We start from the raw sequence: 57,671 nt of genomic DNA, 5'->3' as shown, positions 1-57,671 counted from the left end.
CAGGCACTGAGCCTGATCCCTGGACCGAAACGCCTGAATCTGCATGCGATCTATCTGGAGTCCGACACGCCGGTTTCCCGTGACCAGATCAAACCAGAACACTTCAAAAACTGGGTAGAGTGGGCGAAAGCCAACCAGTTGGGTCTCGATTTTAACCCGTCCTGCTTCTCGCATCCGCTGAGCGCTGACGGTTTCACCCTTTCCCACCCGGACGCGAAAATTCGCCAGTTCTGGATCGATCACTGCAAGGCCAGCCGCCGCATCTCCGCCTATTTCGGTGAGCAACTGGGCACCCCGTCGGTGATGAACATCTGGATCCCGGATGGTATGAAAGACATCACTGTTGACCGTTTAGCACCACGTCAGCGTCTGCTGAATGCGCTGGATGACGTCATCAGCGAGAAACTGGATCCGGCGCACCACATTGATGCCGTTGAGAGCAAACTGTTCGGTATTGGCGCAGAAAGCTACACCGTCGGCTCCAATGAGTTCTACATGGGCTACGCCGCCAGCCGCCAGACCGCGCTGTGTCTGGATGCGGGCCACTTCCACCCGACTGAAGTGATCTCCGACAAGATCTCCGCCGCCATGCTGTATGTACCGCGTCTGCTGCTGCACGTAAGCCGCCCGGTGCGCTGGGACAGCGACCACGTGGTGCTGCTGGACGATGAAACGCAGGCGATCGCCAGCGAGATTGTACGCAACGATCTGTTCGACCGCGTGCATATCGGCCTCGACTTCTTCGACGCGTCTATCAACCGCATCGCGGCTTGGGTTATCGGCACCCGCAACATGAAAAAAGCGCTGCTGCGCGCCCTGCTGGAGCCGACTGCCGAGCTGCGTAAGCTGGAAGCCGAAGGCGATTACACCGCGCGTCTGGCGTTGCTTGAAGAGCAGAAATCCCTGCCGTGGCAGGCCGTGTGGGAGATGTATTGCCAGCGTCACGATACGCCAGCGGGCAGCCAGTGGCTGGAGAACGTGCGCGCGTACGAAAAAGAGATTCTGAGCAAACGCGGCTAACTGAGCGCAATTGGTCTGTAGGCCGGATAAGACGCATCGCGTCGCCATCCGGCAATCAATAAAACACGAATGCCGGATGGCGCTGTGCTTATCCGGCCTACGTAAGACCCGAGCGATTTCGGGCAACAAAATAGACAGGAACACCGAACATGCAGAACATTATGAATTCCTGGTTCGTCCAGGGGATGATCAAAGCCACGTCTGACGCCTGGCTGAAAGGCTGGGATGAGCGTAACGGCGGCAACCTGACATTGCGTCTGGATGAAACGGATATTGCGCCATTTGCTGGCGATTTCCACGCAGAACCGCGCTATATCGCGCTGAGTCAGCCGATGCCGTTACTGGCAAACACCCCGTTTATCGTGACCGGCTCCGGTAAATTCTTCCGCAACGTTCAACTCGACCCGGCGGCAAACATCGGCGTGGTTAAAGTCGACAGCGACGGCGCGGGCTATCACATCCTGTGGGGCTTAACCCACGAAGCGGTGCCGACCTCCGAACTGCCGGCGCACTTCCTTTCCCACTGCGAGCGCATCAAGGCCACCGGCGGCAAAGACCGCGTGATCATGCACTGCCACGCCACCAACCTGATCGCCCTGACCTACGTGCTGGAAAACCGCACCGACGTCATTACCCGCCAGCTGTGGGAAGGTAGCACCGAGTGTCTGGTGGTTTTCCCGGATGGCGTCGGCATTCTGCCGTGGATGGTGCCAGGCACCGACGAGATCGGCCAGGCGACTGCGGTCGAAATGCAGAAACATTCGCTGGTACTGTGGCCGTTCCACGGCGTATTCGGCAGTGGCCCTACCCTGGACGAAGCGTTCGGTTTGATAGATACCGCAGAGAAATCTGCTGAAGTTTTAGTCAAAATCTATTCGATGGGTGGCATGAAACAAACGATCACGCGTGAAGAGCTGATTGCGCTCGGTAAACGTTTTGGCGTGACCCCGCTGGCCAGCGCCCTGGCGCTGTAATAGCACCGCCCGCACCCGGCGACACGGACACTGCCGCCGGACATACAGCTATAATTTAAGGAGAGTAATCATGAGCTTTATGTTGGCACTTCCGAAAATCAGTCTGCATGGCGCAGGGGCAATTGGCGATATGGTTAACCTCGTGGCGAATAAGCAATGGGGTAAAGCGCTGATCGTCACCGATGGTCAACTGGTCAAACTGGGTCTGCTGGATAGTCTGTTTGCCGCACTGGATGCGCATCAAATGTCTTACCACCTGTTCGATGAGGTGTTCCCAAACCCGACCGAAGCGCTGGTGCAAAAAGGCTATGCGGCATACCAGGACGCGAACTGCGATTACATCATCGCGTTTGGCGGCGGCAGCCCGATCGATACCGCCAAAGCGGTGAAAATTCTGACGGCAAACCCTGGTCCCTCAACGGCGTATTCCGGCGTCGGAAAAGTAAAAAACGCAGGCGTGCCGCTGGTCGCGATTAATACCACTGCCGGTACCGCAGCGGAAATGACCAGTAACGCGGTGATCATTGATTCTGCGCGCCAGGTCAAAGAGGTCATCATCGACCCGAACATCATTCCTGACATTGCCGTCGATGACGCCAGCGTCATGCTGGAAATCCCGGCATCCGTGACGGCTGCGACCGGTATGGACGCGCTGACACATGCGATCGAAGCCTATGTTTCCATTGGCGCGCACCCGCTCACCGACGCCAACGCGCTGGAAGCGATTCGCCTGATCGCCCTATGGCTGCCGAAAGCGGTAGACGAGGGTCATAACCTCGAAGCGCGTGAGCAAATGGCGTTTGGCCAGTATCTGGCGGGCATGGCGTTCAACAGCGCCGGTCTTGGTCTGGTTCACGCGCTGGCACACCAGCCGGGCGCCACCCACAACCTGCCGCACGGCGTCTGCAACGCCATTCTGCTGCCCATCATCGAAAACTTTAACCGCCCAAATGCCATTGCGCGTTTTGCTCGCGTGGCGCAGGCGATGGGTGTCGACACGCGCAATATGAGTGATGAAGCGGCCAGTATGGAAGCGATCAACGCCATTCGCGCATTGAGCAAACGCGTCGGTATTCCGGCAGGTTTCAGCCAGCTTGGCGTGACCAAAGAGGATATCGAAGGCTGGCTGGACAAAGCCATGGCCGATCCGTGCGCGCCATGTAACCCGCGTACCGCCAGCCGCGACGAGGTCCGCGAGCTGTATCTGGAGGCGTTATGATCCGCAAAGCCTTTGTGATGCAGGTGTATGCCGACACGCACGAAGAGTATCAGCGTCGTCATAACCCCATCTGGCCAGAACTGGAAGCGGTGCTGAAAGCACACGGCGCGCATCACTATGCGATTTATCTCGATAAAGAACGCAACCTGCTGTTCGCGACCGTCGAGATTGAATCAGAGGAGCGCTGGAACGCGGTTGCCAGTACCGACGTCTGCCAGCGTTGGTGGAAACACATGCGTGAAGTGATGCCAACTCACTCGGACAACAGTCCGTTGAGTGCAGAGCTAAAAGAGGTGTTTTACCTGGCGTGAGTTGTGTGCCCGGTGGTGAAAACGCCACCGGGCCATTTCGGTTAGAAATAGTATTTAAAGCGAACGCGGGCACCGTAACGATCGTCTGAGTCGTCGCCATTTATGCCATCACCATCGCTATCCAGAATCGAATAATACAGACCGAGGTAGATATTGAAGTTTTGCATATCCATCACGTTGGCGAACTGATACGAAGCGTGGATAGTATGGATGTCATAGGTGCCTTCATTGTTAATCCAGCAGTCGTCATCACACACGACCCCTTCAAAATCATCAATCTTGTTATGTGCATAGATATAGCCTAGCTCAAAGCGTTTCCACAGCGCATTCAGCCCGGCGGTAAAATCTTGTTCATCGCTGGCGTCAAGATACGCGGTATTCAGGTTCACCACCACGCCGTTATCCGCATCGGTCTTGAGTCCATTCCACGTCATTGTCAGACCGTAACCGGTTCGGTCGGACTGATCGACAAACTTGCCTTCGCCGTTGGTGTAGCCGTAAGCGTTATTGACCACGTTCGATTCCATCGCCGCAGCAACCGAGAACGCACCCTGCGACCACGAGATTACCGGACGCAAATAGGCAACGTTTTTCTGCTGCTCCATTGCGCGACCATGGAAATCGTCATCGTTATAAAGTGATGTACCGTCTTCCAACAGCGTGTTTAATTCAAAGTACCAGTTATCGATCTGTTTACTGACCAGGAAGTTACCGCCAGCATCAGAACGTCCACGGCCCTCTTTCATCATGTAGATATAGCCACTGCCGTCGTCATAAAGATCGTTGGCGGTATTACCCGAATGCTCAATAAAGGTATCCTGATTGAGTGGGAACATATCGTACGCTTCGAAGCGTCCAACCTTCACTTTCCAGTCATTCTCTCTGCCAAAGAAGAAGACCGAGTCATCGATATTCACCGAGCCTGACAGATCACCCAACGGTTGGGCGGAGAATCCGGCATAATAGCCATTATCCAGCTTACGCATGCCATCAAAGCCCAGCAGAATTCGACCATTAATATTCCACTTTTCGTTGGTCGGATCATGATCAATATTGGCATTGGTCATCGCCAGCAGGCCATGATTACTTTCCGCATCCATATTGAATTCCACATCACCGTAAATTTTCAAATCGCCATATCCGGAAAGCAGTAGATTCGGTGTGGATACATTCTTTTTGGTCTCTTCCGCAGCCGTTTGACCATTGACTGGCGTATTCCCCTGTGCGACTTTAATTTCGCGAATTTCACTCGTCTGTTGCGCCTCTAATTGCTGGAGCTGCGTTTCTGCTTTCGCAGCCCGGTTTTCAGCTGCCTCCAGCCGGGATTCAAGTTGTTCAAGGCGTTGTTCCAGAGTCATTTTTTGCGTTTTAGCAATACTATTATTTGCTATTAATAATAGACCTATTGCTAACGCTAACGTCGATTTTTTCATTTATCCTCGTTCCTTGAAGTAAAGGATGACCCGCATATTCACTCAGGAATACGCGCAATGAATATAAAAATAAAATGTATTTTGTTTTTATATTTAACAGCAACAACAATCGAATGCATAAATAAATCACAATCGCTTGCTAAGTTGTCACAGGAGGATAAGTATTAGCATGCTGATTTTTTAGTGTAAATGCAGTGATTTTTCAGTTCGTGAGGAATATAACAATAGTGGCGAAATAAACGAAATATCGTAAAAACAAATAAATATAGTTTTTGTGAAGGGATAATCGTAATTAATAAATCAGCGTGGTTTGGTAAAAACCACGCATGAGAAAACCGAGGCTCGCTTAATTTTGCTCAGCCACCAGAATCGCCTGAGTGTCCGGTTCCAGCGCTTTGAAAATATGCTCCTGATCGGCGGGGTAACAAATATAATCACCCTCGTTTAACTCTTCTGGCGCTTCCGTCAGACCGACCAGCGCTTTTCCTTTCGTCACAAAAATGTGCTCAATCGCCCCCGATGAATGTGGATGTGAAATGCGATCCGCCCCGGGTTGCGTCAACAGCAGATAGATGTCACGCCGTGCGCCGGGTGGGCAACTTGCCAGCAAAATAGCCTGATAGTGCGCCAGCTCTGCCACGACTTTCGTCCCTTCTCCGCGACGGAGCACCTGCGTTTTTTGTACCTGGGGTTCAAGTAAGCGTGCAAAAGGAATATCCAGCGCAACGCAGAGCGACCAGAGCGTTTCCAGGCTAGGATTACCATTCCCCGCCTCCAGTTGCGAAAGCGTGGATTTTGCAATCCCTGCCCGCCGGGCGATTTCTGCCAGCGACAAGCCTGTACGTTGACGCTCACGCACCAGGCTTTTGGCAATCACGCTGATGGGTTGTGTCATACACGACTCCATGTTTTTTATATCGAACGAATCGTTCGTCTTGTAATGCAAATCTGTTGCGTTCATTATAATGGAAATTCGTTCGATATGGCTAAATAACATGAAGCACTTTCTCTCTTGTCTCAAAGGAGACACGATCAAAGCGATATTTTTAGTCTGTCTGGCTGTGGGGGTTGTCGGCATGTCTTACGGCTCGCTGGCGATGGCCTACGGTTTCCCTCTCTGGGTGCCGTTTGTGCTCTCCATCACCGTGCTGGCTGGCGCATCCGAATTTATGTTCATTGGCATTATCGCCAGCGGTGGAAATCCGTTAGCTGCCGCCGCTGCTGGCTTGTTGGTTAACGCCCGTCATATCCCGTTTGGCGTGACGGTACGCGACCTGGTAGGCACCCGCGCCGCGAGTTTTCTCGGCTGCCATATTATGAACGATGAAAGCGTCGTCTTTGGCCTGTCGCAAAAAACACCTGAACAGCGCAAAGCGGCCTACTGGCTGTGCGGCGCGGGTGTGGCGATTTTATGGCCGCTGGGCACACTGCTTGGCGCAGTGGTCGGCAAAATGCTGCCAGATCCGGAAACCATCGGGCTGGATGCCGTATTCCCGGCTATTTTACTGGCGCTGGTTGTCCCGGCATTCAGGAATCGAACCACACTGATCCGTGCCTGTAGCGGGGCGACACTCTCGCTCGCCGCCGTTCCTTTTGCTCCCGTGGGACTTCCTGTGCTGCTTTCCCTGCTTGGCTTACTGACGAGGAAAAAATAATGGGCAACATGACGCTGTTTATTATCGGCATCGCCATCCTCTCGGCAGGCACCTATCTGATGCGACTGGGCGGGGCAAAACTTGGGAGCCGCTTAGCCCTTTCTGAGCGTTCTCAGGCATTACTCTCCGATGCGGCCACCGTGTTGCTGTTTTCTGTGGCGCTGGCGACCACCTTTTATGAAAGCGACCATTTTGCCGGCATGGCACGCGTGTTGGGCGTCGCCTTTGCCGTATTTTTAGCCTGGCGCAAAATGCCATTGATTGTGGTGATTATCGCGGCGGCCGTGGTCACGGCATTGCTGAGACTGGCGGGCATAAACTAAAAAAGCGCCGCAAGGGCGCTCTTTCGACAGTTGGCTGGCTGCTTATTTCAGCAGTTCGGCCGTCATATGCACGCGGTTACCGGTGTAAGCCTGGGTGATTTTGTAGGCGCTGGCACCCGCCTGTTCAGCCTGAGCGGCAATTTTCGCTTCAGCGCTTTCCAGCGTCGAACCTGTCGCAGTAATCGACTGAGCGGCAAAAGAACCGAAAGACGTAGCGAGAGCGATAACTGCGACAAAAGTTTTGATGCTTTTCATGGTATAACCCTTTAAATTTAGTTGTTTGTATAAGGCATGTTGCCTTGATGTGATAAATAATAGCCTTCACATCACACAACTAAAAGCGGAGGGATTTGCCAAACTTATTCAAAATAATTGACTATTATTTTACTCAGCAATCAATCGCTGTGGATGGGTATAAACCGTCGCTCTGCCCGGTTTGCAAAAACCCACCAGCGTCAGATTACAGCGCTCGGCGACTTCAATCGCGAGCGTGGTGGCGGCGGAAACGGCGAACAGGATCTCGACGCCGCACATCGCTGACTTTTGCACCATCTCATAGCTGGCGCGACTGGAAACCAGCGCGGCACCACTTTTCCAGGTGTCATCTTCCCTGCCACGCCGACCCAGCAGTTTATCCAGTGCAACGTGTCGACCCACATCCTCATGTCCCCCAGCCAGATGACCGGAGGGCAGAACCCATGCCGCGGCGTGAGTACATCCGGTGAGTTGCCCAATCGGCTGAAAATCGCTCAGATGCCTGAGGGCATGATCAAGGTTCGCAAGGTCAAACGTCTGGGTAAATGGCAGAGGTTGAACGGGTTTACCGATGTCGTTGAGTTGCTCAACGCCACAAACCCCGCAACCGGTTCTCCCGGCCAATGCCCGGCGCCGTTCTTTCAGCCCCATGAAACGGCGGCTGGATAGTTCGACCTGGACTTCAAGGCCATTGCAGGAAGGTACAACCTCCATCCCATAAATATCGCGCGGGTGGTCGATAATGCCTTCAGAAAGCGAAAAGCCCATCGCGAAGTGCTCAAGATCTTTTGGAGAAGCCATCATCACGACGTGAGAAATCCCGTTGTATACCAACGCGACGGGCACTTCTTCAGCTACCTCATCCGGCTGAGGATGTTGTAAATCCTCACGTTTCCATAAGGTCACCTGGCGAGAACCTGTGACGCACGTCACGTTTTTTACTTCTTCGGGATGTATCTTATTCACTTTCTTTTAACCGTATAAGAACACGCATACCAACATTGTGGTATTCTTTACAAACCCCTCCTGGATGGAGGGAAATTACCCCAATTCTGGACCTTTACGGGCATATCCGTAAAGAAAAATAACAACCACTCCCCGCGCATCTGGATACAAATGTAAAAGGGAAGTGACAATGTCGAAACAAGGAGCAAACCATGCAGGTCAGCAGAAGGCAGTTCTTTAAGATCTGCGCTGGCGGTATGGCAGGCACCACGGCAGCGGCACTGGGCTTCGCGCCCGGCGTAGCGCTCGCGGAAACACGGCAATATAAACTGCTGCGCACCCGCGAAACCCGTAACACCTGCACTTACTGTTCCGTCGGCTGTGGGCTGTTAATGTACAGTCTCGGCGATGGAGCTAAAAACGCCAAAGCATCTATCTTCCACATCGAAGGTGATCCGGACCATCCGGTAAACCGCGGTGCGCTCTGCCCGAAAGGGGCTGGTCTGGTGGACTTCATTCACTCAGAAAGCCGCCTGAAGTTCCCGGAATACCGTGCACCAGGCTCTGATAAGTGGCAACAAATCAGTTGGGATGAGGCATTTGACCGCATCGCCAAACTGATGAAAGAAGACCGCGACGCCAACTACGTTGCACAAAACGCCGAAGGCGTTACCGTTAACCGCTGGCTCTCCACTGGGATGCTGTGTGCATCCGCTTCCAGTAATGAAACCGGCTATTTAACACAAAAATTCTCCCGCGCGCTGGGTATGCTCGCGGTCGACAACCAGGCACGCGTCTGACACGGACCAACGGTAGCAAGTCTTGCTCCAACATTTGGTCGCGGTGCGATGACCAACCACTGGGTCGACATCAAGAACGCCAACCTGATCGTGGTGATGGGCGGCAACGCCGCTGAAGCTCACCCTGTAGGGTTCCGCTGGGCGATGGAAGCCAAAATTCACAACGGCGCGAAGCTGATTGTGATCGATCCTCGTTTCACGCGTACAGCGTCGGTGGCCGATTTCTATGCGCCAATCCGTTCCGGTACTGACATTGCCTTCTTGTCAGGCGTCATGCTGTACCTGCTGAACAACGAAAAATTCAACCGCGAATATACCGAAGCCTATACCAACGCCAGCCTGATCGTGCGTGAAGATTATGGCTTCGACGATGGCCTGTTTACCGGCTATGACGCGGACAAACGCAAGTACGATAAAACCAGCTGGAACTACGAGCTGGACGAAAACGGCTTCGCTAAACGCGATACCACCCTGCAACACCCGCGCTGCGTATGGAACCTGCTGAAACAGCACGTCTCCCGCTACACGCCGGACGTGGTGGAAAACATCTGTGGTACGCCGAAAGCCGACTTCCTGAAAGTCTGCGAGTACATCGCAGAAACCAGCGCGAAAGACAAAACCGCTTCGTTCCTGTATGCCCTCGGCTGGACACAGCACTCCGTTGGCGCGCAGAACATCCGCACCATGGCGATGATCCAGTTGCTGCTCGGCAACATGGGGATGGCAGGCGGCGGCGTTAACGCCCTGCGTGGTCACTCAAACATTCAGGGTCTGACCGACCTTGGCCTGTTGTCACAGAGCCTGCCGGGTTACATGACGCTGCCAAGCGAGAAGCAAACTGACCTGCAAACCTATCTTGCCGCCAGCACACCAAAACCGCTGCTGGAAGGCCAGGTGAACTACTGGGGCAACTACCCGAAATTCTTCGTCTCAATGATGAAGGCCTTCTTTGGTGATAAAGCGACAGCTGAAAACAGCTGGGGCTTTGACTGGTTGCCGAAGTGGGACAAGGGCTACGACGTTCTGCAGTATTTCGAGATGATGAGCCAGGGCAAGGTTAACGGCTATATCTGCCAGGGCTTCAACCCGGTCGCTTCATTCCCGAACAAAAACAAAGTGGTGGCGTCGCTCTCCAAACTGAAGTTCCTGGTGACCATCGACCCACTCAATACGGAAACATCTACCTTCTGGCAAAACCACGGTGAGTCGAATGACGTTGATCCGTCAAAAATCCAGACTGAAGTGTTCCGTCTGCCGTCCACCTGCTTTGCCGAAGAGAACGGTTCTATCGTGAACTCCGGCCGTTGGCTGCAGTGGCACTGGAAAGGCGCTGATGCCCCGGGAAATGCGGTCACTGATGGCGAAATCCTTGCCGGTATCTTCCTGCGTCTGCGCAAAATGTATGCCGAACAAGGTGGCGCCAATCCGGAACAAGTGCTGAGCATGAGCTGGAACTATTCCACGCCACATGAGCCGGCTTCGGAAGAAGTGGCGATGGAGAGTAACGGTAAGGCGCTGGCCGATATCATCGACCCGGCAACGGGTGCCGTGATCGTCAAGAAAGGCCAACAGCTCAGTTCGTTCGCGCAACTGCGTGACGACGGCACCACCTCCAGCGGTTGTTGGATCTTCGCCGGTAGCTGGACGCCGGAAGGCAACCAGATGGCGCGTCGCGATAACGCCGACCCGTCAGGCCTTGGCAATACGCTGGGCTGGGCGTGGGCGTGGCCGCTCAACCGCCGCATTCTGTATAACCGTGCTTCCGCTGATCCGCAGGGCAACCCGTGGGATCCGAAGCGTCAGATCCTAAAATGGGATGGCGCAAAATGGAGCGGGATGGATATTCCGGACTACAGCGCCGCCGCACCGGGCAGCAATGTCGGACCGTTTATCATGCAGCCGGAAGGGATGGGGCGCCTGTTTGCTATCGATAAGATGGCGGAAGGGCCGTTCCCGGAACACTACGAGCCGTTTGAAACGCCGCTGGGCACGAACCCGCTGCACCCGAACGTTATCTCCAACCCTGCCGCCCGTATCTTTAAAGGCGACGAAGAAGCGCTGGGTAAAGCCGATAAATTCCCGTACGTCGGGACCACGTATCGTCTGACCGAGCACTTCCACTACTGGACCAAGCATGCGCTGCTTAACGCTATTGCACAGCCGGAACAGTTCGTGGAGATCGGCGAGAAGCTAGCGAATAAACTCGGCATCGCCCACGGCGATACCGTGAAAGTCTCTTCCAACCGTGGCTATATCAAAGCCAAGGCGGTAGTGACCAAGCGTATTCGCACGCTGAAAGCGAACGGCAAGGATATCGATACCATCGGTATTCCTATTCACTGGGGCTACGAGGGCGTGGCGAAGAAAGGCTTTATCGCCAATACGTTGACGCCATTCGTCGGTGATGCGAACACGCAGACGCCGGAATTTAAGTCCTTCCTGGTGAACGTGGAAAAGGTGTAACGGAGACGACTTATGGCTTATCAATCGCAAGATATCATCCGTCGTTCCGCGACTAACGGTTTCACCCCCGCGCCTCAGGCGCGGGATCATCAGGAAGAGGTGGCGAAGCTTATTGACGTCACCACCTGTATCGGCTGCAAAGCCTGTCAGGTGGCCTGTTCTGAGTGGAACGATATTCGTGATGAAATCGGTAGCAACGTTGGGGTGTATGACAACCCGGCGGATTTAACCGCCAAATCCTGGACGGTGATGCGCTTCTCGGAAGTAGAGCAGGACGACAAACTGGAATGGCTGATCCGCAAAGACGGCTGTATGCACTGTGCCGATCCGGGCTGCCTGAAGGCGTGTCCGGCGGAAGGCGCGATCATTCAGTACGCCAACGGCATCGTCGACTTCCAGTCTGAACAGTGCATCGGCTGCGGCTACTGCATTGCCGGTTGCCCGTTCGACGTGCCGCGACTGAATCCGGAAGACAACCGCGTCTACAAATGTACGCTGTGTGTTGACCGTGTGAACGTCGGGCAAGAACCGGCCTGCGTGAAAACATGTCCGACGGGTGCGATTCACTTTGGCACCAAAGAGGATATGAAAACGCTGGCAGGCGAACGCGTGGCAGAACTGAAAACGCGTGGCTACGACAATGCGGGTCTGTACGATCCGGCAGGCGTTGGCGGTACGCACGTAATGTACGTACTGCACCATGCCGACAAGCCGAATCTGTACCACGGTCTGCCAGAGAACCCAGAAATCAGCGCGACCGTGAAATTCTGGAAAGGCATCTGGAAACCTCTCGCAGCGGTCGGCTTTGCCGCGACCTTTGCAGCCAGTATCTTCCACTACGTTGGCGTAGGTCCGAACCGTACGGAAGAGGAAGATGACAATCTGCACGACGAGAATGACGAGGTGCGCAAATGAAACGACGTGACACCATCGTGCGCTACTCCGCGCCGGAACGTATCAACCACTGGGTCACCGCCTTCTGCTTCATCCTGGCGGCGGTGAGCGGGCTGGGGTTCTTCTTCCCCTCCTTCAACTGGCTGATGCAGATCATGGGCACTCCACAACTGGCGCGAATTCTGCACCCGTTTGTTGGCGTAATCATGTTTGCCTCGTTCATCATCATGTTTTTCCGTTACTGGCACCACAATCTAATCAATCGGGATGATATCTTTTGGGCGAAGAATATTCGTAAGATCGTCGTCAACGAGGAAGTAGGTGACACCGGACGATATAACTTCGGTCAGAAATGCGTTTTCTGGGCGGCGATTATCTTCCTGGTGCTATTGCTGGTGAGCGGTGTGATCATCTGGCGCCCGTACTTTGCGCCTGCTTTCTCAATCCCGGTGATCCGATTCGCGTTAATGCTGCATTCATTTGCCGCAGTGGCGTTAATTGTGGTTATCATGGTGCATATTTACGCCGCCCTTTGGGTTAAAGGCACCATTACCGCGATGGTGGAAGGATGGGTTACCAAATCGTGGGCGAAGAAACATCACCCGCGCTGGTACCGTGAAGTCCGCCAGAAACAGGAAAAGTCATCTGAATGAGTATTCGCATAATCCCGCAAGATGAGCTGGGTTCGAGCGAAAAACGCACGGCGGATATGATTCCGCCGTTGTTATTCCCCAGACTCAAAAATGTATATAACCGCCGCGCTGAACGTCTGCGCGAGCTGGCTGAGAATAACCCACTGGGCGATTACCTGCGCTTTGCCGCGCTGATCGCGCATGCCCAGGAAGTGGTGCTGTACGATCATCCGCTAGAGATAGATCTCACCGCACGCATCAAAGAGGCAAATGAGCAGGGTAAGCCGCCGCTGGATATTCACGTTTTACCGCGTGATAAACACTGGCAGAAACTTCTGCTTTCACTGATTGCCGAGCTGAAACCCGAAATGAGCGGTCCGGCACTGGCGGTGATTGAGAATCTGGAGAAAGCGTCCTCTCAGGAGCTGGAAATGATGGCCAGCGCGCTGTTTGCCTCTGACTTCTCGTTGGTGAGCAGCGATAAAGCGCCGTTTATCTGGGCCGCGTTGTCGCTCTACTGGGCACAGATGGCGAGCCTGATTCCAGGCAAAGCCCGTGCGGAATATGGCGAGCAACGCCAATTCTGCCCGGTGTGCGGCTCAATGCCAGTCTCCAGCATGGTGCAAATTGGTACGACCCAAGGGCTGCGTTACCTGCACTGCAACCTGTGCGAAACCGAGTGGCACGTGGTACGCGTGAAATGCAGCAACTGCGAACAGAGCCGCGATTTGCACTACTGGTCTCTCGATAACGAGCAGTCAGCGGTTAAAGCGGAAAGCTGCGGTGACTGCGGCACTTACCTGAAGATTCTCTATCAGGAAAAAGACCCGAAAGTAGAAGCCGTTGCCGACGATCTCGCCTCACTGATACTGGACGCGCGTATGGAGCAAGAGGGCTTTGCCCGCAGTTCCATCAACCCGTTCCTGTTCCCAGGAGAGGGGGAGTAAGTTCTCTTGTATTACCGGGCGGCGTAAGTCGCCCGAGTTACAGTTCATAGGGCGTCACGACGCCAGGTATTCCCGCAAAATCCTTCGTATTGCGCGTGACCAGTTCAAGGCGGTGAACCTGTGCCGTCGCCAGAATAATCGCATCCGGAAGCTTCATCGCATACTCCTGACGCAAAGCAACGCTTCGCTCAGCAATCTCCTGCGAAACACCAATGATGTTAAATGCGCTCATCGCAACCCGTGTGCGATGTTCCTGATTGTATTTCCTGGCGCCAACCAGCACTTCCATCCAGGTGATGAGGCTTATCGCGTTCTGTGGCGGCCATGCGTCCAGCGCTTGCTTTGCTTCCCCTCGCCCGCTGAACAAATCGATTAAAATATTGGTATCAAAAAGAGCCGATCCTTTAGCCATTACCACTCCTCGCGAAGTTTGCGCTGGTATTCAACGCCATCTTCTTCGCAGCCTTGCCACAGGCCGAGTGCGTTAGAAATCGTCGTATTTGACTGCCTTTCCAGATACTGCTCGACCGCTTCTCGCAACAGTTCCGCGCGAGGAAGATTGCGCTGCACCTTGAGGTCATCCAGCCGTTTAATCACTTCATCTGATAAATCGAGTAAAATTCTGCCCATATCCAGTCCAATCATTATGCTCATATATATTTCCAATATATCATCGCAGATTAAGGTATGAGCAATTTACACCCGGGATATTTTTAAAAATAGAGTGTTTGTGGGGGTATTTTCACTTTTGCGAGCACCTTTCCAGAATTCGTTTTTCCCTGCCGCCCCTATTCCCATCCGCCAAAAGTGAGCGTATAAAACTGTACATCTATACAGCAAAAAGGAATTTCACCATGGCACTGGAAAAGGGTATTGCTGAGCAAGTTGCCGCGTTTATCGCAGCGGGTCGCCCCTCTTCACGTCAACAGAGTATTGATGATCGAAGAGCGGGGTACATCGCCAGTGCAGTCCTGGCGGGAGAGACTGAGTCACGCGTCCATATCCAGACTATCGAACGGGAAGGGATGTCGTTTCGCGTCTATTCACCGCTTCGTGGTTCCACGATTCTGCCCACAATTATCTACTACCACGGAGGCTGTTTTGTGAGCGGTGGCTTTGCCACTCATGACAAGCAGCTGCGCCAGTTGGCATTCTATGGCGAATGTCGGGTGATCGCCGTCCAGTATCGACTGGCACCAGAATACACTTTTCCCGCAGCCCATGATGACGCTCTAAAAGGGGCAGACCTGATCTGGCAGCATGCCGAACTGTTTGGCGTGGATAAGCATCGCATCACGCTTGCAGGCGATAGCGCGGGCGGGCATCTGGCATTGGTGACGGCCTTACGGCTCAAGGCGGCAGGTGAGTGGCAACCTGCACAGCTTATCCTGATTTATCCCATGCTCGACGCAACGGCTTATTTTGAAAGTTATACCCGTAATGGACTGGACTACATCATCACCCGCGATACGCTGCTTAGCGGTTATGAAATGTACCTGCCGGGCATCGATCGCCACCATCTGGAAGCCAGCCCGCTGTGGCGAGATGATTTCAATGGCCTGCCGCCTGTTCATATCATTACTGCAGAATTCGACCCGCTATGCGACGAAGGGGAAGCGCTTTATCAGAGAATGACAGAGCAAGGCGTAGCGTGTACCTGTCAGCGCTATCTCGGAGTCATTCATGGCTTCTTTCAGTTGGGTGGGATCAGCGAGGCGGCACGGGAAGTCATACGAAATGTGGCATTGAAGGCGGGAAGGTAATATTCCCTGTGTCGTTTTGCATTGCCATCTGGTGCTAATAGATAACACACCATGATGAGTTGATGCCCGGTATAAACAGTATCACCATGAGCGATCACCCCGACCGTTTCATTATCAGAACAGTCGACACTGGCCGCTCTGGTTCAACCCGTGAAGTGGTCCGATCCGCCCTCTGAGCTAACCTCTACTCTTCCTCGTTACCACCCTCTTCGTACGCGCCAAACGGCTTCGCGGGTAGCACAATGTAAGTGCCTTCAAACACCACACCCGGCGCGTCATCACCGAATAGTTCCACCTGCATCTGCACACGGGCTTTACGTCCGCGAGCGAGCCTGTCCAGGTCCCCACTTAACGAACCTAAATCAGCGACTGCACTCGGTTTGCCGCTGATGGGCTTGCTGTAGCGAATATGGGCATCAGCAAGAATAATCGTGCCGCCAAGATGGCGTTCGCGCAGCATTAACCAGATAAGCCCCCACCCCGTCAGCGTTGCCAGAGAAAAAAGACTTCCGGCAAATAAGGTTTTATGCGGGTTCTGGTTGCCCATTTCAGGCATGGTGGTGATAAATTTTTGCCCGGTGTATTGCTGAATACGCACCCCCATTTTCTCACTCAGAGGGATGTGCTCATACCAGGCACTCTGTAGCTGCCCGCACCAGTCGCCGCGATGCAGAATGTCATCCAGTGTGGCGACAGGTTTAATCATTAAAAAGTGTCGAACCGGCGTGGTTTGCGGCGTGGTAATTTCGCCCTGATTAACAAAACCCAGTTTTGCGAAAAATTCGACGGCATCTTCACGGGCGCTACAGGTAACACGCTTTACCCCTTCCTGGCGCGCCACGGATTCCAGGGTCATCGCCATCAATGTTCCCAGCCCTTTCTCCTGCACCGCAGGATCAACAGCCATAAAGCGGATAGAGGCTTCGTTATCGGCATTGATATACAGCCTGCCAACAGCGACCAGATTCCCCTCTTCGTCCACGACCATCTGATGATGGGCCATGGCATCCCAGGCATCTCGTTCGGAGCCTTTTGGCTGATGCAGGGGTTTACGCAGCATTTCCCAGCGAAACTGATAGTAACGCTCTAATTCTTCTTCTGTTTGCGGTACTCGAAGGTGATACATAGCTGTACTCTCTCTTGTTACCCGCGGCCACACCGGAAGCTGGTTCATACCTGTAACCAGAACGTCACGGGGCCATCATTAACCAGCGAAACCTGCATATCGGCAGCGAAACGTCCGGTTTGCGTGTTCATTTCCTGTTGGCGGCAACGCTCAACAAAGTATTCATATAGCGCTTCTGCGCGATCCGGCGCGGCACCCTTTGAGAAACTCGGACGCATCCCGCGCTCGGTATCAGCTGCCAGCGTAAACTGTGAAACCACCAGCACGCTGCCTCCTGCCTGCTGCACGTTCAGGTTCATTTTGCCTTCGGCATCGCTAAAAATTCGGTAGCCCAGTACGCGTTCGCACAAGCGGTTCGCTTTCTGTTCGTCATCATCCTTTTCGACACCCAATAACACTAAAAGTCCTGGGCCAATTTCACCCGTCACCTCTCCCTCCACGGTGACGTTGGCACGGGTTACGCGCTGAATTAATGCAATCATAGCTGATCTGCTTCTTGTTTTTGTTTGCGGTAATTCTGAGAGTGACAGTTATTACTACGGCAGGCAAGACGAATACGCCACTCCAGGGCCCATTCAGATCAACAAATTAAGGCGTGTCTCCGGCACACCTTAAATCAGCTGACAGGAAAAATACCCTGCCAGGCACGGCGATCACCGCGCATGAAAGCGCTCCTGATGAGCGTGGGCGGGTACTTATGGGCGCTGTATTTTCTTATACTGCAAGGGAGTATATTTCATCAGTTTTTTAAAGCGCGTAATAAAATAAGTCACATCGTTAAAGCCTACGGATTTCGCAATATCCGATACCGATAAGTGGGTGGTTTGCAGGAGATCACACCCCTCTTTTATTCGTCGACAAAGAATATATTCCTGAAGTGTTCCGCCGGTTTGCTCTCTAAAAATTTTAGAGATATAGCCGGGTGAAAACCCTAACTCGGCAGATAACAATTCAAGCGATAACCGTTCAGAGTAATGACGCTCGACCCAATCCATAATATGCGTAGAGAGCGTGATATCTTTTTTCCTGAAGCTTTCATCGGTATCCGGCAGGCTATTCATCAGCTGCATAGTCAGCAGCATGACTTCGCTAATATGATAATCCGGCCCCTGATTAACCGCTTCAAACTGTTTTAACGTCGTCGCAATAAAATCCATTTTGTCTGATAAGTCATAAGCCTGCGCCGGCGATGAATCCGATGACAGATAGCGAAAATTTTTGTAGTGCCTGGGAAAGGACTCCAGTGCCTTCAGAACCTGGGTTTGATCAATATGCACAATAGTGCGTATGTAGGGATGCTTTTCACTTCCGTTGATTTGCACCTTGTGCAGGCGGAAGGGAGGGAAAATAAACATACGGCCAGGCCTTGCCGTATACTGCTGGTTATCAACCACCACCAGACCATAACCACTTAGAATATAGATAATTTCCAGACATGGGTGCCAGTGGTAGTAATGTGCGACGGCGGTATCTCTCTGGCGGAAAACCATAGAACTGCTGTCTAACTTGATGTTTTCAAATAAAGACGTCGATTTCATCTACCTGCACCTGGAATAATGTCTACTTAATTTGATCACATACTCTTTATCCATATTGCATAGCTTTCTGGAAAAACGCAAAAGCGGCAGCCAGTCAGTACGGCTGGCTGCCGCTTTTGCTGGCGCATCAGGTAATCGCTATTTCTACATGATTAATCACTAACTGCTGTGCAGAAACGTTGAAGTGAATCTCCGGCAAACGCTCCTGAACGCCGGTCAGCGATGAGTAATACCAACCCGCCAGCCAGTGCGTACCTGCCGACAAATCCATCGCCAGGCACGGCACGATAGAAGGTTCGGGGTACATAATATTACTGTTAGGCGGCGTCACAACTTTTGTCGAACGACGATTGCTCACCAGGTCCTGAACACCACTACCGCCATTTTCTGAACGTAAAAAGAGGGCAGACGTACTATCGACTGTATCCAGCAAATGATGATAATTAACCGCAAAACCACCCTCAACGCAGTCTATTTCTCTTGTTGTTTCAACGCGATGAATACGCACATGCCCCTGTTCACAGGGTACCAGCCAGGTCGTCACGTTAACATCAGACCAGGGGAGCCATTCACTACGAATAAAATTATCTGTTATCGTGACCGACTGACATTTCTGCCTTCCGCGGTAATAGTTATCATGCTCGCTGAAAAGCAACATCGAATCACATGACGCATGATTCAAACCATATGCCCCGCGTTCAATGGTAAACCCAAAATGGCTGGAATAAGCGAATTTGCAATATTTAGGGTCTGTGTTAACAAAATTAAGCGGGTGAAATTGATCTGACATTAACATCCAGGCATGACGATTATCTTCTGAATGGACAATAGCCTGAGTCGCCTGGACAATAAAATGCACTTTCTCCAGTTCAGGAAATGGCTCCGGCTCGCTTTGCCAGAATTCACTCTCGTCACTGATAGCCAGTATTAATAATGACTTCAACGCCCAATATGGAGAACCAGGGCTATTATAGTCGTCAGCCATGGCCAGATTAGGATAAGCATACCCAATCGAAAATAAACCATCGTTGTGGATAAACGGTTGCTGTAGCCACCAATCAATATGGCGAAGAATAATCCCTTTAATAATCCCGGGGCTAAAAACATCCAGCCCTGTCCAGGCAACCGCACTCCAGAATGCGGTCTGCACAAAACGGTAGGTCAGACTACGTCCAAAAGGAATGGCTGGCCCGTCAGAAGAAAACCAGTAGATATGCTCATGCGCAAATTCCCGGGCGCGCTGGCGGTATCGTTCACAACGTATCGGGTCGACATCCTGCATAAAGTGGCTGTAAAGCAAACCATAATAATGGAAGGCGGAAGAGTTATAGTAGTCGCGAGGCCTGCCCATCCCATCGGAATACCAGCCATTTCCCAGCCAGAAAGGTTCAATAGCGTCCAGATGCGCCTTAATGACGTTCATATCATAATCGCGCCCAACACACTTGAGACCCACCTGCACCAACACAGGGAAAAAATGCCAGTTATTATTCGGAACAGGAAGGTCCCTGCTTTGCTGTAGCCATGCAACCAAATTGTCCTGCTCCTGAGCAGACAACGATGCCCAAAGCAGCGACCCCGGAAGTGCCATTGCCAAAGCGTAGGCGGCCATTTCCACACAGCGCTGATCCGGCCCGTTCACCTCGCCCCAGTATTCTTCATGCTGTGGATCACAACCATGACGTACCCCGTCGGTATATTCCGCCAGCAAATCAACCGAATGACCCGCGCTCCAGAGAGGCAATAAACCCCAGAGCATCCTGGAGAAACCCTCCATTTGCGCCACATCATCAGAATAATGCGCCGCGGTATTTCCCATCTTTATACGACTATGGTGAGGAGAGAAAAAAGGTTTTGCCGATTCAGCCCAGTTTCTCATGATGTCGCAATAATCATTTTTTGATTTCATCAGAACACCTTAACTTACTAAACAGGTAAATCTTTCGACTACCAGTAGGGATTCCATGTCTGGTTTATCTTCGTCAGCGCTTCCACAAAGAAATAGTCACCAAAAATATTGCAGGCATCCACGCCCTTATTTTTATTCACATTACAGGCGCCATGTTTTAACAGCCCATCACAGGACTCCGCAATACACGATGAATAATTATCGATAAGTGAATTCACAATATTCAGCGCTGCGTCCTCATAATATGTTTTGTACCGATCGGTTGCCGGAAGCGCGCTGGCAAGATCGAGTAAACCGCATGCTGCAATCGCCGCAGCAGAACTATCACGGTAAACGTCCGCTCCGTTCAGGTCGAGATCCCAATAACAGACGAGATCGTCAGGTAAACGGTTTAGAAAGTAGTGCGCCAGGCTGCGTGTGATATCAACGTATTCACGTTGGCCTGTATATCGGTAACTCAGCATAAAACCATAGATCCCCCAGGCCTGCCCACGAGACCAACACGAGACATCGCTGTAACCCTGGTGGGTTTTCCCGTAGCGCGGCTGCCCGGTGTTGATATCAAGATAAAAAGTGTGATGTGTGGAAGCATCGGGGCGAACAATATAGTTGGCGACCTGCTGAATATGCTGCGCTGCCGCTAACGCAAATTTATCATCACCGGTTTGCTGCGAAGCCCAGTACAATAATGGCAGGTTCATATTACAGTCGATAATCATCCGACCTTGCTGTTCAGGGTCATTTAAATCACCCCACGCCTGAATCACTTTTGACACGGGATTAAACCGCTCAAACAGGGATTCTGCAGCCTGAATCGCCGTTTCCCTGGCCTGTACATTTCCGGTTAATTTCCAGGCTGAAACACAGGATAATGTATAAAGAAAACCCAGGTCATGGTGATCCACATCGATACGATTATTGAGACGCTCCGCAAAAGAGGAGATCAGCTGTTCTGCCTGTTGGCGAAACGACTCATGACGGGTTAACTCCCAAAGTAACCAGAGTTGACCCACCCAAAATCCCGTGGTCCAGCCGATATTTTCCGTGCGTGGCCAAACGCCCTCAATGCAAATCTCACCCGGTAGCTGCCCATCCAGCTTAGCGATATTCAGCAGCGTTTTTTGCGTCGCCGTATCAATGGCAGCCTGAACCTTCTGCTTAAGCAAAAACCGATTTGGCGTTGGCAAACAAACCTGTTTCAGATGTTCTGTTGAAATTTTTGACAGCATATTCCCCACTCCGTGACTAAGCTTTCGCGTCTACATAGGTATTATTTTCTTTCTTAACACCGGAACGGCATTTAGAAAGGGTAAATGAAGAAACAATAGTGAACATTAATGCCCACATCCCCATATAAAGGTAGGTTTGCTCAAAACCATACTTATCATATAAATGTCCTACCGGAGCAGAAACAAGGGTTGAACCGATATAAATCATCGTCTGGTATCCCAGCAGATACATAGTGGCATTGACTTTTTTATCAAAATGCTCAGCAATATATTTAAATGCTGACACGAGCAACAATGCCATTTCCAGACCATAGAATGTCTTAAGTACTGAAATAGCAATATGATTATGCACCACGCCACAAAGCATCAAACGTACGCCGATTATCGCTCCACACAGCAGTAAAGCGTTTTTTGCACCAATGCGGTTAACAATAACTGGCGCGAACAGCATGGTGACAAATTCAAACCCGTTTTTAACGGTCATCATATAACCATACCATTCATTACCCTTTTCTTTTGTTTCAAAGAACGTCACAAAGAAACGCGGGAATTGTTGCTCAGCAACAAACATCATCCACACCACGCCAGCAATATAAAGCGCAAACATCCAGAATTTTTTAGTTCTTAAAAGAGTAAAAATATCTTTTGATTGAATTCTTTCTTTTGATACCACACTGTTTTCAGCCAGTAATGTATCGTCAATTTTAACACTCAGCAGAACCAGCAGCATCAGGATCGCCCCTACACTACTGATAACCAAGTTAATATTTGGCGAAATATTAAAGAGTATCCCGGAGATTGACGCCCCCGCGGTGCTACCGATAGATCCCATCATCCTGATGCGCCCAAACTCGGTGCCATACAGGCGACTCAGCCGATCCATATAGGATTCATTGGCGGCAACCCCCGCATACCAACCAAGCGCAAGAAAGACTGAACCCGCAATTATTCCAGCCAGTGTATAATTTAGCAGCAAGGGTTTATAAACATATATAAAGAAAGGCGCCACCATCGTCGTAACTAACCCGATAAAATAAAGTAGCTTTTTACTCATCCCAATTTTATCAAGAGTGTAACCATAAAGCGGCTTAAATATAACTGCAAAGACACCATTTACAGCAAAGACAGTACCAATAGCAACACTATTCAGCCCTATGACTTCACTTAACCAAAGTGTATACAACGTAATAACTTCAGCCCACGTAAAGTAATAAATAAAAGAGTACACCCTCATTTTAGCAATGACATGCGAATTTCTATCCATATAAAACTCCTCATTGATGTATGAAAGCACCCAATGAAATAGTAATTCAAATTCAATTATGATTATCACAATCTACATTTAAAGAATGATAGTTTAATTTTTATTTAGCCATGCAGTCAGGACCTTCACTTATTCGGTGTAAACAGACTATACACAGAGCCTTCGCAAAGGTGATTTGACGCGCATCACAAAAAAAAACACACTGCTGTCAAAAACGAAAAACAGTTTTAAAAATGATTGAAAATTTAAATTATCGACACGAAAGTTTAATTTTCTTATTCAGCTACGGTTTGCTGGGAAGCACAGCCATTACAGACTACAGCGAAAAACATTTTTTGTGCATGAGAAAATAGGTGTGACACCTGCCGCCGCAGGAACGTCGCGCAGGTGCATTGAGAGGATTATTTTGCTTCTTCTTGTTCTGCGGCTAGTTTGAGTTTGCGGTATTCCCCGAGAGTGACAGTTATTTCTGCACCAAGCAAGACGATACACCACGTCCAGTAAACCCAGACAAACAAAATTGGGATCACCGCCAGGACGCCATAAATGAGCTGATAAGAGGGGAACATGGTGATATAGAGCGCAAATCCTTTCTTCCCCGCCTCAAACAGTATGGCGGCGACAAACGCCCCGACTATCGCATCCCGGTTTGGAACGCGGATGGTGGGGACAACGCTATACAGCAACCAGAATGAGATCCAGGAAAGCAAAAGCGGAAAAATGCGCAGCACATCATCAATAACGCTATTGAGTTCACTGGCCCAACGAAGGGAGAGCAGATACGAACTGATCGCAAGGCTGGCACCTGCCAGCAGTGGACCCAGCGTCAGGATCATCCAGTAAACGGCAAAAGAGTAGACTTTTGGGCGCGTGCGCTTACTGCGCCAGATGGCATTTAAAGCACTATCAACAGCATACATCAGCAACAACGCCGTCACGATCAGCCCACAGGCTCCCACCACCGTCATCTTGTTGGAATTGGCGACAAACTGTTCGATATAACGCTGAATGACATCCCCCGTCGCGGGGAGAAAGTTGGAGAAGATAAAATGACGCAGTTGAAGACTAACGTCAGAAAACATGGGAAATGCAGCGAAAAGGGCAAATACAACAGCAATGAAGGGCACTAATGAGAGCAATGAGACGTAGGCCAGATTACCTGCCAGGGTCGTCATATTGTCCTCATCAATGCGCTGCCACAATAACTTAAGCCAGGCCCATATTGGACGCGTATGATGCCTGGCTTTTTGGTGAACGTTTTTTAGCATAACAACTTCGCGAAATAGTCCGGGATGGTTGTTTTGTCGGTCACCCTGATGCTGGTGATCCCCAACTGGTTAGCCCCTTCTATATTATCGCCGTTGTCATCAAAAAAGACGGCATCGTCCGCAGAAAAACCTTCTGCCTGCAGGACATGCTGGTAAATACGCGCTTCCGGTTTACGCATTCCCAGTTCCTGGGAAAGATAAATATGGTCGGCGGCCTGGCGAACCTCCGGGTATTCGTCCGGCCAGAATGTGGTATGCAGTCTGTTAGTGTTAGAAAGGACGACAACCCGATGCCCTTGCTCACGCAGCTTTTGCATAATGCCAATCACGTCCGGGCGAATGCCGACAAAAATAGCCTGCCAGCCATGAGAAAATTGTTCGTAACTGAGCGGCAGCGCCATTTCATGACAAACCGCCTCGGCGAAAGCCTCATCGGTTATTTCACCCCGTTCATGCTGGCGAAAGGCCTCTCCCATCGTAAAACTGTGTTTCAACGAAGCCAGCGGGACACGGCTCAGATCGCTCCAGGTGCCTAACACGCGGTTGAAGTCGATATCGACAATCACATTACCTAAGTCAAAGATATAGAGCATGTTCTTCTCCTTGCTAGCCGTGGATGAATAACTGTAGCGGGAAAGGAGAGGTTTGACTATGTGCCACATCGTGAAACCGGTAACGGTCATATCTGAAAAAGGCGATGCTATGCATCGCCTTGTTTCCCCTGGTGTCGCGTTTAGAAACTGTACTTAACACCCAACATAGCCGCAGTATCGCTATAACTGTTGTCGCCAACCTGCTGTGCGACGTTGCCCCACACCTGCAGGCGCGGATTAATTTGCCCTTCAACCCCGACTTTCAGTTCGCCGATATTTTTAGTGCCGCTGATTTCATCCTGAATAGCTCCCATCTGGACACTCTGGTTATGGGTATTGTGGATCCAGTTCGCTTCTACAAACGGCTGGAACTCACGGTTTTTATCATCGTCGATTGCATTATGGCCTTTCAGATATGCACGCACGCCGAGTCGGGTCATCAGGTTGCCATCTGTTGTGTCTTTCACCTGGGTGCCGTTGCTTTCGCGGTGCGAATCAGCCTGCACGTCCATCCAGATAGCCTGTGCTTTGGGTTGGATCCAGTAGCTTGCACGCTCACTTTCCCCCAACAGGACGCTGTAACCGCCTTCAATAGAGGCCGTAATACCGTCTGACTTATATTTCTCGCTGGCCAGATGATCGCCGCTCACGGTGTTATCAAACCAGTTGTAGAGAACCCAACTGTCCAGGTAGGTTCCTGTTTTATCCGCTTCGTTTGCATACCAGGTCGCGTACAGGCCTGCACTGTAGCCATTCACATGACCGCGGGACGCATACCCGGTGTATGTGTTATGCGTTTTACTTTTCTGATTGGCGTAACCCGCCATTACACCCAGATGCCAGCGATCCAGACCATCACTGCTCCATTGCGCCAGGTCACCACCTATCTGCATCACATAGCGGTTCGCTTTCGTTTTCAACTGGTTGCTACCGTCAGTAAAGCGAGTATGTCCCCCTTCGTTACGCAGCCACAGGCTGGTCACTTTCCGTTCACCCGTCAGCATGTCCGTATATTGCGTTTCCCCCAGTCGGTCATGCAATCGGGTGATAAACAGGGTATTGGCCGCATAGTTGTTCGCCAGATAGCTACCAAATTCCGGGCGATACTGATGTTCACCGGGCTCGGGGGCTGGCGGCGTTGGTGGTTCAACCGGGTCAACCGGGCCAGGAGGTGCTGGCGGGTCAACAGGGTCGACCGGGCCCGGAGGCGCAGGGGGATCAACAGGGTCAACCGGACCAGGAGGTGCTGGCGGATCAACAGGGTCAACCGGACCAGGAGGTGCTGGCGGATCAACGGGATCAACCGGCCCCGGAGGCGTTGGTGGATCGACCGGATCGGGATCTTCCGGCTCTGGGTCGGGTTCCGGGTCAGGATCGACTGGGCTCAATTGACTGGTGAGATACCAGTTGCTGGCATTCTTCACCACATCGTAGTCGTAGCCACCCGCCACGATACGCCCGGCTTTGGTAAAGGTACCGTTGGAGTTACCCTCAACCTGCACAATCTCAATGCCATTAAGGGTCAGATCGCCCATACCACCGATATTGTTAATACCAACATTGGTATTCCCGGCTGTATCACCTTTTACGATCAGTTTATCAGTTAAGGATTCATCGCCTTCAAGCACGGTGTTAAGTACCAGTAACGCATCGGTACCAATAAAGTTCCCCATCACGGTCAGCGTCTTAAAGGTGCTTGCATCGTCTCCAGACACACCATCGGCACTGTAGCGCAGTGTGGATTGATCCAACGTCAGATTAGAGAGAACGGAGGTCCCGGTCATCGTCCATTCACTATTGGCGCCCTTCATGCTCAGATCCAGCGTGCCATGATAGTTGGTATTACTGTTCTGTTGTGAAGAGTCGGTTTTACCCACAAAACGACTCCCCTCTTCCATACGCAGATCCATGATGCCGCCATAGTAGGCACGCAGGTTGCCTTTTATGTCATACACACCGGATGATGCGCTATCAGAAACGTAATCCCAGGAGCGAATCAGCGCCTGCGTACCATAAGCGTAAAGCGCGTAGGCGTTACTATCCGAAACCTCAATAAACGTATTGCCACCCAGGTTCACAATGGCAGGCTCATAGCTCGAATAAGCGTAAACACCATGCGCAGTCGCCCCCGTGGTTTTTACATCCACATGGTTCAAGTTAATCTCGCCCAGCCGTCCGGCATATATTGCATGCGCACTTCGACCTGATGTGGCGATTTTTGTGGTGCCATTTATCGTGACATCCGGGTCGCCTTTCCCGGTACCGGTATACTGAGCAGGATCTTTCCCTGCATATATTCCATATCCTGTGTTGGCCCCCCCTGGACCACGGGTCACAATATCGGCATTACCATGAATAATAATGGACGATCGCGCGTTATCTTTATTCGCCGAGGCATTCGCACGCAGCCCCATACCGTTTTCAGTATCAATCGTGACATTGCCACTGACTTCAACAATGGAATAATCAGCCTGTAATTCGCGACCGATATTTATACCATCTGAACTACTGCCGGTCGCTGTAATATAAATATTATCTGCAACCAGCTTGCCACCCGCATTTTTGGAGTGAATACCATCGGCGGCCTTGCCTATGGTATTAATGACCAGATTTTTAAATTTATATCCCGTATTATCAATATAGACACCCCACCCCGTTAACCCCGACGTTGTGCCTTCTGACGTTGTATCAATACGAACTTCATCAAATCCGCTGTAATCCCGGCCTGCTCCGCCAAGTGGATTCCCATAGTGGTAGATAGTCGTATTGTCACATAACAACTGCGCCGTGGTTGTGTAACTACACCCCGCAGCTGCTGCCTGTCCGCTGAGTCCACCGAGTGCCAGCGCACAGGCAATACAAAGTGAGAGCTTTGTTGGAGGAAATCGTTTTTGAATAAAACCAGGAGTTTTCATGAGAGTTCACCTTTTCCGTAAGGCTTTTTTAGCAAAGTGCATCAACGCTGCATTTAAATAAAAACTGAAGGCAAAACAAACCTGTAACTCTTTAAAGAGATAAAGAATATGTAACACAAGAAATGAGTGAGTCATTGCCTTTTTAAATTAAATATAATTAATTATTCAACATGTCAATAAATAGCCAGCGACGACAGGATGGCAAAATTAAAATTGCAGTTAATATATTTGCATTATTCTTATCAAATAATTGTATAAAATAAAAAGCTGAACTTTCAGGAAATAAAAAGCTTATAAAACAATGAAGATGAAAAGCACATGTGAACGTAGAGTAAGGCTTTAGGAATTTTGCATGAAACGCCAGGAAGATTATCTATTTATAAAAAATGTGAAGGGAACCGTCTTTGCAGACGGTTCTTTTATGAAACACCTCCAGGACATAGACATAAAATATGCACTGCCATGAGGTGTGCTGAAAATAAAAAGCTGACGTTCAGTCTCTTTTCATTTCAATGAGATACGTTAACCCAATTGATTAAACTGCCAACATGATTCAATGACCAGAGGAGCATCTGTTGTGACAAACTGTGGCGTGAGGTTAATCGCATTCGGCGCCTGGGTGAGCGGATTAACGCATGTCGCATCGGGCTGTTTATCAAAGACCACCAGGCTTTGTGCAGCCGATGTCATGTTCAAACTCAGTTTTCCTGGCCATTGCAATGTGACATCTAACCCGGAGGAAAAACCAAAACAGTCGTCCCACGGCCCTGGCTGAGGTGACGTTCTTCTGCCTGTTGGCAGTTCGTCACTTCCCGCTTCTTCCTGCCAGTCTGCATCAAAAACGACCTGTAATTGACCGTCGCTATTCTGTTGATTCAGTTGTTTGACAAACCATGGATGCCAGCCTGCAGATGCAGGGAAGGATTCCGCCTTTGAGTGGATCTCAAGACGTAAGACCAGCGAATTTTCTTTAAGCGTCAGTATTTGCAGAACCTCACCCGCCCAGGGCCATGGAGAACCAAGCGGCATTCGCAGCGTCAGCGCATCCGTTTTATGCTCGACGATTTCCCATGATGAGTAGCATGCCATACCGTGCAATGCATGAGGCGGTTTATTCGCGGGTAAGGCATAACGTTGATCGTTAACGTTCAATGTCGCATACCCGAGACGTCCAGCCCAGGGCACCATCGGAAAGCACCCATACTGGAATGCTTTTCGTTGTGGCTCCCACTGTCGCAAAACCTCAAAACCGAATGCCTGTAATGACGTTATCCTTGCCCCATCATGGGGATAAATCCGCAGGCAAATATGTTTATTTTCCAGGTGCACGGGATCGCCCATAGGGCCGGGCCAGGTGGCGTCAAAAGCGTGTTGTAGCGCTTGCTGGTGCTCATTCATGTCGTTACTCCCTGATATAGCGGTAAGGTTTTAATTGTTTTTTCACATCGGGGTTATCGTGTGAATGTGGTTCGATAAGCCAGACGCAAATAAATGAGAGGATTGAAATACCAAAAAGGAACAATGCCACATACCATGGCTCACCTCCGCCCAACGCGAGTAGGCTTGATGCGATAAGTGGGCTTAAACCGCCAAGAATTGCGGAAAATTGGTAGGCAAAAGAAAGGCCCGTATAGCGAACCCGGGTACCAAACATGCGGGTGAACAGTGTAGGTTGCACAGCGAACATCATCGTTGGGCCAAAGTTATAGCCCAGGATCATACTGCACCAAATAATGAGTGTACTTTTTGTATCCAGCAGTAAGAAAAATGGAAATGCAAACAGGATGCAAAAACCGGCACCGAACAAATATAATTTACGCTGACCAACCCGGTCAGAAAGCCATCCAAACAAAGGGCAACAAAAAATACCAATCGCTGAAGCGATAAGCATACCTGTTAATGGTACATCCCTTGATAACGCCAGTTGGCTGGAAATATAAACAATGCCAAAGGCATTAATAATATTCGATGAAACGCTCTCTGCTAACCGGGCTCCCACTGCGAGCAGAATATTACGCGGGTGCTTGCGGAAGAGTTCAATCAGCGGCAAGGGTGCTTTATCGTCGGTCTCAACCGATTTTTGTTTTTGAAAATCCAGGGTTTCTTCGGTATGCAATCGTATAAACATACCGACAATCAGCATCACGGCAGATAACCAAAATGGAATACGCCATCCCCAGGAAAGAAATTGCTCCTGGGTCAGAAAATGATTACAGAGCGCAAAAACCCCTGTAGCCAGCATAATGCCCACTGACGCTGCCGTTTGCGGCAACGAACCCAGAAATCCACGTTTTTTCTCCGGCGCAGACTCTATCGTCATCAACGCCGCACCGCCATATTCGCCGCCAAGGCCAAATCCTTGTATCAGGCGAAGCACCATCAGAATGAGCGGAGCCCAAATGCCAATCTCCTGATATGTTGGAATAAAACCAATTAAAAAGGTTGAAGTCCCAACAATACCCAGAGTCCAGATCAGCGTTATTTTTCGCCCGACTTTATCACCAAAATGGCCAAAAACAATGCCACCCAACGGGCGGGTTAAAAAGCCCACGCCAAAGGTAGCAAAGGCAGCAATCAGACCAATAAAGGGATCGCTGTCAGGGAAGAACAGAGGAGCAAAAACCAGTCCTGCTGCCGTTCCGAAAATAAAAAAATCATACCACTCCATCAACGCACCAGCGAAGCTTCCCATGACGACACGTCTCATGGCTTTGCCGGATAGCCCTTCACTCGATCCAGATAATTTCTCAGACATAATTTTCCTCTCCATCTCGGCGAGAAAGCTGCGGAACAAAACCACTTTATGGGTATAGCGTTCTATGAGTCAGCGCGTCGGCAGTAGCCGACTGCGCATTGTGATTATTTTTCCAACTCCGCTAATACCTGTTCATCCTCAGCATCGACATTCGCTCCCAGCGGTTCCCACTTAATCAACACACAGGTAAGGAATCCAAGGAAAGGCACTATCGCCAGCCAGTAAAACGCCTCTGTCTTCAACGCCCCCCATAACATAGGCCAGAAGATAAGCCCGGCAATGGCCCCGGTACGCATGATGGCGCGCGCAAATCCGACACCTGTGGGTCGTATAGTGGGTGGGTAAGAGAGTGTTGCAATGGTCATTCCTAATCCGCCAGGACCGGCAGAGTGGAAGAATATAATCGTGCCCAGCAGACTTAAGGAAAGCCAGGGACTCGTGGTTGCCAGGGCACCTAACGCCAGCAGCGCCACGGTCACTAACGCAAATCCATACATCGACTGGAGACGCGTTCCCAAACGCTGGAGAATGAGCGAGCCGATTAAGCCGCCGGTGACCCCACAAAGTGCGTTCACTACCGCGGAACCCGTTAATGCGCCGGTTAATCCCCCACTCAGTATTCCGGCCAGCGTCAGCGGTAAATAAACGCCCACGGCGTTATATTGCCAGGCCTGCATGGTTGCCACGACACAGCCAAGAATGGTGCGTTTACGGTAGCGTGAATTGAACAAGATGCCATAACCGCCACGAAATTTACTTTCTGGTTTTTCAGCAGAGGTAGCATCTGATTTAGATGACTTAGCAACCTGAGCTTTAACGCCATAGCGTTTTTCCAGAATCCCGCAGGCTTCTTCATAGCGACCGACCCTTGCAGCCCACATCGCAGATTCACCGATAAAAAAGTAACGCAGGATCATGATAATGACGGCAAAGATGGCACCCGCGAAAATTCCGTAGCGCCAGAGTTGTTCTTCAGCAATACCAGACAGAAGCAACGGAAGCAGAACGAGATAAACAACGGTGGTTGAAACATACCAGGCCATTTGCCAAAGATTAACGGACGAACCGGTCTTCTTCGATGTTGATCCCCGTAATTCCGCCACAGCGTTAGTGGCCAGTGGGAAATCAATACCTAACCCAAAGCCCATCACGACACGGCATACCAGCACCCACCAGATATTAGGCGCAATGGCGACGGCTGCCGCCCCGATCGTGCACAACCCCATTCCGATGATAAATGCACGCTTTTGACCAAAGCGGTTAATAACACGGTTCGCTAATAGCCCGCCAATCAGAGCGGCCACTAACACGGAGGCGTTAACTGTCGCCGCCAGACCCGGAGAAATGCCAAACTCGGCTGCAATGTACTTATTACCAAAACCCACCATCGCAGCCTGGTACGCATCAATAAGAATGCCACCCAATGCGATAAAAATGACACCGATGCTGGTATTAACTGCTGAGTTTTTATTTACTATATCAATCACATCCTGTGGACGACCGATTGAATATGGTGCAGGACTGGTGATTTGACTCATCGCAGTGTCCTTCTTCATTGTTGTAGGGTGGCGCTGCTGTTACGCAGCGCCAGACAGAGGTTTACACCATCAATCTTCAGCGAACTGCAGCATGACTTTTATTGAGTCATTTTGCTGCGCGCGTTCAAATGCCTTCGCCGCATCATCGACAGGGAACAAATCGGTTACCAGTTCACTGGTATCAAACCGACCATCCGCCAACCACTCAATAACGGCATCAAAATCCTCTGGTATATACATGCCGGAATTGAGCAAATCGCGCTCAAAGCGTTGCATCATCGGAAGTGGGACTTCGCGAGGCCCACTCGGCACGCCCATACACACCACCGTACCGCCCGCATACACGCGCATGAATGCATCGTTAATCGTGGCCTGAGCCGCAACCACATCAATCGCGCCCGTGAAACGAACATCCGCATCAAGCTCGCCCGGCGCCCAGACATCTGCGGCGCCGAGTTTTAATGCCAGCGCGCGTTTGGCTTCATCGGGTTCGATAACGGTAATTTTTCCCGCGCCCATGATGCGTAATGCCTGAACAATAGAGAGTCCAATGGTTCCGGCCCCGATGACTAACACGCTCTCCAGCGAGGCTTGCGGCATGCGGTTTACACAATGACGCGCGCAGGCTGCCGGTTCAGCAAAGGCCAGAACCTTCAGCGGTAAAGACGCAGGAGCAACGTGGCAGTTCCGGGCAGGGACGATATGCTGTGAACGGGCAAATCCTGGTGCACGAAAGCCTGCAACCTGCGGTGGTTCACAGAGATTAAAGCGCCCCGCCTTACATGCACGGCACTCCATGCAGGCCATAATCGGATCGACAACAACATGGTCGCCCGCGTGAATGTGGGTCACTTCGCTCCCCACCTCCGTTACACGTGCCGCAATTTCATGCCCTGGCACGACAGGAGGTTTCGCGAATGGATGCCCCCCTTTCAGGACGTGCAGATCAGAGCCGCATATTCCATAAAACACAGGGGCAATGCGGACTTCATGTGGTTTCAGTTCCTGGTGCGGCACTTCCACATACTGGGTGGTGACTTTTCCAATATCAGAAAATAAAACCTGGGTAATTTTATCCATTGTTATTCTCCAGAATCGTTATGATTGGGTGATTAGCGTTGCGCGATACCTTCATCAACAATTTCCGCCAGGCGTTGAAGACGTGGAACGGAAACATCACGCAGCATCGTTTGCGGATCTTTCGCCCCGACGACGGAAGCCCACACGGCACGCCCAGCCAGGAATCCTGAAGCGCCAGCTTTCATGGCAATGCGAACCGCACGCCCGAAGACATCCGCATCAACGCCAGATGAGAGAATGACCCAGGGCATCTTCATCTGGTCGTTAAGTTTCTGGCACGCAGCCAGTAACGTCTGTTCATCGCCTTTACCACCTAATGGCATTTCTGCCTTGTAGAGATCGGCTCCCGTACCGCCAAGCTCTGCAGCCGCCGCAACAATGGCAGCTTCTTTGTCAAATTCCCAACCCTGGCGAGGCGGGCGCACTACAGGTTCAATAATGCTCACCAACCCAGCGCTCCGGCAGCGCTCTACAAATTCTTCGACCATCGCAAGACGCACTTCGGCTGGCTCATCTTCCCGCCACAGCACCAACAGTTTCATCGCTTTTGCGCCCATCTGACGCGCCTGATGCGGATCAACCGTTTTGTCGATTTCAACACTATCAACCGGAATGCCATTGCCAGGCACAAAGTGGTCAGCAGCAACGATCAGGCCGCATGAATCAGCCACGGCTCCCTGAGAGACAATTTCATCAAGACAAAACTGTTTATCTGCCAGAACCGCCGAAGCATAAGGAGAAAGGATCTGTGTTGCGGCGACTTTAAAGTCAGTCAACACGCTATCGGCAACGGGTTTTGGATGTCCGGACGCGGCGAACATCAGACGCATGGCTTCACGTTGATCAACGGCCAGCATAGCGAATCCACCACCTGGGCGAGAAATATCTTTCAGCGTGTACGGGGTATTTTGGGAAGACATAGTAACTCCTGTGAATGTTTTAAATTTAAAGTGAATCCGGACGGCCAGCCTGCTGGCGAACCTGAGATAACAACGCACTCCAGTCCTGGCGTCCTCTGCCGTTTTCGCTGGCCGTGGTGTAGTAGGCTTCTGCCGCAATACCCATGTTCAACGGCGCGCCGGTCTGGTGTGCAACATCGACGGCAATGCGCAGATCTTTCAGTGCGAGGTCCACCATAAATGCCGGAGACAGATCCCCCTTCAGCACTTTCCCAGGCCAGGTTGTCGTAAAGTGTCCCTTGCCTGCGGCAGTTCCACTCATAACCTTAATCGCCACATCCAGGCTAAGACCCAGAGACTCACAAAGAACTGCGGCTTCCGCCGACAGCGCGTTCAGCGCAATACTCATGTAGTTGTTAATCAGCTTCACGCGGATCCCCATTCCCGGGCCGCCTGCTTCTACCAATTCGTTCCCCATACACATCAGAATTGGACGCGCCTGTTCGACTTGCTCAGGCGTACCGCCCGCCAGAATCAGTAATGTGCCATCAATAGCATTCACTGAGGTTCTGCCGACCGGGGCGTCCATCATGCTGATGCCTTTCTCTTTCAACTCATTGATCAGCGCATCCGTCTGGAGGGGGTGGATGGTGGACATATCGATAACTAACGCATCATGGGATACGGTTTCATGCACCCCGGAATCGCCCAACATCACCTGCCGAACAATGTCGCCATTTGGCAGCATGGTGATGATGAACTCTGCACCTTTAGCTGCTTCAGCAGGTGTTTGAGCTGCGGTTGCCCCTTGTTGGACTAACTCACTGACGGCCTGCTGATTAACGTCAAATACGCGTAAAGCATGCCCCTTTTGCAACAGATTACTGGCCATTGGGCTACCCATCTGGCCCAATCCCAGGAATGCAATGGTGGTCATGAACGATCTCCTGTCTTTAGTTGACAAAATAATTACAAATAAAAAGTCATTTTCGTCTGTTTTTGAGCATATTTGTAATTTATGACTAAAAACTAGAGGTGCGTCACTAATTTGATCATTTATGTCATTAAAATGAACAAAACAAGACAACTTCACACAGGACCAAACACATATGACCAGAATTGCTTGCGTCGGAATCGCCGTTCAGGATCGCATTTATTCTCTGAACACTTTGCCTGATGGAGGTGGTAAGTATCAGTCAAGTCAATATCTTGAGACGGGAGGTGGGCCAGCAGCGACTGCGGCGGTTGCTATTGCCAGGCTCGGGATTGAAGTCGACTTCATTGGGCGACTGGGTGACGATAGCTGTGGAAAAACGCTGATCAGCGAGCTTCAGGGCTGGGGAGTGAATACAACCTATTGTCGCCAATACACCAATGCGCGCTCATCACAATCCGCCATTCTGGTCGATAATCACGGGGAACGAATCATCGTCAACTACCCGAGTCCAGACCTGGACACTGATGCGCAATGGCTGGAAGAGATTGATTTCACAGGCTATGACATCGTACTGGCCGATGTACGTTGGCACGAAGGTGCATTAAAAGCCTTTACGCTAGCGCGGGCAGCCGGCGTACAGACACTGCTGGATGCAGATATGACACCGCAGGATATTACGCCTCTGGTTGCTCTTTCCGATCATGCGGTTTTTTCGACGCCAGGGCTAAAACGCATGACCGGTCAAGATGACCCAACCAAAGGTTTGAGTCTGGCGGCGACACAAACTGAAGGCCTGGTTTATGTCACACTTGGCGGGGAAGGATCGCTATGGATTGAAGATCAGCGCCTCCACCAGCAGTCTGCGTTTTCTGTTGATGTCGTTGATACAACCGGGGCTGGCGATGTCTTTCACGGGGCATTGGCCGTCGCGTTGGCAGAAAAAATGACGATTGAACAGTCAATTAGGTTCGCCAGTGCAGTAGCAGCAATGAAATGTACTCAGCCTGGAGGACGCGCCGGAATTCCTAATCGTGAGCAAACCGAATCATTTTTGTCACTTTATGCGTAAAATAGTGAACATTTACAGGGGAAGAGTACAGGAGTATTCATGAGCATCACCGAAGTCACCGGTAACCCTCGACACGATCAGCTTGTTCATTACATCGCTGAACGAGGCTATATGAATATCGAGGAACTGGCACAATTGCTTGATGTTTCCACACAAACGGTCCGCCGTGATATTCGTAAACTTAGTGAACAAGGACTGATTACACGACATCATGGTGGTGCCGGGCGCGTATCAAGCGTTATGAATACCGCTTTTGAGCAAAGAGAGCTATCGCTCACTCAGGAGAAAGGGGCGATAGCAGAAGCTGTTGCCGATTATCTGCCAGAACGCTGTACGGTTTTTATTACCATAGGAACCACAGTGGAAGCGGTCGCCAGAGCATTGCTCAATCGCCGGGACTTGCGCATCATCACCAACAGCCTGCGAGTTGCTCAAATTCTGTATAAAAACCAGGATATTGAAGTAATGGTGCCAGGAGGAACTCTGCGTGCGCATAACGGGGGAATTATTGGTCCTGCTGCAGTGAGTTTTATTGAGGAGTTCAGGGCCGATTATTTGATCACTAGCATTGGCGCTATTGAGCATGACGGGGCGCTACTGGAGTTTGATGTCAACGAAGCCCTCGTCGCCAGGACGATGATGAAACATGCACGTAATACGTTATTAGTTGCCGATCACACCAAATTTACGGCATCTGCCGCAGTGTCCATCGGTAACGCGCGTAAAGTGCAGGTATTTTTTACCGATGCCCCCCCTCCGACGTCATTCCAACAATTACTCAATGAGGAAAACATTGAGCTAGTGGTTGCCGATCAGGATGCTTCCTGACGCTTCAAATAAAAAAAGCCGCTGATAATCAGCGGCTTTTTTACATGCTTATCTCGGAGAAGGTATCAGGCTTCGGCTGCCTGCAACTCTTTCTTACGCTGGCTGATGCGTTTAACCAGCATCACCGACACTACCGCGCCGCAGAATGCGAAGCAGGCCATAATACCGAAGACAATCTTATAGCCGACCATTCCTGGGTTTAAATCCAGGATGTAGCCATAGAGACTGAAACAGAACATGGCAGGTGCGTAACCAATAAAGCTGCCCAGCGCCATCGCGGCCCCGGTATGGTTTTCCGCAATTTTCGCTTCGCCAATCGGTGCGAAGAAAACAGCACGCTGCGTAAATACGATCGCGCCAAATCCTAACGTACACGCCATCCCTAAATAGACCGGCATACTTTCATGAGGCAGCATAATGAGAAGCACCAGTGCGACCGTGCTGATCATGAAGGTGTAACATAAGTATTTACTGGGTGATTTCAGTATTTTATCTGAAATCATACCGCCAACCGGACCACCGATCATTTTCAGGCAATATTGGTTAATGATGCCGTAGGCCCCCACCAGCGCGACTGGCAGCATATAAATATTTTTCAGGAACGGAATGAAGAACGTTAAACCGCAGTAGACGGCATAGACAAAGAAGACGTTGAAGGCGATTAGCCAAATCGTTTTGTCCTTCAGTACCGTCGTCATACCCGGGCTTTTTTTCGTGTCTTCGGTATCGCTGACATTGACCGTAGGTGCATCCTCTTTATCGTTCAGAACAAAGAAGATGATTACCCCAACCGCAATGACAATGATTGAATAGAACCAGATACCGGCTTTGAATCCCAACAACCCACTACCAAACCAGGTAAAGACCGCCAGAGCAGAAAACGCCACAATCGTATCAACGATTCCGCGACCGGTTTCGAAGAAACCAAACAAACGCCCTTGCTGTTCGCTATTACCCAATCGGCTCACCGATTTAAGTAGCACTGGCCAGTTCATCATGTCGCAGGTGACGCCAAACAACGCCCATACAAAAAGTATTCCCCAATAACCAGGCATTGTTGTCAGATAGACCCCTAACAACCCTGTGGCAATCAGCGAAAACGACATGGTGTATTTACGTGGCAGTTTGTCGGCAAAATAGATAGACAGGAAAAAACCCACCGTCGTAACAAATGAGTTCACCGACATCGCATTACCAATTTGACCATTGGTCAAATGAAAGTATTCCTGCATTGGTATATAAAACGCATCTTTTAATGACGGTAATTTATAAATTGTACCGCCACACAGCGTTAACAGGCTAAATAACGCCCATTTCTTTTTGGTGAGCATAACATCCCCTAAAGTATGACTAAATTCATTGTTTTATAGGCAATAGCAACCCGACCATTCTCGAAGAATGGTTTTCCATGCACATAAGAGAAATTAAAACAGCATTACGTATTTAGAATATCAATCGCCTCTTTTTTGATTTGTTGCAGAACACTGCGCACAAATTTTATCTGGTTAATCGCATCTTCTTTTTCTTTTATTAGGCGTTCTTCCAGGGCATTGGCTTCAGGCAGTGGTGTTTCACTCATTTGACGCCATGGGATCCAGGGGTTGTCGCCTTCATTTTCGAAACGAAATGCCGGGGCATAATAATCAACTTCTTCTTCCAGGCCATAGGCCATAACCTGAGGTTTTTCATCACCTAAACAGATCAGTTTTGTTAGCAATGCTTTGAACGGCATATCGCCCTGACCAGAGATACAGGCTTTATGACCCAGTCCACCTTCTTCATTCACGATCAGCGCGTCTTTAATGTGCACCTGAGTAATATGCGGTGCCATTGTGTCCAGTGCGTCGAGGGGATGCTCATTCGCATTAATCATATTGGCAAAGTCAAACAGCAGAGAGAGAGACTCCATTCCACTTTGCTTAATTAATGAGGCCAGCTCATGGCTTTTCAGATCTTCATGCTGTTCAAGTGTGAAGGTTAAGCCGCTGTTCTGGTAAGTGTCACGAATATAGGCGATATCTTTGGCGATAATCGACATGACCTCCTGCAGATTACCTTCATAGCGCGGATAAAAGCGGACGGATGACGCACCTGTTTTTAATGCAATAGCGGCAACCTGATCAATGGCTTTTTTATCTGAGGCACTGGTCTCAATATGAACATCAAGATTCAGCTGACGTGCTTTATCACCAAAAGCAGAAAGTTCGCTGTCATTCATATTTTCGAGTGAATAGCGTTCCCCATCAAGAACATGAATTTTTACACCACGTAGCTGGTTCTCATGCGCGATATCCAATAAGTCATTGGGTAAAATTCGCTCGAGACGCATATTCAGATGATAAGCATATGCATGAAGATAAAGGGGAAGGTTGTCTACACGCGCCAGAATTTTTTCTGCATTATTCATTGTGACCATAATACACCTACAAGTTAATAAAGAGATCAACTGCCTCAAATCGCCAGTATTCAAGGTCTATTTGTACGATATTCCCATCGCGGTCAGCCCGATGCTTTTCAATAAGAATGGCTGGCATCCCGGCGGAGCCGCCAATAAATTTACTGATATCGCCAGGCATGCGAACCGGTTTGAAAACCAGCTTCTTTACCACCGTTTCTTTTTTATAGACTTGTTCCCATACGGTAGAAAAAGATTGGTTTTCAAGCTGATCAATAAAGCCTGGAGCCACAACGGGATTAATAAACGTTTCATGGTAGAAAACTTTATGCCCTTCCAGTGCACCCCACCCCGTCACCCGATACAGCTCGTCGGATGCGGTGACGGTTGTCAAAGGAGCAACCATCTCTGGAAAATCGGAAATACGGCTTTTCTCAGTAAATCCCCATGACGGTTCCCTGCCCTGTTCAAGCGCAGCACGCTGAAAGCTCGCCGATAATTCCGGGCTGTAATTGAAGCGTGGCTGGGTGACGAACCATCCTTTACGATCCTTACGGAATATTTTGGATTCAGCCTCAAGATTTAACAGCGCCTGACGTAGCGTCATACGCTTAATACCCAGCAGCTCACCTAATTCCCGCTCAGAAGGCAGCTTTCCACCTGACGTGGTGATCCCATCGTTTAACCAACGGTCCAGCTTCTCTTTCGCATTTTCAACGGTCGACTGATTGCTCGTCATTGTTTAACCCATTTGGTTTAAACCAGCGAAAGCATCATACGCTGACGCTAAAAAAGAAAGCAAACAGCGCCGACATGCTTTGAAGATAAATGTGACAAAGCTCTCTTATGACGAGGGTACGGGAGTTTGGCAGGTGAAGAGAGGCAGGAATGAACAGCGTCGGTGAGGTCGTAGTACGGCCAAAAAGATCCCAAAAAAAAACCCCGCCACGAAGGCAGGGTCTTATCGTAGAAAGAAGCGTTAATTACTCTTCTTTCGCGCCGCGCATTGCGCGTTTACGATCGTTTTCAGTCAGGTGACGTTTACGGATACGGATGGAAGTTGGGGTAACTTCTACCAGTTCGTCGTCATCGATGAATTCCAGAGCCTGCTCCAGAGTCATTTTCTGAGCTGGGACCAGCGTGGTTGCTTCGTCAGTACCGGAAGCACGCATGTTGGTCAGTTTCTTACCGGTCAGGCAGTTTACAGTCAGGTCGTTAGAACGACTGTGAATACCGATGATCTGGCCTTCGTAAACTTCTGCACCGTGACCCAGGAACAGCTTACCGCGATCCTGCAGGCTGAACAGTGCGAACGCAACCGCTTTACCCTGACCGTTGGAGATCAGTACGCCGTTCTGACGCTGACCAACATCGCCCGCACGAATATCGTCGTAATGGCTGAAGGTGGAGTACAGCAGACCGGTACCAGAGGTCATGGTCATGAATTCTGAACGGAAGCCGATCAGACCACGGCTTGGGATCACGTAGTCAAGACGTACGCGGCCTTTGCCATCTGGATTCATGTTTTTCAGGTCGCCTTTACGCTCACCCAGAGCCTGCATGACAGAACCCTGATGCTGTTCTTCGACGTCCAGCGTTACGTTTTCGAACGGCTCTTGTTTACGGCCGTCGATTTCGCGGAAGATAACTTTCGGACGGGAAACCGCCATTTCGAAACCTTCACGACGCATGTTTTCGATCAGAACGGACAGGTGCAGCTCACCACGACCAGATACACGGAACGCATCCGCATCTGGCGTTTCTTCAACGCGCAGTGCCACGTTGTGCACCAGCTCTTTGTTCAGGCGGTCAAGAATCTGACGAGAGGTAACGTACTTACCTTCTTTACCACAGAACGGAGAGGTGTTTACGCAGAAGAACATGGATACGGTCGGTTCATCAACGGACAGTGCTGGCAGCGCTTCAACATTCTGTGTATCACAGATGGTATCAGAGATGTTCAGCTCGCCGAGACCGGTGATCGCGATGATATCGCCCGCTTCTGCAACGTCACTCTCGATACGTTCCAGACCCAGGTGGGTCAGAACTTTACCGACTTTACCGTTGCGGGTTTTGCCTGCGCTATCAATGATAGTGATCTGCTGGTTCGGTTTAACTTTACCGCGCTTGATACGACCGATGCCGATAACACCAACGTAGTTGTTGTAGTCCAGCTGAGAGATTTGCATCTGCAGCGGGCCATCAAGGTCAACGTTCGGTGCCGGTACGCGATCAACGATGGTCTGATACAGCGGAGTCATATCTTCAGCCATATCTTCGTGATCCAGACCTGCGATACCGTTCAGCGCAGAGGCGTAAACGATAGGGAAGTCCAGCTGTTCGTCGGTTGCATCAAGGTTAACGAACAGGTCAAATACCTGATCAACAACCCAGTCAGGACGCGCGCCAGGACGGTCAACTTTGTTGATAACAACAATTGGCTTCAGGCCATGAGCAAAGGCTTTTTTGGTCACGAAGCGCGTCTGCGGCATCGGACCATCCATTGCATCAACGACCAACAGCACGGAATCGACCATGGACATTACACGTTCAACTTCACCACCGAAGTCGGCGTGCCCCGGGGTATCAACGATGTTGATACGGTAGTCATTCCATTTGATAGCGGTGTTTTTCGCGAGGATGGTAATCCCACGCTCTTTCTCCAAATCGTTGGAGTCCATCACACGCTCTTGGGTTTCGGCACGCGCATCAAACGTACCGGATTGCTGCAGCAGCTTGTCGACCAGGGTAGTTTTACCATGGTCAACGTGCGCGATGATGGCGATGTTACGCAAATTTTCGATCACAACTTTGCCTCGGGCATTAGGAATAGCGCGTTATTGTACACGGATTAATCGCACTACAAAACAGGATCACAAACATCCTCCGCAAACAAGTATTGCAGAGTTTCTTTGTGATCGCTTTCACGGAGCGTTAAAAGGGTTACTCATTGCTCATTGCACCAACATGGTGCTTAATGTTCACATTGAAGCACTATATTGGTGCAGCGTGCTCACCATGGTGCAGCCCTTTTGCACGATGGTGCGCATGATAACGCCTTTTAGGGGCAATTTAAAAGTTGGCACAGATTTCGCTTTATATTTTTTACGGCGACACGGCCAATTTTTGCAGAATTGTAGACCTCGTTACCACGACGACAATGACCAATCCGGGAGAGTTAAAGTATGTCCGCTGAACACGTATTGACGATGCTGAACGAGCACGAAGTGAAGTTTGTTGATTTGCGCTTCACCGATACCAAAGGTAAAGAACAGCACGTCACTATTCCTGCTCATCAGGTAAATGCCGAATTCTTCGAAGAAGGCAAAATGTTTGACGGCTCCTCCATCGGCGGCTGGAAAGGCATTAACGAATCTGACATGGTACTGATGCCAGATGCGTCCACTGCGCTCATCGACCCGTTCTTTGAAGAATCTACTCTGATTATCCGTTGTGACATCCTGGAACCTGGCACGCTGCAAGGCTATGACCGTGACCCGCGCTCCATCGCCAAACGCGCTGAAGAATACCTGCGCGCTACCGGCATCGCAGACACCGTTCTGTTCGGGCCAGAGCCAGAATTCTTCCTGTTTGATGACATTCGTTTCGGCGCATCCATCTCCGGTTCCCACGTAGCCATCGACGATATCGAAGGTGCATGGAACTCTTCCACCAAATATGAAGGTGGTAACAAAGGTCACCGTCCTGGCGTGAAAGGCGGCTACTTCCCGGTTCCTCCGGTAGACTCTTCTCAGGACATCCGTTCCACCATGTGTCTGATCATGGAAGAGATGGGTCTGGTTGTTGAAGCACATCACCACGAAGTGGCAACCGCAGGCCAGAACGAAATCGCTACCCGCTTTAACACCATGACCAAGAAAGCGGACGAAATTCAGATCTACAAATATGTGGTTCACAACGTTGCGCACCGTTTCGGTAAAACAGCAACTTTTATGCCAAAACCGATGTTTGGCGATAACGGTTCCGGTATGCACTGCCACATGTCTCTGTCCAAGAACGGCGTAAACCTGTTCTCTGGCGACAAATATGCCGGTCTGTCTGAGCAGGCGCTGTTCTACATCGGCGGCGTTATCAAACACGCTAAAGCGATCAACGCCCTGGCAAACCCGACCACCAACTCCTACAAGCGTCTGGTCCCGGGTTATGAAGCACCGGTTATGCTGGCTTACTCTGCCCGTAACCGTTCTGCCTCTATCCGTATTCCAGTGGTTGCTTCTCCGAAAGCGCGTCGTATCGAAGTGCGCTTCCCGGATCCAGCGGCTAACCCGTACCTGTGCTTTGCTGCCCTGCTGATGGCGGGTCTTGACGGTATTAAGAACAAGATCCACCCGGGCGAAGCGATGGACAAAAACCTGTATGACCTGCCGCCGGAAGAAGCGAAAGAGATCCCACAGGTTGCTGGCTCTCTGGAAGAAGCACTGAAAGAGCTGGATCTGGACCGCGAGTTCCTGACCGCAGGCGGCGTGTTCACCGACGAAGCGATCGATGCGTACATTACGCTGCGTCGTGAAGAAGATGACCGCGTACGCATGACGCCACACCCGGTAGAGTTTGAACTGTACTACAGCGTTTAACCGTATCTTAAAAATCCGACGAATTTCGCGTTGCGGCAAGGCGGCAACTGAGCAAATCCCCAGGAGCATAGATAGCTATGTGACTGGGGTGAGCGACAAATCTGTCTGGAACAGATTTGAACGTCACGGAGTGACGGCCCGTAAGGGCGAGGCTCATGGATGAGCCGAGTAACTCGTAGCCAACGCAGCAGCAGCGTGAAAGACGTCAGGCGTTTTTTAGTTGCCGTGGAAACTTTTAGCCCATCTCCGGATGGGCTTTTTTCTCCACCAACAACCTGACTTCACGCGCTTTTTATCAGTAAAAAGCTATAATGCACTAAATTGGTGCAAACTTTTCCAGGAGACTGCTAAATGGCAACTGGCATGCTGCCCGATGCTGGGCAGATCCTTAATTCTTTAATCAATAGCATCTTACTTGTCGATGACGAGCTGGTGGTGCATTACGCCAATCCCGCCGCGCAGCAGTTGCTCGCCCAGAGTTCCCGCAAACTGTTTGGCTCGCCGCTTCCTGAATTGTTGAGCTATTTTTCGTTAAACATTGCGCTGATGCGCGAAAGCTTAGAAGCAGGCCAGGGCTTTACAGACAACGAAGTCACACTGGTGATAGATAGTCACTCGCATATCCTCTCCGTGACCGCACAAAGGCTACCAGATGGCCTTATCCTGCTGGAAATGGCGCCGATGGATAACCAACGCCGTTTGAGTCAGGAACAGCTGCAGCATGCTCAACAAATTGCTGCCCGCGATCTGGTGCGTGGACTGGCGCATGAAATTAAAAACCCGCTTGGCGGTTTACGCGGCGCGGCGCAGTTACTGAGCAAGGCGCTTCCCGATCCGGCGTTGATGGAATACACCAAAGTCATTATCGAGCAAGCGGACAGGTTGCGTAATCTGGTTGACCGCCTGCTGGGGCCACAACATCCGGGCATGCACATCAACGAAAGTATTCATAAGGTCGCAGAACGTGTGGTGGCGCTGGTTTCAATGGAGCTGCCAGAAAACGTGACGCTGATTCGTGATTACGATCCGAGTCTGCCGGAGCTTGCGCACGATCCGGACCAAATCGAGCAGGTGCTGCTGAATATCGTGCGCAACGCCCTTCAGGCGTTGGGACCGAACGGCGGAGAAATTATTCTGCGTACCCGCACCGCTTTCCAGCTAACCCTGCACGGGATGCGTTATCGCCTGGCGGCGCGTATCGACGTAGAAGACAACGGTCCGGGCATTCCTTCTCATTTGCAGGACACGTTGTTTTATCCCATGGTGAGTGGTCGCGAAGGCGGTACCGGGCTGGGGCTGTCCATCGCCCGTAATTTGATTGATCAACATTCCGGCAAGATTGAATTTACCAGTTGGCCGGGTCATACCGAGTTCTCGGTTTACCTGCCTATCAGGAAATAAAGGTGACGTTTATGCAACGAGGAATAGTCTGGGTCGTCGATGACGATAGTTCCATCCGTTGGGTGCTTGAACGTGCGCTCGCCGGGGCAGGGTTGAACTGCACCACGTTTGAAAGCGGTAACGAGGTACTGGACGCGCTGGCAAGCAAAACGCCAGATGTTCTGCTGTCCGATATCCGTATGCCGGGAATGGACGGTCTGACGCTGTTAAAACAGATTAAGCAACGCCACTCTATGCTGCCGGTCATCATTATGACGGCGCATTCCGATCTGGACGCTGCCGTCAGCGCTTATCAGCAGGGCGCATTTGATTACCTGCCAAAACCGTTTGATATTGACGAGGCGGTCGCGCTGGTTGAGCGCGCCATCAGCCATTATCAGGAACAGCAACAACCCCGGAATATCCAGAACAACGGCCCGACCAACGATATCATTGGCGAAGCCCCTGCCATGCAGGATGTATTTCGTATTATTGGTCGATTGTCTCGCTCTTCAATCAGTGTGCTGATCAACGGCGAGTCCGGTACCGGCAAAGAGCTGGTTGCCCATGCGCTGCATCGCCACAGCCCGCGTGTCAAAGCCCCGTTTATTGCCCTGAATATGGCGGCCATTCCGAAGGATTTGATTGAATCTGAGTTATTTGGTCACGAAAAAGGGGCATTTACTGGCGCGAATACCATTCGTCAGGGGCGTTTTGAACAGGCTGACGGTGGGACGCTGTTTCTGGATGAAATTGGCGACATGCCGCTGGACGTACAAACTCGCTTATTGCGTGTCCTCGCTGACGGGCAGTTTTATCGTGTCGGGGGATATGCGCCAGTGAAAGTGGATGTGCGTATTATCGCCGCCACTCACCAGAATCTGGAATTACGCGTGCAGGAAGGCAAGTTTCGCGAAGACCTGTTCCATCGTCTGAACGTAATTCGCGTTCATTTGCCGCCGCTGCGTGAGCGTCGGGAGGACATACCCCGTCTGGCACGTCATTTTCTGCAAGACGCCGCGCAGGAATTAGGGGTTGAAGCCAAACAATTACACCCGGAAACCGAAGCCGCCCTGACGCGCCTGGCATGGCCGGGTAACGTGCGCCAGCTGGAAAACACCTGCCGTTGGCTCACCGTCATGGCCGCCGGACAGGAAGTGTTAATTCAGGATCTTCCCAGCGAGTTGTTTGACGTCGCCGTTCCCGACAGTCCTTCACATATGCAGCCGGACAGTTGGGCCACGCTGTTGGCACAGTGGGCCGATCGGGCGCTGCGTTCCGGTCATCAAAACCTGCTTTCGGAAGCGCAACCGGAAATGGAACGCACACTGTTAACGACCGCGTTACGTCATACGCAGGGGCATAAACAGGAAGCGGCAAGATTGCTTGGCTGGGGTCGTAATACCCTGACACGCAAGCTCAAAGAGTTAGGAATGGAGTGACGAACAAAACACCCGATGGCACTACGCTTATCAGAACTACACATCGTAGACCCGGTAAGCGCAGCGCCACTGGGGCGTTTTTAAATGACGCGTGAGAACTGCTGCATCCGCGCTTTACGGCGCAGATACGCATCAAAGCACATGCAAATGTTACGGATCAGCAGGCGCCCTTTTGGTGTCACCTGAATCCCTTTTTCATTGACGTCCACCAGCCCATCTTTTGCCAATGGCGCCAGCAGGTTCAGATCTTCAGCAAAGTAGTCTGCAAAATTCAGCGCCCATTGCTGCTCAATCGTCGTGTAATCCAGACGGAAGTTGCAAATCAGCGACTTAATAACATCCCGGCGAATACAGTCATCCTGGGTCAATGCAATACCGCGCCATAGCGCATTTCCCTGCTCATCAACGAGCTGATAATAGTGTTTCAGCTCTTTTTGGTTCTGCGCGTAGCAGTCGCCAATCATACTGATGGCGGAAACGCCCATCCCCAGCAGGTCGGTATCGCCCTGGGTGGTGTAGCCCTGGAAATTACGGTGCAGTACGCCTTCACGTTGCGCGACGGCTAACTCATCATCCGGACGGGCAAAGTGGTCCATCCCAATAAACTGATAGCCCGTTTCGGTTAACGAAGAGATAGTTTCCTGCAGAATATCCAGTTTCTGCTGCGCGCTGGGCAGATCGGCATCTTTAATTTTACGTTGCGCGGCAAACAGGGTCGGCAGATGCGCGTAGTTAAAGACACTCAGACGGTCAGGCTTCAATTCCGCCACGCGTTTCAGGGTGAACGCAAAGCTTTCCGGCGTCTGTTTCGGTAAACCGTAAATCAGATCAATGTTGGTGGAGGTAAAACCGATATCGCGCGCGTGATTCAGCAGGGCAAAAATAAACGCTTCGTCTTGCTCACGGTTGACCAGACGCTGGACCTCTTTGTTGAAGTCCTGTACGCCCATACTCAGACGGTTAAAACCTTCTGCGCGTAAATGATCGAGCACATCCAACTCAATCTCACGCGGATCGACCTCGATCGAGATTTCCGCATCCGCATTAAAATGAAAGTGTTCACGCAGCAACGTCATTAAGCGGCTGATTTGCGCTTTATTCAGATAGGTTGGCGTACCGCCGCCCCAGTGCAACTGGCTAACGTTGCGTCCGGAAAAAAGCGGCGCACGGTGCACTATTTCTTGCTCTAAGGCATCAAGATATTGATCGGCTTTGTGCTGCTGGCGGGTCACAATCTTGTTGCAACCGCAGAAGTAGCAGAGCTTATGGCAGAATGGGATGTGTACATAGAGAGACAGCGGGCGCTCAGGATAACGCGCTACAGCGTGCCGGAATGCCTCTTCGCCAAAGTCTTCAGAAAACTCCAGCGCGGTGGGATACGACGTATATCGTGGCCCGGAATAGTTATATTTCTGGATCAGGGCCAGATCCCAGTCTATTAGCTGTTCAGACATGCTCACTCCTTCCGATGGCATCGCTGGCGGGTACGGCGTACCGGCTTTCCTCCACTACGGGTGATAAGCCGGTTGCGCAGCCACTTCTGTCGCCGCGACAACCGCTGTAGTTTAACGAATAACCACACCAGATAACATATAACCGGAAGGGTTATAAGCAGGACGGGGAGGCCCACGGTGTAAACCCGTTAGTTGCCGCCTTTGAGCAGGCGCATCATATCTTCCTGCTTCTCGTCCTCTTCTTCTTCATCATCGTCTTCATAAGAAAGACCCAGCTTCTGCATCAGTTCATCGATGCGGTCCAGCTTGGCATCTACCCAGGACTGATCTTCTTCACTGAGGGTTTCGCCTGCTTCAAGACGTTCTAACAGCGCATCCAGGCGCTCATCCGTTTCCAGTAAATCCAACTCAGCCTGCGGTGAAAGCATAGGTTTCTCACTCTTCGGTTTGTGCTGTTTGGTGACTTTTTCAGTCACACCCAATGGAATGGGGGTTTTACTGCCAATACGTGGATCTTTTTGTTTGTTCGAATTCTTAGAGCCAGAAGCACCTTCACTGCCGGACGCACGGCTACCCGCCGCATGGCCACGGTGTTTTTTCTGATGCTTACGGTCACGAGCTTCCTGGTTAAGCTCTTCGCGTGTTTTACGGCGCGCTTTTGCGGGACCTTTGCCGCGTGGTGTAGAAGTTGATTTCATAATAATTCGTCTTTGGCCGTTTTATTCAGTATACATTTGCGGCGGAATCTAGCAGAAAGCAAGTAAAGAAAAAAGGCGACAGAGTCATCTGTCGCCTTTTTTCTTTACTCATAACCCTTAACGGGTTCTACATTCCCTGTCGGCCATCAACACACCCTGTCTTTCCTTTAGCCTGAAACGTTCCGTGTTGTTTCCATTTCCTTTTACATACGTCTCCGGACGTTTGTCTTCCTGACAATCCTGTGTCTTCGCCTCCTGGCGCTCCTGACCCTCATCCTGAGTCCGTCTGTCCTGTTAGCATCCTCGCTATGAGCACTACTTTACGCCATCAGCTCAGACAGACAAGTGACCACCACGACGTTTTCGGCGTGTAAGAGCACCATTAAAAAAATAACTTAATGATTTATTTGAGCTAAATCACTTTTCACCCGGCAATGACTCTGAAATTTCGTATATCTACAATCGTCAATATCTCACAAACCACAAGGTTTTTACTTACACGGGCATATGTCGAAACATCCGTCTTTTGCTGGGGTTCAGGTATAATCGCTGCAAAGCTTTGACTGACGGAGACGACCCCTTTGATTAATTTGAATTATCAACAGACGCACTTTGTGATGAGTGCGCCTGATATTCGCCACTTACCTTCCGATACCGGAATCGAAGTGGCGTTCGCTGGCCGTTCCAATGCAGGCAAATCCAGCGCACTGAATACCCTGACGAACCAGAAGAGCCTGGCGCGTACCTCCAAAACACCCGGTCGCACACAGTTGATCAACCTGTTTGAAGTCGTGGACGGTAAACGTCTTGTCGACCTACCAGGATACGGTTACGCCGAAGTCCCGGAAGAGATGAAACGCAAATGGCAGCGTGCGCTGGCGGAATACCTGGAAAAGCGTCAGAGCCTGCAAGGGTTGGTGGTGCTGATGGACATTCGCCACCCGCTGAAGGATCTCGACCAGCAGATGATTCTGTGGGCCGTTGAGAGCAATGTTCAGGTTTTGGTTCTGCTGACGAAAGCAGACAAACTGGCCAGCGGAGCGCGCAAAGCTCAGCTCAATATGGTGCGTGAAGCCGTTCTGGCGTTTAACGGTGATGTGCAGGTAGAAGCATTTTCGTCGCTGAAGAAGCAAGGCGTGGATAAGTTACGTCAGAAGCTGGATACCTGGTTTAGCGAACTGGCGCCAGTTGAAGAGAGTCAGGACGCAGAATAATCCCTTCCTGCGAATGTTGTACCGGATAATGTCGCAAACGCGGCTTATCCGATCTACGGACCGTGTTTTCGCTTTTACTCAAAATAATTCAAGTTGCAGGAAGGCGGTGACGCAGTGAATCCTCAGGAGCTTACATCAGTAAGTGACTGAGGTGAGCGAGGAAACCAACGCACCTGCAGCGTGAAGTATGAAGAGTACAATAAAAAACGCCCCAGTCATTAACTGACTGGGGCGGCTAAAATATTCAGCCAAATCCGATTACGTGAAGTAAAAGGTCTGAAAGATAGAACATCTTACCTCTGTACCCTACGCGAATAACTTTACTCTTTTTTGAGCAGCTCAGAAAGCACTTTTTGTAATTTTTTTTCATTCCTTACATAGGGAATTCCAATAATCATCACAAAATGTTCTATCTTATGTTGCTTAGTTACGAAAAAGCGCGCTGTTCAGTAAACCCTTAGTGCGCTTGATCCCAATTTTCACCGCTTCCCACTTCCACCAGCAGCGGCACATCAATGTGCGTACAGTTTTCCATTAATTGATGGATCTTTTTCGATACGGCATCGAGATCATCTTTGTGCACTTCAAACACCAGTTCATCGTGTACTTGCATGATCATGCGCACTCGAGGTTGCTCGGTTTGCAGCCAGTCATCAACGGCAATCATCGCACGTTTGATGATATCTGCTGCCGTTCCCTGCATCGGTGCGTTGATCGCCGCACGTTCAGCGCCTGCACGCCGCGCAGCATTGCTCGACTTGATGTCTGGTAAGTAAAGACGACGCCCTTCCAGAGTTTCAACGAATCCCTGCTCTTTGGCCTGTGCTCGCGTGCGCTCCATATACTCCAGCACGCCAGGGTACCGTTCGAAGTACAAATCCATATACTTCTGCGCTTCTTTACGCGGAATGTTCAGCTGGCGCGCAAGCCCGAACGCGCTCATGCCGTAGATCAGACCAAAGTTAATGGCTTTTGCGCTACGACGCTGCTCACCCGTTACGCTCTCCAACGGCAGACCAAAGACTTCTGCTGCTGTTGCGCGGTGAATATCTTTTCCTTGTGCAAAAGCGGTTAACAGCCCTTTGTCTCGCGAGAGATGCGCCATAATACGCAGCTCGATTTGCGAGTAATCCGCCGAGACAATCAGATAATCCTGGGGCGGAATAAAGGCCTGACGGATACGGCGGCCTTCGTCGTTACGTACTGGAATATTTTGCAGGTTTGGATCGGTTGATGATAAACGACCTGTTGCAGTTACCGCCTGATGATAAGAGGTATGCACGCGTCCGGTTTTCGGGTTGATCATCAGCGGCAGCTTATCGGTGTAGGTCGATTTCAGCTTCGCCAGACCGCGATACTCCAGGATCACCTTTGGCAACGGGTAGTCTAATGCCAGCTCTTCCAGTACCTCTTCCGACGTTGACGGCGCGCCGCCCGGCGTTTTCTTCAGCGGCTTAATTCCCTGTTTTTCAAACAGAATCGTTTGCAGCTGTTTTGTGGAGGAGAGATTAAACGCTTCTCCCGCGATCTCATGCGCCTTTTGTTCCAGCGCCGTCAGGCGTAACGACAGCTCTTCCGAATGGTTGTGCAACACGGCGGGATCGATCTTCACGCCGTTACGCTCAACACGAGACAGCACTGGCACCAGCGGCATTTCGATGTTTTCAAAGACATTCAGCGGCCCTTTGTGCTTCTGCAGTTCTGGCCACATTTTCAGATGCAGTTGCAGGGTGACGTCGGCGTCTTCTGCGGCATAACGTCCGGCTTCTTCCAGAGCAATCTGGTTAAACGTCAGCTGGTTTTTACCTTTGCCGGCAATCTCTTCGAATGTGATCGTTTTATGTTTCAACCAACGATCGGACAGGCTGTCCATGTCGTGTCGGCCTGCAACGCTATTCAGGATGTAAGACTCCAGCATCGTATCGAAAGCGATACCGCGCAGCTCAATGCCATAGTTTTGCAATACGCCACGGTCGTACTTCAGGTTTTGCCCAACCTTACGGGCACCCTCATCTTCCAGTAGCGGTTTTAGCAGTTCCAGTGCGCGGTCGCGGGCTACCTGATCAGGCGCATCAAGATAATCATGAGCAACGGGAACGTAAGCCGCCACACCCGGTTCAATGGCGAATGAGAGACCCACCAGATTTGCAGAGTGGTTATCGAGACTGTCGGTTTCGGTATCAAATGCAAAGACTGGCGCTTTTTTCAGTTTTTCAATCCAGCTTTCCAGCGTGGCTTCGTCCAGTATCGTCACATAGTTTTCATAAGAGAGTGCCGCCACCGGTTCTTCAGGCGTTTCGTCAGCCACGATGGTTTCTTGCGGTTTTGCCGCGGGCTTTGCGCCTTTCGCTTGTAGCCATTTCCCGGCTTCAACATCGACAATCCAGCGCTTAAATTCGTACTTTTTAAACAGATCCACTAGCGTGTCTGCGGCAGGCTGCTGTACGTTAAGTTGTTCGCAGGTCAGTTCCAGTTCGACATCGGTTTTGATCGTCGCCAGCTTATAAGAGAGATACGCCACATCTTTATTCTGCTCGAGCTTCGCTGCCATGGTTTTCGCACCACGGAAAGTCAGGCCGGCAATTTTATCTGTTTCTGCATACAACGTATCAAGACCACCCAGCCCCTGCAGCAAAGCCTGCGCGGTTTTTTCGCCGACACCCGGAACGCCCGGAATGTTATCGGAGGAGTCACCCATCAGGGCCAGGAAGTCGATGATCAACTCAGGCGGGACACCGTACTTATTCACCACCTCATCCGGGCCAAGAATCGTATTGGTCATGGTGTTGATAAGCGTAACGTTCGGCGTCACTAACTGGGCCATGTCCTTATCGCCAGTACTGATGAGTACCGGGCGACCGACTTTTTCCGCTTCACGCGCCAGCGTACCGATAACATCATCCGCTTCAACACCGGAAACCGCCAACAACGGCAAGCCCATCGCTTTTACCATTGCATGCAGAGGTTCGATCTGCGCCCGCAGATCGTCAGGCATCGGCGGACGATGAGATTTGTAATGCTCGAACAATTCATCACGGAAGGTTTTACCCTTAGCATCAAATACCACGGCGGCGTGCGTCGGCTGATACTGCATAATCAGGCTGCGCAGCATATTAAGAACGCCGTACATCGCACCCGTTGGTTCCCCCGCACCATTCGTCAGTGGCGGGAACGCGTGATATGCGCGATAGAGATAAGATGAACCATCTACAAGGATAAGGGGGTTTTCTGGGATCTGAACCATAATGTCCGTGCCTGTTTATCAGATTATGGATAAAGGATGCCACAGACAGGATGAAAACATGAGTTTTTCACCGTATTTGTCGTAAAACTTTTGCAGATCTTCTGGATCTCTCGCAAAGTAAATTGTGGATAACTTTGTGCATAAATAATTTAATTTAGTTTATCTCAGGCATAATGCTTTAAATATCATAACTTTTATTCATGTTTTTCATTATGTTAGACAGAAGCGCAGAGATTTATTCTTAAAATGATACCGATATCAGGATGTGGATAGATATAGTTAACTTTTCTATTCCTCGAAGACCCATTATTTGGTCCGTTTTCTGATAAAATCTGCCCCTTGCGTGTCTTTAGCGCACTATTTATGGCTAACCTTTTGAATAATTTAATTATGACGAGAATACTCGCTGCGATAACGCTTTTGCTGAGTATCGTATTGACCATTTTGGTCACGATTTTATGTTCTGTACCGATCATTATCGCCGGAATCGTGAAACTCCTTTTGCCCATTCCTTTCGTCTGGCGCAAGGTTTCCGTCTTCTGCAATTTCATGATGTTTTGCTGGTGTGAAGGTCTCGCACTGCTCCTGCATCTCAACCCATGGCTAAAGTGGGACGTAGAAGGACTGGAGGGGCTGAACAAGAAAAACTGGTATCTGCTCATTTGTAATCATTACAGCTGGGCGGATATTGTTGTGCTTTGCGTCCTGTTCCGTAAGCACATCCCCATGAATAAATATTTTCTCAAACAGCAACTGGCCTGGGTACCGTTCATTGGTCTGGCATGCTGGGCGCTGGATATGCCCTTTATGAAACGTTACTCGCGCAGCTATCTACTGCGCCACCCTGAGCAACGTGGCAAGGATGTGGAAACCACCCGACGCTCCTGCGAGAAGTTTCGTGCGCATCCAACGACCATTGTGAATTTCGTCGAAGGCTCACGGTTTACCGATGAGAAGCACCAGCAGACGCGATCACCTTACAAAAACTTGTTGCCTCCCAAAGCGGCCGGTATTGCTATGGCGTTGAACGTCCTGGGATCGCAATTTGATAAGTTGCTCAATGTCACGCTGTGCTATCCGGAAAACAGCCGTCGTCCCTTCTACGACATGTTGAGTGGCAAACTGACCCGTATCGTCGTACGTGTAAACCTGGAGCCTGTTCAGGAAGAATTGCACGGCGATTATGTTAATGACAAAGGATTTAAACGCCGCTTTCAGCTTTGGTTGAATACGCTGTGGGTTCAGAAAGATGAACTGATAGAAGAGATTAAAGCATCAAATAAAAACGCCGGTCAGTGACCGGCGTTTTCGTTATTTCTTTTCAACCAGGTGTTTTACAGTATCAGCGTACTGTTGCACGAAGATATCCATACTGCTGGTATCCATCCCTTGCGGGTTAATCTGATATTTACCGTTGACGAACATCGCTGGCACGCCCTGAAGCTGCAGGTCAGCAGCGGCTTTCTCCTGCTGCGCAACCAGTGATTTCACCACAAAGCTGTTCCATGCAGCATCGTAATCTTCACCTTTGATCCCCGCATCAACGAAGACTTTGCGAATGTCCGCGACAGACTGGACGGTTTGCAGTTTCTGCACACCTTCAAACATCGGAACGGTGATTTTGTCTTCCACACCCAGCGCCATCGCAACTGCCCATGCCTGCGTCAGATCCTTGCCCAACGGCCCCAGGAACTCAACGTGGTATTTGGTCATCTTCACGCCTTCCGGCAGTTTTTTCTTCACGTTTTCAGAAACATGAAGAACCTCTTCAAACTGATAGCAATGCGGGCAGTAGAACGAGAAAAACTCTAAAACCTGAGGCTCGCCAGCAATCGGTTTTTCCAGCGTGATGTATTGTTTGCCATCACTGAACTGCGCTGCCGATGCGCTAAATGCTAAAACCATACCAGCCAGCGCCAGCCAAATCTTTTTCATGTAATCTCTCTCCTGATGTGTTCGATTAATACATTGGCGTTAATTGTAAAGGGGGCTCCTGCAGCGTTTTTGTCTGCGCGATAAAAGTCGCCGTTTGCTGCAGCCAGTAATCTTCCCCGGTGAGCCATGGGAAGTTTTTGGGAAATGCAGGATCAGCCCAACGACGCATAAGCCAGGCAAGATAATAAACTAAACGCATGGCGCGTAAAGGTTCAATCAGTCCGAGTTCAGAGGTATCAAATTCACTCACCTCTTCATAAGCCTCAATGATCGTCTCAAGCTGCATCCGCTGCTCTGCTTTATCGCCATTTAGCAACATCCAGAGATCCTGCACGGCAGGTCCATTGCGGGCATCGTCTAAATCGACAAACAGCGGGCCGTCACGCCAGAGAATATTTCCTGCATGGCAATCGCCATGTAAGCGTAGCGTGTCAAAACGGGTATGCCATCTTTCGGTAACAGCAGAAATGAGCCCATCGGTTGCTTTCAGAAAAGCGTCCCTTTGGCCTGACGGAATAAGCGGCGCATCTTCGAATAACTTACGAGGTTCGAAGAGATATTCTTCGAGGCCTATTGTCGGCCGGGAGGCAAAAGGACGTTTACGTCCGGTCTGGTGCAAACGGCCAAGATAGCGGCCTACGGCTTCCATTTGATCAATGTTGTCGGCTTCAAACTGCCTGCCGCCTACACTGGGAAAGATCGCATAGTGGAAACCCTCGTGGTTTAGCAACGTCTGGTCGTTAAACACAATGGGGGCCGCAACCGGAACCTCGTCATTGACCAACTCTAACGCAAACTGGTGTTCTTCCAGTATTTGATCCACAGACCAACGCTCAGGACGATAAAATTTAACGACATAACGTCGGCGATCTTCGTCCTGAAATTGATAGACGCGGTTTTCATAACTGTTGAGCGGGGTAAGACCGGAATCCACCCGGATCCCCTGTTCAAACAGTGCATCCACGATGGTATCCGGGTGTAGTGTCTGGAAAGTAAAAGCGCTGTCGTTCATCCCATCATCCGGAAAATACTACGAATAATTCAGGATATCATTTCATAACGCTTTTCGTGGAGTCACTTACAAGGTTTTACTCTTTAATAACACCACGTGCGCGTAATAACGCCGTTTTGAAATCTTCTTCATAATCTTTTTGAATCCCAGGGATCACGGCATCTTTTGCTGAGTCACGCATTTTCAGGTGATAGATCAGAATGTCGTCAGTTAAATCCGCCAGCTCACCGTCAAAACCTGACTCTTTCGCCAGTTTCTGCAAAAATTGCATCAGGTTAAGATCGGGTTCTTTCTGCCAGGCTGGCTGCAGGAGTTCGATAACTTCATTCAGGCGTTTACATTTCATGGTTGTGCTCCTTACTCTTGATATAGATACGTTAGCAGGGTCAATCCCACAATAAAAGAGGCGATATCAGTGAATCTGGATAGTGCAATAACGGGGGTTGTACTGGCGGGAGGTAAAGCTCGCCGAATGGGCGGGGCCGACAAAGGTTTACTTGAACTGGACGGCAAACCTCTCTGGAAACACGTTGCCGATAACCTTTTATCGCAACTTGAAACTGTTGTGGTTAATGCCAATCGCCATCGAAATATTTACCAAAAAAGTGGTCTGCGTGTGATCCCCGATTCGCTTGCCGATTTTCCGGGTCCATTGGCGGGTATGCTTTCCGTTTTTCTGCAGGAAAAAAGCGACTGGTTTCTGTTCTGTCCCTGTGACACACCGTATATTCCTCGCGATCTGGTTGCGCGTTTAAAGGCCCAACGCAACGATTCAGCCGTAGTGTGGGTCCATGATGGCGAGCGGGATCACCCTACTATCGCTTTGGTAAACCGCTCAGTACAACCTTTACTACAGGATTACCTCCAGTCCGGTGAGCGGCGAGTGATGGTCTTTATGCGTCTTGCCGGTGGGCATGCTGTCGATTTTAGTGACCAAAAAGACGCATTTGTTAATGTGAATACCCCTGAAGAACTTGCCAGATGGCAGGAGAAACGATGATCCCACTACTTGCCATTGCCGCATGGAGCGGTACGGGGAAAACCACACTGCTCAAAAAATTGATCCCGGAACTGTGCGCCAGAGGAATTCGTCCGGGACTGATTAAGCACACCCACCACAATATGGATGTCGACAAACCCGGTAAGGACAGCTATGAGCTACGCAAAGCTGGTGCCGCACAAACTCTGGTTGCCAGCCAACAGCGTTGGGCACTCATGACTGAAACACCGGATGAAGAGGAACTGGATCTCGCATTTCTGGCCAGCAGAATGGATGCCTCAAAGTTGGATTTGATTCTGGTAGAAGGGTTTAAGCATGAGGACATCGCGAAGATTGTGTTGTTTCGCGAGGGAACCGGGCGCACTCAGGAAGAACTGGTGATTGATGCACATGTGATTGCCATCGCCAGCGATGTGCCGTTGAGGATTGATGTTCCGCTATTAGATATCAATGACGTTGGTCAACTCACTGATTTCATTGAGCAATGGATGCGGAGTTTATGAGCCGTGCTATTTGGATTGCCTGATGGCGCTGCGCTTATCAGGCCTACAAGTCGGATATGGACTGATAAAATCTACTCAATCCGGCATTTCCCCGGACCGCAGACGCAAAAAGCCCATCCGTCAGGATGGGCTTTTTGCTTATTTGATGCCTGGCAGTTCCCTACTCTCGCATGGGGAGACCCCACACTACCATCGGCGCTACGGCGTTTCACTTCTG

At 50.6% G+C, this 57,671-nt stretch carries 53 protein-coding genes and 1 pseudogene (1 of these 54 running past the window's edge); 21 read left to right on the top strand and 33 right to left on the bottom strand.

Annotation, left to right across the window (positions count from 1 at the left end):
• From rhaA to rhaM, 4 genes are all read left to right on the top strand, one after another.
• Window positions 1-1,020: the 3' portion of an L-rhamnose isomerase gene (gene rhaA / locus AC07UY_RS17630; RefSeq protein WP_203359394.1), read on the top strand. 240 nt of this gene lie to the left of the window's left edge; only the last 1,020 of its 1,260 coding nucleotides appear in the window; its start codon lies off the left edge, out of view; the stop codon is at window positions 1,018-1,020.
• A gap of 149 nt (window positions 1,021-1,169) precedes the next feature.
• The gene (rhaD, locus tag AC07UY_RS17625) at window positions 1,170-1,994 is read left to right on the top strand and encodes a rhamnulose-1-phosphate aldolase (RefSeq protein ID WP_494701661.1); all 825 of its coding nucleotides are present in this window, start codon (window positions 1,170-1,172) and stop codon (window positions 1,992-1,994) included.
• Window positions 1,995-2,064: 70 nt separating this feature from the next.
• Window positions 2,065-3,213, top strand: a complete 1,149-nt coding sequence (gene fucO, locus AC07UY_RS17620; protein ID WP_494660781.1) for a lactaldehyde reductase — start codon at window positions 2,065-2,067, stop codon at window positions 3,211-3,213.
• Entirely contained in the window at window positions 3,210-3,524 is a 315-nt protein-coding gene (rhaM, locus tag AC07UY_RS17615; RefSeq protein ID WP_203359397.1) for an L-rhamnose mutarotase, read from the top strand. Before fucO ends, rhaM begins: the two co-directional genes overlap by 4 nt.
• A 41-nt stretch (window positions 3,525-3,565) precedes the next feature.
• Here rhaM and AC07UY_RS17610 read toward each other — a convergent pair whose 3' ends face one another.
• Together AC07UY_RS17610 and AC07UY_RS17605 are read right to left on the bottom strand one after the other, a co-directional pair.
• The gene (locus AC07UY_RS17610) at window positions 3,566-4,957 is read right to left on the bottom strand and encodes a carbohydrate porin (RefSeq protein WP_494701662.1); all 1,392 of its coding nucleotides are present in this window, start codon (window positions 4,955-4,957) and stop codon (window positions 3,566-3,568) included.
• A 346-nt stretch (window positions 4,958-5,303) separates the two neighbouring features.
• The gene (locus tag AC07UY_RS17605) at window positions 5,304-5,852 is read right to left on the bottom strand and encodes a helix-turn-helix domain-containing protein (RefSeq protein ID WP_203359399.1); all 549 of its coding nucleotides are present in this window, start codon (window positions 5,850-5,852) and stop codon (window positions 5,304-5,306) included.
• A 100-nt stretch (window positions 5,853-5,952) separates the two neighbouring features.
• Here AC07UY_RS17605 and AC07UY_RS17600 point away from each other — a divergent pair, with 100 nt between their 5' ends.
• Complete coding sequence (locus AC07UY_RS17600; protein WP_203359400.1) at window positions 5,953-6,612, top strand: AzlC family ABC transporter permease; 660 nt, start codon at window positions 5,953-5,955, stop codon at window positions 6,610-6,612.
• Complete coding sequence (locus tag AC07UY_RS17595) at window positions 6,612-6,935, top strand: AzlD domain-containing protein (protein WP_162381570.1); 324 nt, start codon at window positions 6,612-6,614, stop codon at window positions 6,933-6,935. Before AC07UY_RS17600 ends, AC07UY_RS17595 begins: the two co-directional genes overlap by 1 nt.
• Before the next feature lie 42 nt (window positions 6,936-6,977).
• Here the strand turns inward: AC07UY_RS17595 and AC07UY_RS17590 are convergent, their stop codons facing one another.
• Together AC07UY_RS17590 and fdhD are read right to left on the bottom strand one after the other, a co-directional pair.
• Window positions 6,978-7,190 (bottom strand): YdgH/BhsA/McbA family protein, encoded by a 213-nt coding sequence (locus tag AC07UY_RS17590; protein WP_494660783.1) that lies wholly within the window; start codon window positions 7,188-7,190, stop codon window positions 6,978-6,980.
• 129 nt (window positions 7,191-7,319) lie between these two features.
• Window positions 7,320-8,156, bottom strand: coding sequence for a formate dehydrogenase accessory sulfurtransferase FdhD (gene fdhD / locus AC07UY_RS17585; RefSeq protein ID WP_494701663.1), 837 nt, complete (start codon window positions 8,154-8,156; stop codon window positions 7,320-7,322).
• A 191-nt stretch (window positions 8,157-8,347) separates the two neighbouring features.
• Here fdhD and fdnG point away from each other — a divergent pair, with 191 nt between their 5' ends.
• The 4 genes from fdnG to fdhE are packed head-to-tail and all read left to right on the top strand — an operon-like array spanning window position 8,348 to window position 13,871.
• Window positions 8,348-11,398: a formate dehydrogenase-N subunit alpha gene (gene fdnG, locus AC07UY_RS17580; protein ID WP_494701664.1), complete on the top strand. Its 3,051-nt coding sequence runs from the start codon at window positions 8,348-8,350 to the stop codon at window positions 11,396-11,398.
• Window positions 11,399-11,410: 12 nt separating this feature from the next.
• Window positions 11,411-12,313 carry a formate dehydrogenase subunit beta gene (gene fdxH / locus AC07UY_RS17575; protein ID WP_494660785.1) on the top strand — a complete coding sequence of 301 codons (903 nt, stop codon included), beginning with the start codon at window positions 11,411-11,413 and terminating at the stop codon, window positions 12,311-12,313.
• Window positions 12,310-12,945, top strand: a complete 636-nt coding sequence (fdoI, locus tag AC07UY_RS17570) for a formate dehydrogenase cytochrome b556 subunit (protein ID WP_192613906.1) — start codon at window positions 12,310-12,312, stop codon at window positions 12,943-12,945. Before fdxH ends, fdoI begins: the two co-directional genes overlap by 4 nt.
• Entirely contained in the window at window positions 12,942-13,871 is a 930-nt protein-coding gene (fdhE, locus tag AC07UY_RS17565; protein WP_494660786.1) for a formate dehydrogenase accessory protein FdhE, read from the top strand. Before fdoI ends, fdhE begins: the two co-directional genes overlap by 4 nt.
• 37 nt (window positions 13,872-13,908) lie before the next feature.
• On the opposite strand, the gene AC07UY_RS17560 is transcribed toward fdhE, so the two are convergent.
• Window positions 13,909-14,283, bottom strand: a complete 375-nt coding sequence (locus AC07UY_RS17560; RefSeq protein WP_494660787.1) for a type II toxin-antitoxin system VapC family toxin — start codon at window positions 14,281-14,283, stop codon at window positions 13,909-13,911.
• Complete coding sequence (locus AC07UY_RS17555) at window positions 14,283-14,525, bottom strand: ribbon-helix-helix domain-containing protein (RefSeq protein ID WP_494660788.1); 243 nt, start codon at window positions 14,523-14,525, stop codon at window positions 14,283-14,285. Before AC07UY_RS17555 ends, AC07UY_RS17560 begins: the two co-directional genes overlap by 1 nt.
• A 200-nt stretch (window positions 14,526-14,725) precedes the next feature.
• Here AC07UY_RS17555 and AC07UY_RS17550 point away from each other — a divergent pair, with 200 nt between their 5' ends.
• Both AC07UY_RS17550 and AC07UY_RS17545 read left to right on the top strand, forming a co-directional pair.
• Complete coding sequence (locus AC07UY_RS17550; RefSeq protein WP_494660789.1) at window positions 14,726-15,634, top strand: alpha/beta hydrolase; 909 nt, start codon at window positions 14,726-14,728, stop codon at window positions 15,632-15,634.
• Between the two features lie 62 nt (window positions 15,635-15,696).
• Window positions 15,697-15,810 (top strand): type II toxin-antitoxin system ParD family antitoxin, encoded by a 114-nt coding sequence (locus AC07UY_RS17545; protein WP_494724436.1) that lies wholly within the window; start codon window positions 15,697-15,699, stop codon window positions 15,808-15,810.
• A gap of 8 nt (window positions 15,811-15,818) precedes the next feature.
• Here AC07UY_RS17545 and fabY read toward each other — a convergent pair whose 3' ends face one another.
• The 15 genes from fabY to yihU form a co-directional block, all read right to left on the bottom strand.
• Window positions 15,819-16,760 (bottom strand): fatty acid biosynthesis protein FabY, encoded by a 942-nt coding sequence (gene fabY / locus AC07UY_RS17540; protein WP_203359406.1) that lies wholly within the window; start codon window positions 16,758-16,760, stop codon window positions 15,819-15,821.
• Window positions 16,761-16,804: 44 nt separating this feature from the next.
• Window positions 16,805-17,242, bottom strand: coding sequence for a D-aminoacyl-tRNA deacylase (dtd, locus tag AC07UY_RS17535; protein WP_494660790.1), 438 nt, complete (start codon window positions 17,240-17,242; stop codon window positions 16,805-16,807).
• 213 nt (window positions 17,243-17,455) lie between these two features.
• Window positions 17,456-18,298, bottom strand: coding sequence for an AraC family transcriptional regulator (locus AC07UY_RS17530; RefSeq protein WP_494660791.1), 843 nt, complete (start codon window positions 18,296-18,298; stop codon window positions 17,456-17,458).
• 127 nt (window positions 18,299-18,425) lie between these two features.
• On the bottom strand, window positions 18,426-20,207 hold the full coding sequence (locus AC07UY_RS17525) for a DUF2264 domain-containing protein (protein WP_494660792.1): 1,782 nt from the start codon (window positions 20,205-20,207) through the stop codon (window positions 18,426-18,428).
• Window positions 20,208-20,245: 38 nt separating this feature from the next.
• A complete protein-coding gene (locus AC07UY_RS17520) occupies window positions 20,246-21,436 on the bottom strand; it encodes a glycoside hydrolase family 88 protein (RefSeq protein WP_494660793.1) in 1,191 nt (396 codons plus the stop codon).
• 16 nt (window positions 21,437-21,452) lie between these two features.
• Entirely contained in the window at window positions 21,453-22,700 is a 1,248-nt protein-coding gene (locus AC07UY_RS17515; RefSeq protein ID WP_494701665.1) for an oligosaccharide MFS transporter, read from the bottom strand.
• A gap of 401 nt (window positions 22,701-23,101) precedes the next feature.
• Window positions 23,102-23,968, bottom strand: coding sequence for a virulence factor BrkB family protein (locus tag AC07UY_RS17510; RefSeq protein ID WP_494660795.1), 867 nt, complete (start codon window positions 23,966-23,968; stop codon window positions 23,102-23,104).
• The gene (yihX, locus tag AC07UY_RS17505; RefSeq protein WP_494660796.1) at window positions 23,962-24,561 is read right to left on the bottom strand and encodes a glucose-1-phosphatase; all 600 of its coding nucleotides are present in this window, start codon (window positions 24,559-24,561) and stop codon (window positions 23,962-23,964) included. Before yihX ends, AC07UY_RS17510 begins: the two co-directional genes overlap by 7 nt.
• Window positions 24,562-24,701: 140 nt before the next feature.
• On the bottom strand, window positions 24,702-27,476 hold the full coding sequence (locus AC07UY_RS17500; RefSeq protein WP_494701666.1) for an autotransporter outer membrane beta-barrel domain-containing protein: 2,775 nt from the start codon (window positions 27,474-27,476) through the stop codon (window positions 24,702-24,704).
• A gap of 522 nt (window positions 27,477-27,998) precedes the next feature.
• Window positions 27,999-28,874: an aldose epimerase family protein gene (locus tag AC07UY_RS17495; RefSeq protein ID WP_494660798.1), complete on the bottom strand. Its 876-nt coding sequence runs from the start codon at window positions 28,872-28,874 to the stop codon at window positions 27,999-28,001.
• 4 nt (window positions 28,875-28,878) lie between these two features.
• Window positions 28,879-30,231, bottom strand: a complete 1,353-nt coding sequence (locus AC07UY_RS17490) for an MFS transporter (RefSeq protein WP_494701667.1) — start codon at window positions 30,229-30,231, stop codon at window positions 28,879-28,881.
• Window positions 30,232-30,335: 104 nt separating this feature from the next.
• Window positions 30,336-31,769: an MFS transporter gene (locus AC07UY_RS17485; RefSeq protein ID WP_203359412.1), complete on the bottom strand. Its 1,434-nt coding sequence runs from the start codon at window positions 31,767-31,769 to the stop codon at window positions 30,336-30,338.
• A 69-nt stretch (window positions 31,770-31,838) separates the two neighbouring features.
• Entirely contained in the window at window positions 31,839-32,849 is a 1,011-nt protein-coding gene (locus AC07UY_RS17480; protein ID WP_203359413.1) for a zinc-dependent alcohol dehydrogenase, read from the bottom strand.
• Between the two features lie 32 nt (window positions 32,850-32,881).
• Window positions 32,882-33,769 (bottom strand): aldolase, encoded by an 888-nt coding sequence (locus AC07UY_RS17475; RefSeq protein WP_301702205.1) that lies wholly within the window; start codon window positions 33,767-33,769, stop codon window positions 32,882-32,884.
• A gap of 25 nt (window positions 33,770-33,794) precedes the next feature.
• The gene (gene yihU / locus AC07UY_RS17470) at window positions 33,795-34,685 is read right to left on the bottom strand and encodes a sulfolactaldehyde 3-reductase (RefSeq protein ID WP_203359415.1); all 891 of its coding nucleotides are present in this window, start codon (window positions 34,683-34,685) and stop codon (window positions 33,795-33,797) included.
• A gap of 172 nt (window positions 34,686-34,857) precedes the next feature.
• Between yihU and AC07UY_RS17465 the strand changes: the two genes are divergently transcribed.
• Both AC07UY_RS17465 and AC07UY_RS17460 read left to right on the top strand, forming a co-directional pair.
• Window positions 34,858-35,754, top strand: a complete 897-nt coding sequence (locus AC07UY_RS17465) for a sugar kinase (RefSeq protein WP_203359416.1) — start codon at window positions 34,858-34,860, stop codon at window positions 35,752-35,754.
• A gap of 39 nt (window positions 35,755-35,793) precedes the next feature.
• Window positions 35,794-36,582, top strand: coding sequence for a DeoR/GlpR family DNA-binding transcription regulator (locus tag AC07UY_RS17460; RefSeq protein WP_203359417.1), 789 nt, complete (start codon window positions 35,794-35,796; stop codon window positions 36,580-36,582).
• Window positions 36,583-36,647: 65 nt separating this feature from the next.
• Here AC07UY_RS17460 and AC07UY_RS17455 read toward each other — a convergent pair whose 3' ends face one another.
• The 4 genes from AC07UY_RS17455 to typA form a co-directional block, all read right to left on the bottom strand.
• Window positions 36,648-37,913 carry an MFS transporter gene (locus tag AC07UY_RS17455; RefSeq protein ID WP_203359418.1) on the bottom strand — a complete coding sequence of 422 codons (1,266 nt, stop codon included), beginning with the start codon at window positions 37,911-37,913 and terminating at the stop codon, window positions 36,648-36,650.
• A gap of 104 nt (window positions 37,914-38,017) precedes the next feature.
• Window positions 38,018-38,998, bottom strand: a complete 981-nt coding sequence (locus AC07UY_RS17450; RefSeq protein WP_494701668.1) for a sugar phosphate isomerase/epimerase family protein — start codon at window positions 38,996-38,998, stop codon at window positions 38,018-38,020.
• A 7-nt stretch (window positions 38,999-39,005) separates the two neighbouring features.
• Window positions 39,006-39,716, bottom strand: a complete 711-nt coding sequence (locus AC07UY_RS17445; protein WP_494701669.1) for a GntR family transcriptional regulator — start codon at window positions 39,714-39,716, stop codon at window positions 39,006-39,008.
• A 244-nt stretch (window positions 39,717-39,960) separates the two neighbouring features.
• Window positions 39,961-41,784, bottom strand: a complete 1,824-nt coding sequence (gene typA, locus AC07UY_RS17440) for a ribosome-dependent GTPase TypA (RefSeq protein WP_203359420.1) — start codon at window positions 41,782-41,784, stop codon at window positions 39,961-39,963.
• A gap of 378 nt (window positions 41,785-42,162) precedes the next feature.
• Between typA and glnA the strand changes: the two genes are divergently transcribed.
• The 3 genes from glnA to glnG all read left to right on the top strand — a co-directional run bounded on the left by glnA (window position 42,163) and on the right by glnG (window position 46,394).
• The gene (gene glnA / locus AC07UY_RS17435) at window positions 42,163-43,572 is read left to right on the top strand and encodes a glutamate--ammonia ligase (RefSeq protein ID WP_203359421.1); all 1,410 of its coding nucleotides are present in this window, start codon (window positions 42,163-42,165) and stop codon (window positions 43,570-43,572) included.
• 351 nt (window positions 43,573-43,923) lie between these two features.
• Window positions 43,924-44,973 (top strand): nitrogen regulation protein NR(II), encoded by a 1,050-nt coding sequence (glnL, locus tag AC07UY_RS17430; protein ID WP_494701670.1) that lies wholly within the window; start codon window positions 43,924-43,926, stop codon window positions 44,971-44,973.
• 11 nt (window positions 44,974-44,984) lie between these two features.
• The gene (gene glnG, locus AC07UY_RS17425; protein WP_494701671.1) at window positions 44,985-46,394 is read left to right on the top strand and encodes a nitrogen regulation protein NR(I); all 1,410 of its coding nucleotides are present in this window, start codon (window positions 44,985-44,987) and stop codon (window positions 46,392-46,394) included.
• An 80-nt stretch (window positions 46,395-46,474) separates the two neighbouring features.
• On the opposite strand, the gene hemN is transcribed toward glnG, so the two are convergent.
• The 3 genes and pseudogenes from hemN to AC07UY_RS17410 all read right to left on the bottom strand — a co-directional run bounded on the left by hemN (window position 46,475) and on the right by AC07UY_RS17410 (window position 48,847).
• Window positions 46,475-47,848 carry an oxygen-independent coproporphyrinogen III oxidase gene (hemN, locus tag AC07UY_RS17420; protein ID WP_203359423.1) on the bottom strand — a complete coding sequence of 458 codons (1,374 nt, stop codon included), beginning with the start codon at window positions 47,846-47,848 and terminating at the stop codon, window positions 46,475-46,477.
• 188 nt (window positions 47,849-48,036) lie between these two features.
• Window positions 48,037-48,546: a Der GTPase-activating protein YihI gene (gene yihI / locus AC07UY_RS17415; protein WP_494660804.1), complete on the bottom strand. Its 510-nt coding sequence runs from the start codon at window positions 48,544-48,546 to the stop codon at window positions 48,037-48,039.
• A 117-nt stretch (window positions 48,547-48,663) separates the two neighbouring features.
• Window positions 48,664-48,847, bottom strand: a pseudogene (locus AC07UY_RS17410) (hypothetical protein).
• Between the two features lie 280 nt (window positions 48,848-49,127).
• Here AC07UY_RS17410 and yihA point away from each other — a divergent pair.
• Complete coding sequence (gene yihA, locus AC07UY_RS17405) at window positions 49,128-49,760, top strand: ribosome biogenesis GTP-binding protein YihA/YsxC (protein ID WP_203359425.1); 633 nt, start codon at window positions 49,128-49,130, stop codon at window positions 49,758-49,760.
• Between the two features lie 244 nt (window positions 49,761-50,004).
• Here the strand turns inward: yihA and spfP are convergent, their stop codons facing one another.
• Both spfP and polA read right to left on the bottom strand, forming a co-directional pair.
• The gene (gene spfP, locus AC07UY_RS17400; protein WP_071892919.1) at window positions 50,005-50,052 is read right to left on the bottom strand and encodes a small protein SpfP; all 48 of its coding nucleotides are present in this window, start codon (window positions 50,050-50,052) and stop codon (window positions 50,005-50,007) included.
• Between the two features lie 165 nt (window positions 50,053-50,217).
• A complete protein-coding gene (gene polA, locus AC07UY_RS17395) occupies window positions 50,218-53,004 on the bottom strand; it encodes a DNA polymerase I (RefSeq protein WP_494660805.1) in 2,787 nt (928 codons plus the stop codon).
• A 363-nt stretch (window positions 53,005-53,367) separates the two neighbouring features.
• Between polA and yihG the strand changes: the two genes are divergently transcribed.
• Window positions 53,368-54,303 (top strand): 1-acylglycerol-3-phosphate O-acyltransferase, YihG family, encoded by a 936-nt coding sequence (yihG, locus tag AC07UY_RS17390; RefSeq protein ID WP_203359427.1) that lies wholly within the window; start codon window positions 53,368-53,370, stop codon window positions 54,301-54,303.
• Between the two features lie 12 nt (window positions 54,304-54,315).
• Here yihG and dsbA read toward each other — a convergent pair whose 3' ends face one another.
• The 3 genes from dsbA to AC07UY_RS17375 form a co-directional block, all read right to left on the bottom strand.
• Window positions 54,316-54,939, bottom strand: a complete 624-nt coding sequence (gene dsbA / locus AC07UY_RS17385) for a thiol:disulfide interchange protein DsbA (protein ID WP_203359428.1) — start codon at window positions 54,937-54,939, stop codon at window positions 54,316-54,318.
• Between the two features lie 25 nt (window positions 54,940-54,964).
• Window positions 54,965-55,951 (bottom strand): serine/threonine protein kinase, encoded by a 987-nt coding sequence (locus AC07UY_RS17380; RefSeq protein WP_494701672.1) that lies wholly within the window; start codon window positions 55,949-55,951, stop codon window positions 54,965-54,967.
• Between the two features lie 76 nt (window positions 55,952-56,027).
• Window positions 56,028-56,297: a YihD family protein gene (locus tag AC07UY_RS17375; protein WP_042325406.1), complete on the bottom strand. Its 270-nt coding sequence runs from the start codon at window positions 56,295-56,297 to the stop codon at window positions 56,028-56,030.
• A gap of 69 nt (window positions 56,298-56,366) precedes the next feature.
• On the opposite strand from AC07UY_RS17375, the gene mobA reads away from it, so the two are divergent.
• The gene (gene mobA / locus AC07UY_RS17370) at window positions 56,367-56,951 is read left to right on the top strand and encodes a molybdenum cofactor guanylyltransferase MobA (protein ID WP_494701673.1); all 585 of its coding nucleotides are present in this window, start codon (window positions 56,367-56,369) and stop codon (window positions 56,949-56,951) included.
• Complete coding sequence (mobB, locus tag AC07UY_RS17365; protein WP_494701674.1) at window positions 56,933-57,454, top strand: molybdopterin-guanine dinucleotide biosynthesis protein MobB; 522 nt, start codon at window positions 56,933-56,935, stop codon at window positions 57,452-57,454. The genes mobA and mobB overlap by 19 nt, the downstream gene beginning before the upstream one ends.
• Window positions 57,455-57,671 lie beyond the last annotated feature (217 nt).

The sequence above is a fragment of the Citrobacter sp. GW821-FHT02E08 genome, assembly GCF_059421685.1.
The sequence above is the reverse complement of the archived record's forward strand: the minus strand, read 5'-3'. Positions and strand labels throughout refer to the sequence as shown.

Bases quoted from the DNA above. Each gene is read 5' to 3' on its own strand.
- rhaD (WP_494701661.1), top strand. From the start codon at position 1,170: ATGCAGAACATTATGAATTCCTGGTTCGTCCAGGGGATGATCAAAGCC.
- fucO (WP_494660781.1), top strand. From the start codon at position 2,065: ATGAGCTTTATGTTGGCACTTCCGAAAATCAGTCTGCATGGCGCAGGG.
- rhaM (WP_203359397.1), top strand. From the start codon at position 3,210: ATGATCCGCAAAGCCTTTGTGATGCAGGTGTATGCCGACACGCACGAA.
- AC07UY_RS17610 (WP_494701662.1), bottom strand. From the start codon at position 4,957: ATGAAAAAATCGACGTTAGCGTTAGCAATAGGTCTATTATTAATAGCA.
- AC07UY_RS17605 (WP_203359399.1), bottom strand. From the start codon at position 5,852: ATGACACAACCCATCAGCGTGATTGCCAAAAGCCTGGTGCGTGAGCGT.
- AC07UY_RS17600 (WP_203359400.1), top strand. From the start codon at position 5,953: ATGAAGCACTTTCTCTCTTGTCTCAAAGGAGACACGATCAAAGCGATA.
- AC07UY_RS17595 (WP_162381570.1), top strand. From the start codon at position 6,612: ATGGGCAACATGACGCTGTTTATTATCGGCATCGCCATCCTCTCGGCA.
- AC07UY_RS17590 (WP_494660783.1), bottom strand. From the start codon at position 7,190: ATGAAAAGCATCAAAACTTTTGTCGCAGTTATCGCTCTCGCTACGTCT.
- fdxH (WP_494660785.1), top strand. From the start codon at position 11,411: ATGGCTTATCAATCGCAAGATATCATCCGTCGTTCCGCGACTAACGGT.
- fdoI (WP_192613906.1), top strand. From the start codon at position 12,310: ATGAAACGACGTGACACCATCGTGCGCTACTCCGCGCCGGAACGTATC.
- fdhE (WP_494660786.1), top strand. From the start codon at position 12,942: ATGAGTATTCGCATAATCCCGCAAGATGAGCTGGGTTCGAGCGAAAAA.
- AC07UY_RS17560 (WP_494660787.1), bottom strand. From the start codon at position 14,283: ATGGCTAAAGGATCGGCTCTTTTTGATACCAATATTTTAATCGATTTG.
- AC07UY_RS17555 (WP_494660788.1), bottom strand. From the start codon at position 14,525: ATGAGCATAATGATTGGACTGGATATGGGCAGAATTTTACTCGATTTA.
- AC07UY_RS17550 (WP_494660789.1), top strand. From the start codon at position 14,726: ATGGCACTGGAAAAGGGTATTGCTGAGCAAGTTGCCGCGTTTATCGCA.
- AC07UY_RS17545 (WP_494724436.1), top strand. From the start codon at position 15,697: ATGCCCGGTATAAACAGTATCACCATGAGCGATCACCCCGACCGTTTC.
- fabY (WP_203359406.1), bottom strand. From the start codon at position 16,760: ATGTATCACCTTCGAGTACCGCAAACAGAAGAAGAATTAGAGCGTTAC.
- dtd (WP_494660790.1), bottom strand. From the start codon at position 17,242: ATGATTGCATTAATTCAGCGCGTAACCCGTGCCAACGTCACCGTGGAG.
- AC07UY_RS17530 (WP_494660791.1), bottom strand. From the start codon at position 18,298: ATGAAATCGACGTCTTTATTTGAAAACATCAAGTTAGACAGCAGTTCT.
- AC07UY_RS17525 (WP_494660792.1), bottom strand. From the start codon at position 20,207: ATGAAATCAAAAAATGATTATTGCGACATCATGAGAAACTGGGCTGAA.
- AC07UY_RS17520 (WP_494660793.1), bottom strand. From the start codon at position 21,436: ATGCTGTCAAAAATTTCAACAGAACATCTGAAACAGGTTTGTTTGCCA.
- AC07UY_RS17515 (WP_494701665.1), bottom strand. From the start codon at position 22,700: ATGGATAGAAATTCGCATGTCATTGCTAAAATGAGGGTGTACTCTTTT.
- AC07UY_RS17510 (WP_494660795.1), bottom strand. From the start codon at position 23,968: ATGCTAAAAAACGTTCACCAAAAAGCCAGGCATCATACGCGTCCAATA.
- yihX (WP_494660796.1), bottom strand. From the start codon at position 24,561: ATGCTCTATATCTTTGACTTAGGTAATGTGATTGTCGATATCGACTTC.
- AC07UY_RS17500 (WP_494701666.1), bottom strand. From the start codon at position 27,476: ATGAAAACTCCTGGTTTTATTCAAAAACGATTTCCTCCAACAAAGCTC.
- AC07UY_RS17495 (WP_494660798.1), bottom strand. From the start codon at position 28,874: ATGAATGAGCACCAGCAAGCGCTACAACACGCTTTTGACGCCACCTGG.
- AC07UY_RS17490 (WP_494701667.1), bottom strand. From the start codon at position 30,231: ATGTCTGAGAAATTATCTGGATCGAGTGAAGGGCTATCCGGCAAAGCC.
- AC07UY_RS17485 (WP_203359412.1), bottom strand. From the start codon at position 31,769: ATGAGTCAAATCACCAGTCCTGCACCATATTCAATCGGTCGTCCACAG.
- AC07UY_RS17480 (WP_203359413.1), bottom strand. From the start codon at position 32,849: ATGGATAAAATTACCCAGGTTTTATTTTCTGATATTGGAAAAGTCACC.
- AC07UY_RS17475 (WP_301702205.1), bottom strand. From the start codon at position 33,769: ATGTCTTCCCAAAATACCCCGTACACGCTGAAAGATATTTCTCGCCCA.
- yihU (WP_203359415.1), bottom strand. From the start codon at position 34,685: ATGACCACCATTGCATTCCTGGGATTGGGCCAGATGGGTAGCCCAATG.
- AC07UY_RS17465 (WP_203359416.1), top strand. From the start codon at position 34,858: ATGACCAGAATTGCTTGCGTCGGAATCGCCGTTCAGGATCGCATTTAT.
- AC07UY_RS17460 (WP_203359417.1), top strand. From the start codon at position 35,794: ATGAGCATCACCGAAGTCACCGGTAACCCTCGACACGATCAGCTTGTT.
- AC07UY_RS17455 (WP_203359418.1), bottom strand. From the start codon at position 37,913: ATGCTCACCAAAAAGAAATGGGCGTTATTTAGCCTGTTAACGCTGTGT.
- AC07UY_RS17450 (WP_494701668.1), bottom strand. From the start codon at position 38,998: ATGGTCACAATGAATAATGCAGAAAAAATTCTGGCGCGTGTAGACAAC.
- AC07UY_RS17445 (WP_494701669.1), bottom strand. From the start codon at position 39,716: ATGACGAGCAATCAGTCGACCGTTGAAAATGCGAAAGAGAAGCTGGAC.
- glnA (WP_203359421.1), top strand. From the start codon at position 42,163: ATGTCCGCTGAACACGTATTGACGATGCTGAACGAGCACGAAGTGAAG.
- glnL (WP_494701670.1), top strand. From the start codon at position 43,924: ATGGCAACTGGCATGCTGCCCGATGCTGGGCAGATCCTTAATTCTTTA.
- glnG (WP_494701671.1), top strand. From the start codon at position 44,985: ATGCAACGAGGAATAGTCTGGGTCGTCGATGACGATAGTTCCATCCGT.
- hemN (WP_203359423.1), bottom strand. From the start codon at position 47,848: ATGTCTGAACAGCTAATAGACTGGGATCTGGCCCTGATCCAGAAATAT.
- yihI (WP_494660804.1), bottom strand. From the start codon at position 48,546: ATGAAATCAACTTCTACACCACGCGGCAAAGGTCCCGCAAAAGCGCGC.
- polA (WP_494660805.1), bottom strand. From the start codon at position 53,004: ATGGTTCAGATCCCAGAAAACCCCCTTATCCTTGTAGATGGTTCATCT.
- yihG (WP_203359427.1), top strand. From the start codon at position 53,368: ATGGCTAACCTTTTGAATAATTTAATTATGACGAGAATACTCGCTGCG.
- dsbA (WP_203359428.1), bottom strand. From the start codon at position 54,939: ATGAAAAAGATTTGGCTGGCGCTGGCTGGTATGGTTTTAGCATTTAGC.
- AC07UY_RS17380 (WP_494701672.1), bottom strand. From the start codon at position 55,951: ATGAACGACAGCGCTTTTACTTTCCAGACACTACACCCGGATACCATC.
- AC07UY_RS17375 (WP_042325406.1), bottom strand. From the start codon at position 56,297: ATGAAATGTAAACGCCTGAATGAAGTTATCGAACTCCTGCAGCCAGCC.
- mobB (WP_494701674.1), top strand. From the start codon at position 56,933: ATGGCAGGAGAAACGATGATCCCACTACTTGCCATTGCCGCATGGAGC.